Source organism: Thioalkalivibrio sp. ALMg9, from assembly GCF_000380625.1.
Taxonomy (GTDB): Bacteria; Pseudomonadota; Gammaproteobacteria; order Ectothiorhodospirales; family Ectothiorhodospiraceae; genus Thioalkalivibrio; species Thioalkalivibrio versutus.
In genome coordinates, this window is sequence record NZ_AQYC01000004.1 from 1 (window position 1) to 56,043 (window position 56,043).

Below are 56,043 nucleotides of genomic sequence, written 5' to 3' on the forward strand. Positions count from 1 at the left end.
GCTCGAAAGCTGGCCCGCGTCGCCTTCGCCCTGATGAAAAATCAGACCGATTACCAACCTAAGATCCCTTGTGGAGAGACATAGAATCTCCTACAGGCCCTTCCCCAGCAGGTCAGACATGGCGACGGTCGCCTCGGCCACCTCGGCCAGACGCCGGTTCTGGTTCATCGCAGTCTGGCGCAGGAGCTTGTAGGCCTGGTCCTCCGTCAGGCCGCGATGCTGGATTAGCAGTGCCTTGGCTCGCTCAATCGTCTTGCGCTCGGCCAAGGCCTGGCGCGCCGCCTGCAGCTCGTCCTCCACCGACTGCAGACGACTGGCCTGGCGTTGCACCAGGTCCATCACCGAATGTCCGACGATCGGCACATTGAGCGGGTTATCGCCGCCCACGCCGTCGGAATCCAGCCCCTCGGGCGCACCGAAAAACACCGCATACGGCACGCTGTCGCGCAACTCCGACTCGGCCAATTGCGCGATACGGTCACGCACCGCACCCAGGTCCGCGCGATCCGCCACGATGCGCGCGGAGCAGCACTCGTTCAGGTGCATCTCCAGCCGATCCTCGATCTCCTTCATCGCGTCGATACGCGCAGTCGTGCAGGCAAACCACGCCTCGGCCCGGGCCGGGGCCGGCTGGCCATCGGTCTGGGTGCAGGCCTGACGGCGCAGGCGCTCGACCTCGGCGGCGAAGCTCGCGCCCTGTAATTGACGCCAGGCGCCGCAGGCCGATTCCGGGGCAAACTCCGAGAAGATGCGAAACGAACGTTCCTGGGCATCGATACGGTGTAACAGGGCCTGGCGCAGCTCGCCGTCAAACACGCCCTGGCCAAAGCCCGCAGCACCGATCGCGCGTTCCTGACCCGCAAGCTCCTTGCCCTGCATGAAGTTCAAAAGAGCGACCAACGCACCGGAGACCTCCGGGTCGGTAGCCGAATCCGCTGCCTCGAATACCACGGCCAGGAGCGACCGGATCAGTTCGCTGAATCCGCGCATCGCCTCCATCGGCGAAAGCGTGCGCTCGTTGACCTCCTCGCGCAGGCTGGGCAGCCCGGACAGCCCGTGCAGGGCCAGTGCCATGCGCCCCAGCAACCGGCTGCGCGCGTGGGCACAGGCCCCCGGCTGTAACCAGCCATCAAGGTGTTCGCGAAAGGCCGCCGCCGTGGTGTCGGATTCGGTTCGATACTGCCCCAGCTCCTCGGCATAACGCTGGCCAGCCGAGCCGATCCAGAGGCTGGAAGCGCCGCGTTCACGCTGCAGTTGATGCACCAGGGCACGGATGCACCCGACCAGTTGCACGGCCTCCAGCAGGCGCTCCAGGCTCACTACCTCGCATTTGCGCGAGGCGACCAGGAAGTCGCCAATGGCCTCTTCATACGAAACGCTCGGGGACAGGGTATTCGGGGGGAGATTCTGACTCATGCTCATGATCCGCGGATGCCTCGCGGAACAAACAAGCATGCAATGTGCCAGTTCGGGGCACTGGCAGGGGCGGGAGATCAGAACGAGCGGGGGATCACACCCCCGCCCGCGAGCAACGATGAACGATTAGAAGCTCATCGAGCGGTCGAAGTCGGCGACGGCCTGGACGTACTGGCCCATGCCGGCCATCTCGGCGTTCGGCAGGAAGTTGTGTTCGCCGACGTCGCGGCCCTTGGCGCAGGCCTCGCAGGCCCAGAACGGGACGCCTTCACTGACCAGTGAATCGACGATGTCCTTCATTGCCGGCATGTTGTGGCCGACGATCTTGTCGTAGACATTGCGGTTGGCGATGTTCACGGCCTCGCCCTGCAGCCAGACGGTCACGTCATGGCCCTGCTGCTTGGCCACGTTGGCGGCGATCATGCCGAGCGTCGCACGGGTGGGGTCGTCGGTACCGGCGGTGACAGCAACAATAAAGCGCATGGGGTTCTCCTGAGTGCTTGAAACGTGCTGCAACCGTAGCGGCAGGCACGCCCGGCGTCGATTTCCCACAAGCTGCGGAGAAACACTCGGATCAGGGCCTGCCCCTAACCGTAACGCTGGTCCGGTAGAGCTTGAAGGCCATCAACAGCCAGGGGATGGCGTGCATGACCAGGTCGAGGATGTCCCACAACCGGGTCAGCTCGCCGGCGAGCAGCCAGCGCAGCTTCTCCGCGACATGCGGCTCGGGGATCCAGGGGGCCAGGCCCAGCGTGGCCACCAGCAGGGCAAACAGCCACAGCGGTGCGCGATCTACCCAGCGTACGAAGGCTCTCATCGCGCGCATCCTACCCAAGGCCCGCGCACGGCGCAGCCCGTTCTTGCCGGTAACGGGGCCGCCTTCTACACTTTTGCCAGCTTCAGGGGGGCGCGACGCGGCAGGCCCGGGAACCCCCTGGCCTCACCACCGCGGTCCGCAGTAGCCGCCCGGTCCGGAAGACCATCATGGAAGCCCTGCTCGTCTCCACCGTCATCGTCGCCATCGCCGAGATGGGCGACAAGACCCAACTCCTCGCGCTGCTCCTGATCTGCCGCTACCAGCAGACCTGGCCCATCATCTGGGGCATCGTGGTGGCGACCCTGGCCAATCACTTCCTCGCCGCGCTGGCCGGCGTCTGGATCGGCGCCAGCGTGCCGGACGAGTGGCTGCGCTGGGGGCTGGGGCTCGGGTTCATCGTCATGGCCGCCTGGGTGCTGGTGCCGGATGGCGAGGACGAGCTGCCCGCCCCCTCGAAACACGGCGTGTTCTGGACCACCACGGTGCTGTTCTTCCTGGTCGAGATGGGCGACAAGACGCAGGTGGCTACCGCCGCGCTGGCCGCGACCTTCGACAACCTGATCCTGGTCGTGATCGGCTCGACCATCGGCATGGTCCTGGCCAATGCGCCGGTCGTATGGCTGGGACAGCGCTTCGCCTGCCACCTACCGCTGCGGCTGCTACGCGCGCTCGCCGCGCTGCTGTTCTTCGCCCTGGGCCTCGGAGTCCTGCTCGCCTGGGTCTGACTCCGAGCGCAGCATCTTCTGTCCCAGCCAGATGCGCCGCACCAGGCGCGGCAGCAACAGCAGCAATGCCAGCACCGCGAGCAGCGCCAGACCCAGTTGCACCCCGCTGTCGGCACCACTGGCCACCTCGCGGGTGGCATGCCCCAGCCAGGCATAGGCGAACAGGCCCGGGATCAGCGCCACCACCGTCGTCAGTGCAAACACGGGCAGCGGCAGGCGCACGAGCCCCAGGGCATAGTTGGTGGGCGCAAACGGAAACACCGGTACCAGCCGGGTCAGGGCCACCACGCGCCAGCCCTCGGCCTCCACATCCTCGCGCAGCCGGGTACTGCGCGGCCCCATGCGCGGAACCAGCCAGGGCTGCAGCCAGGTACGGGCCAGCATGAAGGCGATGACCGCCGCCACGGTGGCCGCCAGCAGACTAAGGGCGCCACCGGTGAAGGGACCGAACAAGGCCCCGCCCAGCAGGATCCAGAAGGTGCTCGGCAGCGGGAACAGGGCCAGTACGACAAACGCCAGCACGAATACCAGGTAGGCCCCAGGGCCCCAGCTGAGCAGCCAGGCCTCCAGCTCGCCCAGCGGAACGCCGAGGCTGGGCCACTCGGTGGTCAACAGGATCCACGCCAGCGAGACCCCGAACAGGATCGCCGCGACCGTCAGCCAGCTCTTGTGGTGTCGAATCCTCATGTCACCCCGTCAGCCCTCATTACCGGCGCCTTGGCCGTTGTTGCGGCGCAGGCGATCCAGACGCTCCGCCAGCGCGCGCTCGGTACCATCCCGGCGCGGGCTGTAGAAGCGCGCCTCCTCCAGCCCTTCGGGCAGATACACCTGCCCGCGGGCAAAGCCGTCCGGTTCGTCGTGGTCGTAACGGTATCCGGCACCGAACCCCTCGGCGCGCATCAGCTCGGTCGGGGCATTGCGCAGGTGCAGGGGCACGCCCGCACTTCCGCTGTCGCGAATCTCCGCCCGCGCGCCGTTCAGCGCGGCATAGGCGCTGTTGCTCTTGGGCGCGGAAGCCAGTTCGATCACCGCCTGCACCAGCGCCAGATCACCCTCCGGCCGGCCCAGGCGCTCCATGGTCTGCCAGGCGGCCAGCACCCGGGCACCGAGCCCGACCGCGGCCAGGCCAATGTCCTCGTAGGCCATACGCAGCAGGCGTCGGCCCAGATAGTCCGGGTCGCAGCCGGCATCCAGCATGCGGGTGAGCCAGTACACCGCAGCGTTCGGATCGGACCCGCGCACCGACTTGTGCAGGGCGGAGATCTGGTCGTAGAACGCATCACCCTGGCGATCGAAGGCCAGCGACTGCGCCCCCATTACGGCGCGCAGGGCGTCGCCGGTGATGGCGCCATCGCGGGCCAGGTCCGAGGCGGTCTCCAGCCAGTTCAGGGCACGCCGGGCATCGCCGTCCGCGGCGCGCGCAAGACGCTGACGCTCCTCCGGGTCCAGCGTCAGGCCGCGCCCGCCCAGACCGCGCTCGGGGGCATTGAGGGCCCGGTCGATCAGGGCCTCGATGGCCTCCGCCCCGACCGCCTCCATGCGATAGACCCGCGCGCGCGACAGCAGCGCGCTGTTGAGTGCGAACGAAGGATTCTCGGTGGTCGCGCCGACGAAGGTCAGCGTACCGTCCTCAATGTGCGGCAGCAGGGCGTCCTGCTGGCCCTTGTTGAAGCGGTGGATCTCGTCGATGAACAGCAGCGTCCCGACACCATTGCGGCGGCGGGTCTTCGCGGCTTCGACGACCGCACGGACGTCCTTGACCCCCGCCAGCACGGCGGACAACGTGACCAGGCGCTGGGCTCCGGCCGCCGCCACCAGCCGCGCGAGCGTCGTCTTGCCGCAGCCGGGCGGGCCCCAGAGGATCATCGACGGGGTCTGGCCCTGCTCGATCGCCTGGCGCAGCGCGGCATCGGCGCCGACCAGGTGGTCCTGGCCGACCATCTCGTCGAGCCGCGCCGGACGCATGCGCTCGGCCAGCGGCGCCGAGGGATCCAGGGCTACCGGGGCCGGTTCGGGTTCGGGCGAGGCCACGTCCGGATCGGGGCCGAACAGATCGCCTTCGGGGGAATCACTCATGGAGGGATTGTAACCCCTCGAGCCGAAGAGCCTTGTTCACCACGAAGTGCACGAAGGTACGAAGAAGGACTATTGAACCACGAAGGGCACGGAGACAACCCAAGGGGAGTATCACAGCCCATGTGCAGGATGCGTTGAGCAAAGCGAAACGCATCAACATCGATCACCCGGAATATCGCCGCCTTCCGACCGATGCGTTTCGCTTTGCTCAACGCATCCTACGCTCCCTGAAAGCCTTTGTTTTCTCCGTGGCCTCTGTGCGCTTTGTGGCAGATAACCCGCGAGCGGACCTCGCTCAAGGCCGATAGATGTCGGTCCCGGCCGGCGGATCGAAGGTGAACACGCCCGGGTCGAGTTCGCCATTGCGTTCGGTTTCGTGGAAGAGGATCACGGTCTCCTGGCCGAAGATGTCGCGGAAGGCCATGCGGGTCAGGTCGCCATCCGCGGTCAGGTCCAGGTCCAGACTGGTGAAGTCGGCCTGTTCGTTGCGCGGCACCAGCACCAGGCGCAGGGCATCGCCGCCCGGCACCGGGCGCAGTGACATGCGGAAGTGCTCGTCCAGACGCTCCGGCTGGGTGATCGCGGCGATCGGCGTGGCGTCGAAGGCATCCCCCAGCGGGCGCACCGTGGCCTGCGACAGGTCCGGGTCGTACATCCACAGGTCCTCGCCATCGGAGACGATGGTCTGCGGGAACGGCTCGGTCACCTCCCAGTGCAGGCGATTGGGCAGCCCCAGCTGCATGCGGCCATCGGACTCCTGCAGCACGTAGCCGGTGTCGTCGCGCACGGTCTGGGTAAATTCGGCGGAGAAGCTTTCAAGGCCATCGACAAAGCGATCCAGCGCCGCGCGGGCATCCTCCATACCGCGGTCGGCGGCCAGGGCCGGAACGGCGGTCAAGGCCAGTACCAGGCCAAGGGACAGGGCCCGCCAGAGGGCGCCCGGACACGTAAGGGGACGAGCGTTCATGCAGTCTCCAGGATGGATGAGTATGCGATTCATGATGCGCCGCGAGGCTTAACCCGGCGTGAATGTGCTGCACAGGGATGACGAACCGCGTCACGCGATCAGGGACATGGACACCAACCAGGCCCTCGGGTTCGGGGCGCTCAGTCGTTCGGGCCGGGAACCAGGACCTCGCGATTGCCGTTCGACTGTACCTGGCTGACCAGGCCGGCGGCCTCCATGTCTTCGACCATGCGCGCGGCGCGGTTGTAGCCGATCTTCAGCCGGCGCTGGACGAACGAGATCGAGGCCTTGCGTGACTCGATGACCACCTGCACGGCCTGATCGTAGAGCGGGTCCGATTCGTTGCCGTTCCCCTCGGGCGACTCCAGCCCCGGGATGCTGGCCGCACCGGCCTCGGGCTCGTCGAGGATTGCGTCGTTGTAGTCCGGCTCGCCGGTGGACTTCAGGTACTCGACCACCTGATGCACTTCGTTGTCGCTGACGAACGCACCGTGCACGCGCTCGGGCATCGCCTTGCCCGGCGGCAGATAGAGCATGTCGCCGTGACCCAGCAGGTGCTCGGCACCCATCTGATCGAGGATGGTGCGCGAGTCCACGCGCGAGGAGACCTGGAAGGCGATGCGGGTGGGGATGTTCGCCTTGATCAACCCGGTAATCACGTCCACCGACGGACGCTGGGTGGCCAGGATCAGGTGGATGCCGGCGGCGCGGGCCTTCTGCGCCAGGCGGGCGATCAGCTCCTCGACCTTCTTGCCCACGACCATGATCATGTCGGCGAATTCGTCGACCACAACCACAACGAACGGCAACGGCTCCAGTTCCGGCGCCTCGGTCTCGGTGATCGCCTCCTCCGGCTTGAACAACGGATCCTTCAGCGGCTCGCCGCCGGCCTGGGCATCGCGCACCTTCTTGTTGAAGCCGCCGATGTTGCGCACGCCCATCGCCGACATCAGCTTGTAGCGCCGCTCCATCTCCGCCACCGCCCAGCGCAGGGCGTTGGAGGCATCCTTCATGTCGGTGACGACCGAACACAGCAGATGCGGGATGCCCTCGTAGACCGACAGCTCCAGCATCTTCGGATCGATCAGGATCAGGCGAACGTCTTCCGGCGTGGACTTGTACAGCAGCGACAGCAGCATGGCGTTGACGCCCACCGATTTCCCGGAACCGGTCGTCCCGGCGACCAGCAGATGCGGCATCTTCGCCAGATCCGCGATCACCGGGCCGCCGCCGATGTCCTTGCCCAGCGCCATGGTCAGCGGCGACTTGTTCGAGTCGAACAGATCCGAACGCAGGATCTCCGAGAGGGCCACGATCTCGCGGTTCTCGTTCGGGATCTCCAGCCCCACCGTGGACTTGCCCGGGATCACCTCGACGATGCGTACGGCCATCACCGACAGCGAACGCGCGAGATCGGTGGACAGCCCGGAGATGCGCGAGGCCTTCACCCCGGCCGCCGGCTGCAATTCGAAGCGGGTGATCACCGGCCCCGGCTGCACCGCGACCACCTCGACCTCCACACCGAAGTCCTTCAGCTTCAGTTCCACCAGGCGGGAGAGCGCCTGCAACGACTCCTCGGAGAATCCGTCGGGCGGCGGCGGCGCCTCGTCCAGCAGGGCCAGCGGCGGGTGTGGATCCGCGCCCGTCCCCTCGGTGAACAGCGGGACCTGCTTCTCCTTCTGCACTCGCGGGCTGGGCGGGGGTGTCTCGATACGTGGCTCCACCCGCGAGGGCATGCGCTTCTCGGTGCGCTTGCGCTCCTTCTCCACCCGGGTCTCGCGTTCGGCCCGTTCGCGGGCGCCGATACGGCGGTCACGGGCCGAGTCGATCGCCACGCGGGCACGCTCCCAGCCACGCACGGCCAGCTGTCCGAGACGATCCATCAGCAGAAACCAGGACAGCCCGGTAAACAGGGTCACCCCGGCCAGGAACAGCGCCAGCAGGACCAGTGTCCCGCCCACCAGGCTCAGCCCGGCGACCGCCCAGCCGCCGAACAGGTCGCCGAGGATGCCGCCGGCATGCACCGGCATCCCGCCCGGCATCAGGTGCAGCGCGGCCAGGGCCGAGCCGGCGATCAGCGCCACGATCAACGCCAGCCCGCGCACGGTGAGCTCCATGGGGCTGGCGATCTGCGCCTCGCGGCGGTGCCGGAACAGCCACCAGCCAATGCCGCCCACGGCCAGCGGAATCAGGTAGGCCAGATAGCCGAGCAGATGGAAAGCGATATCGGCGAACCAGGCGCCCGTGGTGCCGCCCAGATTGCGCAGACCCTCGCCGTCGCCGGTGGTCGACCAGGCGGCATCGCCCGGGTGATAGCTCGCCAGCGCCACCAGCAGATACAGCGCCAGCATGCCGAAGATCAGCAGTGCACCCTCGCGCAGACCACGCAGGAGTTGCCCACTCAGGCTCGGCGGTGCGGCCGGCTCTGCCGTCTTGCTGCCCTTGCCCCCGGATTTGGCCTTGCTTGCGGCCATGCGCTCCCCACTGGTCCGGCCCGCGGCGCGGGCATCTCGAATCACGTCGCAGTTTACCGGTTAAAACGTTCTTCGGGGGCCCAGACCTGCCCAGCCTGAGAACCGAGTCCGGTCCGATCGCTTTCCGGCAGGCTGCCTCGGCTCGTCGAACCCTGCCATTACAGGAGCGGGCTTGCCCGCGAAGCCCCCGCCCGTGTCGGCAAAGGCCCATCCCTCAGTCCCATCGATAACCCCACACCGCAAACACCGGGTCCGCATGCTCCAGCCGTCCGGCATAGGGATCATCCGCCGGCCGCGGCAGGCCGCGCAGGGAAAAGGTCGCGAGATCCGTGAAACCGGCGCGCAGGAACAGGTCCAGCACCAGCCCCACGCGCTCGAAGTCGTACAGGCGTTCCCAGACCGCGATCGCCTTGGTCGGGAAGCAGCGGTCGGAGAAGGTCACCACGAACACCCCACCCGGCCTCAGCACCTCGCGTACTGCCTGGAACACCGCCTCCGGCTGCGTCAGATACTCGACCGACGCGGTACAGGCCACGGCGTCGAAGCTCCCCGCCGCATACGGCAGTTCCGGGCGGAGGTTCAGGTCGTGCACCAGGGACGACGTCAGACGGGGATTGTCCGCCAGCTCCTGCGCGTTCATGCCCAGCCCGATCACCGCTTCCGGCGTCTCCACCCGGTCCAGGTGCGACTCCCAGCTGCTCATCAGGTCGAGCACCCGCGCACCGGCCGGGATGCAGGCGCCATACAGCGCGGCAATCTCGGCGCGCGCAGTGGCGTCCAGGTGGTGCACCCGGCGCGGCTCGGCGTAGAACGCCGCATCGGGGTCCGGATCCTCGCGTTCCAGCGCGCCGTCGGCCCAGAAGTCGGTCGGCCGTCCGCGCCAGCGCGCCTGCATGCCCGGCCCGCGGGCCGTCAGCAGCCGGGCCACATCCACCGAGTGGTCGTCATCACGCCCGGGGGCGTGGCGGGCCATGACCCGCGCCTGCAACCGCAGCTCATGGTCCGCCAGTGGATGGTTCAGATCCGCCACCAGGCGGTCCTCCTCCAGCGCCCCGACCCGGAACAGCTCGCGATCCCCGGCCTCGATGCCCGCATGGCCGGCAATGAACGCCCTCGGATAAAAACGACCCGCATGGGGCTCCACCCGGCGATGCCTGCGCAGACCACGATTGAACGCCGACGCCGGGAGCTCCCGCACCCGACCCACCGCCCCCGCCGGGACCAGGACCTCGGCTGTCGCCCGGGAGGCCTCGTGTACCGCCCCCACTCCCAGCCCGTGCAGGGCGGCGGCCAGATCACCCGGCCAGTGGTCCCGCTCCGGCAACAGCCTCGGCAGAAACAGGCATTCGCGGTGACGGGCCTCGTCACTCGCCCAGTCCAGGGTGAGTCCAACGTCCAGTGCCCCCGGCAGGGCATGGGTGGCCGCCTCGACCGATTCCAGTTCCACAAACGGGTCGTACATGTACCCTCCCTTGGCACGCTGAGTGCGGTGCGACGTACGGAGACCACGCCGGCGCGGGCACGGACACCAGCCCCCAGGGTCTTGCATCCGGGAACGCCCGTGCGCTTCCCGGGGAAGATTGCCATACTGAAGGCACCGGATTCCGGCGCGGGACGCCGATTTCACAGCGCACAACAACCGATCGGGAAGGATCAGCATGGCGGAGACTTTTCTGGTGGCCATCATCGACCAGGACCGCGAGGAGCAGGCCCTGGCCATCGCCGCCGAGGAAGGTGGTGCGGACGGGACGGTGATGCACGGCTCGGGCCTCGGCTTCCCCGATCACATGACCTTTCTCGGCGTGACCTACCAGGGCCGGGAATCGGTCTGCATCTGGGAACTGGACGAGGAACGCGCCGAGCGTATCTCGCGCCGCCTGAACCTGGAACTGGACTTGCTACAGCCCTACAACGGTCTGGCCTTCACGCTCGATGCCCAGGCCCTGGCGGGCATGCAGTTTGTCGGTGGCTCCGCACATATCTGAAAAGCGAGGAACGCCATGCAATTCGTACTGCTCGCCGTCGTAGTCCCGCGCAACCGGGCCGACCGCGCCATCGAGATCGTCCGCCGCGAGGGTGCAGCCGGGCTGACCCTCCTCGAGGGTCAGGGCATCGCACAACTGCGCCGTGCGCCCGTCATGGACCTGAGGGATTCGTCGGCACGCAACGTGTTGCTAATGGTCCTGGAAGCCCAACTGGCTGCGCGACTGCTGAAACAGCTGGATACGGAGCTCCGGCTGAGCGAGGCGGGCAACGGCTTCGCGTTTACCCTGCCGATCAAGGACATTGCCGGCATCAAGCCGGAGCAGATCGAGCACCTGCGCAAGACCCTGGAACAAGGGCCGCCACCGCAACAAGGCTAGCGCTTCGGGGATCGACGCCCGCGCAAGGCCCTCCACCAGCCATACCAGGGCAGGGTCATCCCGTCGCCACCGGCGCCGTGACGCATAAAGGCCAGACCGGCCTGCATCACCCGCCCGGCATCATCCACCTCGCGCACGATGAGGTCCGCGGTGCCGAAGCTCACCCGGTCACCCACAATCGGCTCACCCGGCAACTCCCGCGCCAGATATTCGCCGATCGTTAGCTGCGCATCCGCCACCTCGCATGACACTCCATACATCTCGCACAGATCCGCCAGGCGCTTTTCCGGGTGTAACGGAAGCTCGCCAAAGAACTCCGAGTCGTCGTGGCCCGGGATGCGCGGGCTGGCAAACAGTCGGTCCAGCAAGGGCACGTACTCGGGCACCACAAAGATGTAGACGTAGTCTCCTGGCGTCAGATGGCCAGCCTGTTGATAGCGCACCGAACGGCCCTCGCGCACCACCAGCGACGGGCGGGCCCAGCGTGGCAGACGGGCCCCGCGCAACACCGGACTGTCCTCAATCACGCGGTACACCGCCAACTCGTGCCGTGGACTGCCAGGCAACTCCAGCTGTACCCGCTCGACCGGACCCGTTTCGGGCGGCACGACCAGCCCGAGCCGCTCAGCTACCGGGCGAATGGTCCAGCCCTGCACCAGCAGCGACACCAGCACCATCATGAACACGATATTGAAGAACATCTCGCCGCCCTCGACACCGGCCACCATCGGCAGGATCGCCAACAGGATCGACACCGCCCCGCGCAACCCCACCCAGGACACAAATGCCGTGCTGCGCCAGTCCTGGCGAAACGGGAGCAGACACAGCCAGACCGCCACGGGGCGCGCGACCAGAATCAGCACCAGTCCCAGCCCCAGTGCCGGGAGTGCCAGCGACGGAAACTCCGAGGGCGTGGCCAGCAGGCCCAGGACCAGGAACATGCTGATCTGCGCCAGCCAGGTCAGTCCCTCCTGCTGCCGGTGCAGCCTGGCGGCCCCGCGAAGCGTCCGGTTGCCCGCCACGATCCCTGCCACGTAGGCCGCCAGAAAGCCACTGCCCCCGAGCCAGCCAGTAGCCGCGAACAGGGTGACGGCCCCGGCCACGACGGCGATCGGATAGAGCCCTTCGTCCAGCGGCAGGCGATTGACCAGTTCCACCAGCAGATAACCGCCCACGACTCCGATCAGCAGACCCAATCCCATCTGCAGCAGAAATTCCGTCGCGAACAGCGTGGCCAGACCGCCCACCGTGGTGCCGGACAGGATCCACTCGATGAAGACCACGGTGAGGAAGATCGCCATCGGATCGTTGGAACCCGACTCGACTTCCAGAATGGAACGCACGCGTCGGTTGATCTTCACGCCACCCACGCGCAGCAGGAAGAACACCGCCGCGGCATCGGTGGAGCTGATCAGCGCCCCCAGCAGCAGCGCATAGGCCCAGGGCAGGTCCAGCAACCAGTGGGCAGCCACCGCCAGCAGCAGTGTGGTCAGGGCAACCCCAACCGTCGCCAGCACGATGGCCGGGCCTGCCGCCCGGCGCAACGTGCGCAGCCGGGTACCAAAACCCGAGTCGAACAGGATCACGGCCAGCGCCAGGCTGCCGATCAGGAACGCAACGTTGGGGTCGTCGAACTCGAGCCCGAGACCGTCCTCGCCGGCGAGCAGGCCGATCCCCAGAAACACGAGCAACAGCGGCGCACCGAGCCGGAACGACAACACCGACGTGAGCACCGAGACCACGATCAACCCGGCGCCAATCAGGATCAGCGGAAAGATCCAGTCCATCGAACTCCTTTCTGGCTAGGGCGACACTGATTCATTCGCACCCCAGCGCTCAAGCCTTTTTGCTTGCGGGCCTGGCGGGCACGATGAGCGAAGTGTAGCCGATCTATTCAGCCGATCCGCAACGCCGATGGGCTACATCGACAGGGCCCTCTAGGGGCTTGGCGCCCCCACTGGATCAACGCCAGGGCGGCTCCACGCCCTCGACGCGGTATTCGCGGCGCAGGGCGCGCATCAGGCTGAAGCAGCAGAAGACCAGGATGATCGCGACCGGCAGCCCGGCGGTCAGCGAGCCGGTCTGCAGGCTGTCCAGCGCGCGTTCGCCGCCGACGATCAGCAGCGTGGCGGCCACCGCCCCCTCGGTGATGCCCCAGATCACGCGCTGGCGCTTGGGCGAGTGCTTCGACCCGCGCGAGATCAGCGCATCCACCACGAAGGTACCCGAGGCCGAAGAGGTGATGAAGTAGGTCGCGATTAGCAGCGTGGCGATCCCGGAGGCGAAGGTCGTCCACGGCAGCTGGGCCAGGGTCGCGTAGAGGGCCACGGTGGTGTCCTCGGCGACCGCAGCGGCGATGCCCGCGCCCTCGTCGAACAGCTCCATGTGCAGCGCGGTGCCGCCGAAGATCGCCATCCAGGCGAACACGAACAGCGTGGGCAGCGCGAGCACGCCGACGATGAACTCGCGGATGGTACGCCCGCGCGAGATGCGCGCGATGAAGATGCCCACAAACGGCGACCAGGCGATCCACCAGGCCCAGTAGAACATGGTCCAGTCCTTCTGCCACTCGGAGCCGCCGATCGCGTCGGTATGCAGGCTCAGCTCGATCAGCTGCTGGAAGTAGCCGCCGGTGGAGTCGAGCAGGAAGCGCAGGATGAACAGCGTCGGGCCGGCGAACAGCACGAACAGCATGAAGCTGATCGCCAGCACCAAGTTGAACACGCTGACCCACTTGAGCCCGCGATCCAGTCCGGAGAGCACCGACAAGACGGCCACCGCGGTGATCGCGGTGATGATGCCGACCTGGTACCAGTGCGAGACCGGCATGTCCACGAGCACGTTGAGCCCGGTGTTGAGCTGCATCGCCCCGAAACCCAGCGAGGTGGCCAGCCCGAACAGTGTGCCGAACACCGCGAGGATGTCGATCACGTGCCCGATCGGGCCGTAGATGCGGTCCCCCAGTAGCGGGTAGAAGATCGAGCGAATGGTCAGCGGCAGGCGGTGGCGAAAGCTGAAATACGCCACCGACAGCCCCAGCACCACGTACACCGCCCAGGCATGCAGCCCCCAGTGGAAGAAGGTGTAGACCATCGCCTGGCGCGCGGCCTCGGCGGTCTCGCCATCACCAATCGGCGGGTTTTGATAGTGCAGGACCGGCTCGGCCACGCTCCAGAACACGAGGCCAATGCCCATGCCGGCCGAGAACAGCATCGCGAACCAGGCGGCAAACCCGAATTCCGGCCGGTCGTCCGGCTGCCCCAGCCGGATCGCGCCGTAGCGGCTGAACCCCAGCCAGACCAGGAACCCGAGGAAGAACGTGACCACCAGCAGGTAGCCCCAGCCGAGGTATTCGGTAATAAATCCGTGGATGCCGTCGAACACCATGCTGGCGGTGGACGGCAAGGCCACCCCGAAGGCAACAAACACCACCACCATGATCGCGGAGGCGGTAAACACGGTGGGATTGACCGTGGAGAAAAAGGCTTCCGGGCGATACTGGCTCATGATGAACGGCCTGGCTTCAGTCCGGGGATGGGCATCAGTTCGACGCGTCGGAGTCCGGGGTGCCCGCACAAAGCCCGCCGGTCAGATCGGCCTTGGCCAGCACATGCCCCTCGGCCGCGACGTCGAACTGCGTGCGCGTCGCACCCGGCGCCAGATCCAGCGCCTCATCCAGGGCGAGCAGGCGGAAACGATAGTGGTGGCAGCCCTCCGGCGGGATCGGGCCCAGATACCCGGCCTTGCCGAAGGCATCCAGGCCCACGCGCCCCTGACTCGGCAGATGCAGCGAGTCCACCCGATGCGTGTCTGGCGGCAGGTTCCAGACCAGCCAGTGCGTCACCTCGCCCAGCGGCGAATCCAGGTCCTCGAGGATCAGCGCGAGGCTCTGTGCGCCATCCGGAACCTCTTGAATCTCCAGTGGTGGCAGCTCGTTGGCATCGCGGGCCGACACCTCGATCGGCATCACTTCGCCGTCACGGAAGGCAGGACTAATCAGCCGCATCCCCTCGTCTCCTGTATCCACAGATCCTCAGCCTCCCCCGCCGCCGCCAGCGGGTCAACCGCCGCGAGACCGGATCGCGACCGGAATTGCTCCCGGTCAACGAACCAACCCCCCGCACGGTTGCACGCAGAGCCCGCTCCGTGCGTACACTTCGCGGTATGGCACAGCTCACCTTCAAGGGCGCGACCGGCGAGGTCACCGGATCGCGCTATCTCCTCGAGACCGACGACGCCCGCATCCTGCTGGAATGCGGCCTGCATCAGGGCGGCAATGACGCCGACGAGGCCAACCGCGAATCGCTCGCGGAACTCGCCGGTCAACTCGACGCCGTCGTCCTGTCCCACGGCCACCTGGATCACTCGGGGCTCCTGCCCAAGCTGGTTCGCGACGGCTACCGCGGCCCGATCTACTGCACACCGGGGACCGAGGAGCTGCTCGAGATCATGCTCGAGGACGCCGCCTTCGTGATGAGCAAGGACATCGAGTGGGAGAACAAGTGGCGCCGGCGCGCGGACAAGCCCCTGGTCGAGCCGGTCTACGACATCGACGACGTCGCGACCACCCTGGGACTCTGCAAGGCCGTGCCCTACGGTGACACGCAAACCATTGCCGGCGACATCCGGCTGACCTTCCGGGATGCCGGGCACATCCTCGGCTCCGCGATCGTCGACCTGATCGTGCCGTCCGGCGGGCGCGACCGGCACCTGGTCTTCTCCGGCGACCTGGGCAACCCCGACGCCGTGCTGATGCACGAACCCGCGCGGATGGAACACGCGGATCACGTGCTGCTGGAGAGCACCTACGGCGATCGCGACCACCGGCCCATGGACGAGACCATCGAGGAATTCGCGCAGATCCTCGCGGAGGCCGCCGCCAGCGGTGGCAACGTGATGATCCCGGCCTTCGCGGTCGGGCGCACCCAGGAGATCCTCTACCACCTGGGCATGCTGCACCACGCCGGGCGTCTGCCGCAGCAAAAGGTATTCCTCGACAGCCCGATGGCGATCAAGGTGACCGAACTCTACGCCCGGCTGCACAAGTCCCTGAAAAGCGAGGATATGGAGCGCCTGCACAAGGCCGCAAACGGCGACCCGAGTGGCTACCTTCCCGGGCTGCAGGTCTGTCGCACGGTCGAGGAATCCATGGCGATCAACCGCATCACTGGCGGCGCGATCATCATCGCCGGGGCCGGCATGTGCAACGGCGGGCGCATCCGTCATCACATGAAGTACAACCTGTGGCGGCGCGAGGCGCACCTGGTCATCGTCGGCTTCCAGGCCTCGGGTACGCTGGGACGGCGGCTGGTCGATGGCGCCGAGCGGGTCAAGCTGCTGGGCGACGAGGTCGCGGTCAACGCGAAGGTCCACACCCTGGGCGGCTTCTCCGCCCATGCCGGGCGTACTCAGCTACTGGACTGGGCACGCGGATTCCGCGACCAGCCGGTGTTCCACCTGGTTCACGGCGAGCCGGAGGCGCGTGATGCGCTGGCTGCCGGACTGCGCGACGAGCTAGGCGCCGAGGCCCACGTGCCGGCCTTTGGCGAGACTATCACGCTGTAATCCGCTCGCATGCCGGAGGCCGAAGCCGTCAGCACCTACGCCCTGATCGCCGGCTTCCTCGGCGGGCTCGGGCTGTTCCTCCTCGGCATGACGCTGCTGACCGACGGCCTGAAGACCGCCGGCGGCAAGGCCCTGCAGCATATTCTTGGCGTGTGGACGCGCACTCGCCCGCGCGCGCTCGCCTCCGGCATGGGCGTGACCGCGCTGGTCCAGTCCTCCAGCGCGGTCACCGTCACCACCATCGGCTTCGCCAACGCGGGGCTTTTGACCCTCGGCCAGTCGGTCTGGGTGATCTTCGGCTCCAACGTCGGCACCACCATGACCGGCTGGCTGGTCGCCCTGATTGGCTTCAATATCCGGATCGAGGCCTTCGCCCTGCCGGCGATCGGCATCGGCGCCCTGCTCTACCTGTTCATGAAGGCCGCACGCCCGCGCTACCTGGGTCTGGCCCTGGCCGGTTTCGGCCTGCTGTTCTTCGGGATCGACGTGCTGCGCGAGGCCTTCGAGGGCCTGAGCGCGACCTTCGACCTCGGCGCCCTGGCGCGACCGGGCTTTGTCGGGCTCCTGATCATGGTCGGCATCGGTGCGCTGCTGACGGTGCTGATGCAGAGCTCGTCCGCGTCAATGGCGATGGCCCTGACCGCCGCGATGAGCGGCGCGGTACCGCTGGAGGCCGCAGCCGCCGCAGTGATCGGCGCCAACCTCGGCACCACGGTCAAGGCCCTGCTGGTCGTCATCGGTGCCACCCCGAACGCCAAGCGCGTCGCGGCCGCGCACGTGATGTTCAACGGCCTGACCGCGCTCGTTGCGCTGCTGATCCTGCCGTGGTTCCTGGCCGTGATCGCCTGGATCTGGGGCAGCACCGGAGAGGCCCCGGCCCCCGCGGTGCTGCTGGCGCTGTTCCACACCGCCTTTAACCTGCTGGGCGTGGCGCTGATGGTCCCGGTCGCCCCGCCGATGATCCGCTTTCTGCAGACGCGCTTCCGCACCCGGGAGGAAGACATCGCCCAGCCGCGCTTTCTCGACAAGCACAGCGGGGGCGTCCCCGATCTGGCGCTGCAGTCGTTGTTACAGGAAACCGAGCGCCTGGCCGACATCAGCCACTCCATGGCGCGCGAGGCCCTGCGCCCGGACCCGCCGGCCGCGGGCACCCTGGACGCGCGGCGGGCCGCGGTGGAACAGCTGACCGCTGCCATCAGCGATTTTGCCGCCCGCACGGCCAACCACCCGATGCCCGAGGCGGTCGGGCACGGCATCGCCGAGGCGGTACGTATCGCCCGCTATCATCGCGAGACTGCGGTGCTGGCCGACCAGATCGCCGAGCTTCGCCGCCACTCGACCGGCGAGGAACGCCCGATCGTCAGCGAACAGCGCCGCGCCTGGCAGGAGCAAGCGATCCGCGCCCTGGATCTCGCCAACCTGGAAAGCGAGAACGGCAGAGACCTGGCGGCCACCGAGGCCGTAAGCACGGTGGAGACGGCCTATGCCGAACTGAAGGCAGCCCTGCTGCGCGAAGGCACCTTCGGCTCGCTGAGCATGACCGAGATGGAACGCCAACTCCGCATCATCAGTATGGCGCGACGCCTGGTCACCCAGGCCGACAAGGCCCGCCGCCACACCGAGGCCCTGGAGGACCAGATCCAGGGGCTGCGCAAGACGCTGGAACCGGAGAACGCATGATCGACGGCGAAACCCTGCAGGACGCCATCGCGAACCACCGGGCCGAGGCCCTGACGTTCGACGGGCTGGAATACGCCCGGCTGCTCGAGCCGGTGAATCACTACCCGCGCGGTTCCGTGGTGCTTCCGGATGGCTCGGTGGTCCCCGGCTACCCGGCCATCGGGCGCATCCAGTCGCTGGAGGCCGGGCTGCCGCGCCAGTTCGATCAGCCGTTCTGGGCGGAGGAGAAGATCGACGGCTTCAACGTGCGCATCCTGCGCTGGGAAGGCCGGGTCGTCGCCTTCAGCCGGGGCGGGTTTGTCTGTGCATTCAGTACCGACCGGGTGCCGGATTTCGTGGACCTCGCGGTGTTCGAGGCGGAACCCGATCTGGTGCTCTGCACGGAAATCGCCGGGCCGGACACGCCCTATCTGGAGGGCTCCACCCCGCGCGTCGCGGACGACGTCGGCTTGTTCGTGTTCGACCTGATGCGGCTCGGCCAGCCGGGCTTTGTGCCGCAGGACGAAAAGTTTGCACTGATGGAGCGCCATGACCTGCCACCGGCGCCGCTGCATGGACGGTTCACGCCCGCAGACACCGAGGCCCTGGGCCGCTTGATCCGGCAACTGGATGCCGAGGGTGCCGAGGGCCTGGTACTGAAGACCGCGGATGGCGAGCACCGCGCCAAGTACGTGGCCGGCGGCTCCTGTATCAACGATATCCGCGTGTGTTCCGAGCAGCTGCTGGACCTGCCGCCGGAGTACTTCACCAACCGTCTGACCCGCCTGGCCATCTTCCTCGCCGAACATCCGCCCAAGGATCGCGTCGCCGTGGAACGCGAACTGGGCGCGGCCCTGCTGTCCGGGCTGGCGACCGCGGTGGACAAAAGCCGGCGCGAGGGACGCGTCGGCCACACCTACCGCTGTCGGTTCCGCGAGCGTGCCGGGGCCCAGCGCTTCATCGATCACATGCAGGCCACCGGCGGACGCCATGTGCGCTTCCTGCCGGACACGCCGCGCCAGGAGGCGAACGGCTACTGGCTTCTGGAGTTCGAGCGCCTGTTCGACCGGATCACCGGCACCCTGGCCTCGGCCCTGGCCGGTGACCGGCAGTACGACTGAACCCGGGAAGCGCTCAGAGCTCGCGCGAGTGGCCGCCGGACTCGGCCAGGTTCTCCATCACCCGACGCAGGTAGTCGGCGGTGACCAGCTTGATGCCCATGCGGTTGCCCAGCTTGCGCATGCCCTCGTCGGCGCTGGCCAGCTCGGCGTCCAGCTCCATCGCCAGCAGCACGGCATCGACGTCCTCGCGCGAATCCACCAGCCCCTTGCGCATCGCCTCGCGGAAACGCTCGCGCAGCTGGGTGATCAGCTCGGGCTTGAGCGATTCGGCCGCCCCCGCCTGGCGGGTATGCTCCTCCGCAATGCGCAGGCCGCGGTCAATCCGCGTACGCACCTCGTCGATGAATTCGTAGAGGATGTCGCTCGGCAGCATCAGGGCGAAGCGCCGCGGCGAACGCACCCAGACCACGGTCTCGAAATCGGCCGCCATGGCCTCGAGGTCACGCATGCCGCGAAACTCCTCGTACACCGACAACGGCATGTAGAACTCGGCGGGGCAATGGCGCGCCAGGGTGAGGAAGGTCCGCAGGATGTCCTCGGGGTCCTCGCCGAACTGCCCGGCCACATGCGGGTTGGTAAAGACACTGGTATCCAGCACGAATCGGCGCATCACGACCTCCTGTCGGCTCCCTTCATCATCGGCAGGGGCCAGCGGCCCGTCAACCGGCGCGGATCCCCCGTCCGCGAGGGCGCGGTATGGCATAATCGGCGCGTCATTTCCCAGCCGGACATGGATTGCCCTTGGCCACCCGAGCGGAAGTCGAAAAGTTTCTGGAACGCCTGCGCGAGGATCTCGAACGTCACCAGATCGAGATCCCGACCCTGCCCGATGTCTCGGTGCAGGCATTGTTCATCACCCAGGACGAGTCCAGCTCCATTGTTGACCTGGTCAATCTGATCTCGCGCGACACGGCCCTGGCCTCGCGCCTGGTGCGGCACGCCAACAGCCCGGCCTATCGTGGACTCACCCGCTGCGCGACCATTCGCTCCGCCGTCACGCGCCTGGGGATGGAACGCGCCCGCCAGACCATCATTGCGCTGTCGATGAAGGAGGTCTTCCAGAGCGGGAACGAGATGATCCGCGCACGCATGGAAGAACTGTGGAACCACAGCCTGGAGGTGGCGATCATCAGCTATCTTCTGGCCCGCCGGCACCCGCACCTGGACCCCGATACCGCGCTGCTCGCCGGGTTGGTGCACGACATCGGCATGATCCCGATCCTGCGCCGCGCGGAGAAGACACCCGAGATCTACGAGGACCCGCGCGCCCTGCAGGCCGCGGCCGACGCCGCGCATGTCCCCATCGGCCGCGCGATGCTGAAAAACTGGAATTTCGAGCCGGAGATCATCCGCGCAGTAGCCGAACACGAGAACCTCAAGCGCGAGCCGGAGGATGGCGAACCGGTCAACTACAGCGACATCCTGCAGGCGGCCAACATCGAGAGTCACAACGCCACGCGGCATCGCCTGGCCTCCATCGACCGCAACGCGGTTGCCGCCATCCGACGCCTGGCCGCCAAGCCCGGCACGACCCAGCTGAACTGGGAAGACGACGCGATCGGGCTGGAACACGTAAACCAGATGATTGAGTGAACCCCACGCAGCGGGGGCGGTCTTCTCCTTACTTCCCAGGAAGGACGTCCGCATGCCCGCCATTCTCCAGCTCGTCTACGCCTCGCGCGCCACGTTTCGTGAAAACACGTCCAGCCAGGGCATCGAGCCCGAAGTCAGTCGCATCCTGATGCAGTCGCGCCAGAACAACCCGCGCAGCGGGATTGTCGGTGCGCTCTACTACGGCGACGGGCACTTCTTCCAGTGCCTGGAGGGTGACCCGGATGCGGTGCGCGAAACCGTCGACCGCATCCGCCGTGATCATCGCCACGAGGAGGTCCGGGTACTACGCGAGCAGCCACTGGATAGCCCGGGATTCGGCGAGTGGTCGATGAAATACATCCCGGCGGCGAAGGACGTCCGCCAGCTGCTGCAACGCTTCGGCCAGCGCCAGTTCGACCCCTTCGCCTTCGACAACAACCGCATCGACGCGATGCTGGACCTGTTGCGCCAGGGTCGGGATACCGCGCAAACCGGGCCCGAGAGCTCGACGGCGGCCCGCCCGGAGGACGTCGCCCATGGCACCAGCCGTCTGCTGTTCGGGGTCGGGCTGGTTGCGGCCGCCGTGGCGGTCGGCGTCATCGGCGCCGCGGCCTACCTGGTGCTCGTAAGTTAGAGAGACGCTGATCAATGGGCACTTGCGCCCCAGATCCAGTCGCCGCTTGCAAACCATCCGCTTGAGCAAGCTGTTCTTCTCCTCCAGCGGCCTTCGCAGCCGAACGCCCACTGCCGCCCTACGGCTGTACCCCACCTTCCAGTGTTAGTACGCAGCTTTGGCTACCCCCGCTCCCCAAACGACTTCCTTAAAACTCCCAAAATGCGTTCGTTGTCACAAGATCACACGTACGGAAAAGAACTCCCGTTCTTAGTGCGTCAACGAACAGACTGACCACCTCCCCCGGCGTACTTTGGACTCTCATCCTGAATCGCATGTCTCTTGGCGATTCAGTCCCGACCCGGTGATGAGGCCGGGGAGCATGCTTTGATGACGCCACTAAACCGGTCATTTTGTACAACCAAAATGTCCGATTCGAAGGAGATTCATTATGAAAAAGCTATATTCATTTGCCCTTTATGCATTGGTCGCCCCGGCAATGACGCTGGGTGCCAGTTCTGTCCTGGCTCAGGATCAGCAGGAACGTACTGACCAGGACGCTGATCGCGGCGCACAGAGCATGGAGCGTGACAAGGGCGACCAAGACTACGGCATGGAAGGCCGCGCCGACCAGCAAGCCGAAGATCGCCGCGACGCAGGCGACGAATTTGCCGAGCGCAAGGGCTACCTGGAATCTGCACCGGCCGATGGCATGCAGGCGAGCGACATCATGGGTACCGATGTCAAAACCGCAGGCGATGAAAATCTCGGCTCCGTTGATGATCTGATCATCGACGAGAACGGTCAGGTCGTGGCTATTGTCGTCGGGGTCGGCGGATTCCTGGGCATCGGCGAGAAAGACGTAGCCATTGGCTGGGGTCACGTGACCACCTCCGGCACTGCTGATGACCGGGAACTGCGCGTTGACGTAACCCGTGAAGAGCTGCGCGATGCGCCGGAGTTCGAACGCCGCGATTGATCTCAAGCACCACCCACTTATAGCGGCATGAATAAAAGGCAGGGGCGCAAGCCCCTGCCTTTTCTTGTGCTTGTCCCGAAACCTTCCTGTACCTGATGCCACCCCGCGGAACCGTTCGTTGCGGCGATTGCAACCTGTCCTCGGCTTGATTCCGAGCCCCGGGAAACGCTGATTACTCCCGCTCGCGCTCAAGCTGGCTGTGCGCTTCTTCCAACTCTCTTATCCGTCGACCATCCGCTCCCTCCGTACCACCGCATCTCAACTTCTACTGGTCATGACGGGGCTTCGGATAGTCCGATCCCCAATGCGTTCGTTGTCACAAGATCGCACGTACGGAAAAGAACTCCCGTTCTTAGTGCGTCAGCGAACAGACTGACCACCTCCCCCGGCGTACTTTGGACTCTCATCCTGAATCGCATGTCTCTTGGCGATTCAGTCCCGATCCCGGTGATGAGGCCGGGGAGGGCATGCTTTGATGACGCCACTAAACCGGACATTCTGTCCAACCAAAATCGGACATTCTGTCCAACCAAAATGTCCGATTCGAAGGAGATTCATTATGAACAAGCTACATTCATTCGCATTTTATGCATTGGTCACCCCAGCCATCACCTTGGGCGCAGGTTCCGTCTTGGCGCAGCAGCATACTGACCAGGGTGCAGATCGCGGCGCGCAGAGCTCCGAACGTGACCAGGGCGCCACGCAATATAATGACCGCGACCGTGCTCCCGGGGACATGGAACGTGACCAGCGCAGCGAACGCGCCGGGCAGGATGACGCGAAGACTGCCGAAGATCGCCGCGACGCAGGCGACGAACTTGCGGAGCGCAAGGGCTACCTGGAATCCGTACCGGCCAGCGGCATGCAGGTAAGCGAGCTGATGGGTACCGATGTCAAGACCGCGGGTGATGAGGATCTGGGCTCGATCGATGATCTGATTATCGACCAGGACGGTCAGGTCGTGGCGATTATCGTCGGCGTCGGCGGATTCCTGGGCATGGGTCAGAAAGACGTAGCCATTGGTTGGGGTCACGTCACCACATCTGGCACTGCTGACGATCGGGAACTGCGAGTTGACGTAACCCGTGAGCAGCTGCGCGATGCACCGAAGTTTGAACGCCGGGACTGAATTTCAGTACCAACCACTTATAGTGGAATGAATAGACGGCAGGGGCCCAAGCCTCTGCCTTTTTTATGCTTGTCGAAGAAACCTCCCGGACCCGATGCCACCACGCGGTATCGCGCGTTGCTGCGATTGGGCCCTGTCGTCGAGTTTATTCTGCACCCCTCCGACGCCGATCACGATTTCAACCTTCTCCACCCCCTCGGGACCGGGCCTCGAAACCTATGCCCGTCAGCCATCCATTCGTCCTGCGCTTATACGGCCGAAAACGCAGCCGCTTTACGCACCGCATCGATATCGTCTTGAAATGACATGGCGCGTTCCGAACGGGCCAGTGCCATCCGCGAATGCCTTTTAGCGGCCGCCACCATCAAATGGTCATCTGTTTCCGCCAACGCGCGAAACGCTTTCTGCAGCCGGATAGAAACTTCGACGAAACCCGCTCCGTCACGGGCTATAGCGGTAAATGCATCGTCGAACAAGTCGTCGATCGCCAGCGTCGGAACCGATACACGGTCGTAGGTGATTTCCGCCACTCTTTCCTTTTCAAGCGGCGACACCCAAAGTGTAAACAGACGTACCATTGCGCCGATTGCGTTAATCGCGGTTCCCGGATCGTTCATGCCAGGCGACAACGCCTTGTCGGCGATCTCGGACAACGCAAGCAGCGCGAATCGGGGGTCATCTTCAAAGGCACGGTTTGGACAAATCGTGAAGGCGCTAGAAAAAGCGTCTGGGTCGAACGCCTCACACCCCTCAATACGAAGCAGAGGACGACGTGCGCTGACGAATGTACCAGGCAGCGCTGTCACCATCACGCGGCAATTGGCCTCTTCAGCGGCGGACTGCAGCGTCTCCAAATCAATATTCTGTACATAACCAACCGTCGGAGAGAAGACGGGCACGCCATTTTTATTGGCCTGATGCAAGGGAACGGCCACTGCGCCTAGCGAGGGCGAATGGCGGCGACGATCGAGTGTGTCGGTGGCGGCCTTTTCGACTTTCTCGATGGTGTTCACCACACGACCCAGGCGGGCAATTCTGTCGACCCAGCGGACGAATGTGATGATGACAACGGCAAACACCAGAAGAGTAAGCGAAAAAATAGCAAATAGGCCCGCAGAATCGAATAGTTGATTCTGAACGGATATCAGGGAAACGATACTGAAGATGAAAGCCCCTATAAACGCGGACAATGCGTTCTGGGTAACATCATCAGAAATTACAAGCGGTATGGACCGAGGTGTCGCCCCGACACTGGCGGATGCGTAAGCGGCGACCATGGCACCTACCGAGAAAGTTGCGATAACCAACATGCTGGATGCCATGATGGTTAACAAGGATTCAACAGATTCCGGGTTAATGCGGGGCAACACATCGGCAAGACCCGTACCGTCAGCTAGCCGGGCGATGAACGTACCCCCAACAGCGAGCACGCCAAGGAGCAGTGGCCTGACCCATAAACGATCTTTGAGCCGACTTAGAAAAACCCGTAGCCGGCCAGAGGCCAACCGACGTAATTGGGCCATAATTGAATCCTCCGCCTTTCAAGCTCCGGTGCGCTTAAGAAAACACTGCTCAATGTACCCGTTCGCGCTCGAGTCGATTTTGCGTGCGGAAAGGCGCGGTGACCGCCGTACAATCGTTCTCCACAACCAAGCCACAACGCCGTGCGCAAACCCGAACGCAAGGCGGGCTCGCCCTCATCACCTTCTTGCCAAGACTTCGTGGAACGGCTTCGCACAGCAACCACGGGCGGGTGGATCACGGTTCTGTGGGCTCCCGGAACTCCGGGATTCCGTCGACGCCAACGAGACTGGAACCGTTCCCGCCCTCGCCCAGGCGGACAACGCTGAACGAACCGTCGGTCTCCAGGACAACCGCGCGCACTTGGTCCAACGAGTCGATCCCGGCCGAGCGGACCGCGGCCCGTACTTCGTCTTCGGTCACCCGCGCCTGCCGCAGGGCCGTTGGCAGGAACTTGCCGCGGTAAAGCAGCATCAGCGCCTCGCCCGTCGCCAACCGTCGCACCCAGCGGAGCCGGACGCTGGACCACGTGACGGCGAACTGCAGCCCAATGAGCAGAGCGAAAGCCGCTACCCTTCGGCCAGGGCGACATCTTTGGCCAGCAAGACGGTCGCCAGCGTTGAGCCAAGGGCGACAGTCACGACCAGGTCAAAGGCGTTCATCTTGGAAAGTGTTCGCTTCCCCGACAAGCGAAGGAACACGATGAGCGCTACGTATGCGAGTACGCCGACGACCAAGGTGCGCAACAGACCGTCCCACCCACCAAAAAACATCGGGCTAATCCTGCCGACCGCGGGCCCGGGTCATTTGGCCGGTGGGTCGCTGTCGCGGGATAGATGGCGATGGGCGGCGATCGCGTCGATGAATTTTGATGCGACCTCGGTGGCGGCACCACCCTCCGCCAGCAGGATGCCTGGATCTTCCTGCATGGCTGGGCCAATGCCCGCCATTTCCAGAAGCTCGCGGCCGGCCCCCAAAGCCAGAATCGTCTTGCAGTGCCTGAACTGGTCCTTGATGAATTCCATTGTGTGTCCGTCGATTGCGAGCGACTGGACCGCCTCGCTCCCATCAGGCAGCACCAATGCATCGAACAGGACGGCCGGAGAATTCTCCAAGGACTTGTTGGCTTCGATCTTTTCGCCGGAATCGCCGACGAACGTGCCCACTCGTGAACCCACAAAATGAACAATGCCACCCGCGTCCGTCAGCGCGCCATGAAGATCGACGAGCGAGGCATGGTGGACGCCCTCCTCGACCAGCACCGCAATCTGGCGTGTGCGGATTCCGGTTTCGCCCGGCCGCGCCATCAGCGACAACGCTGGCGACTCGGTGATCTCCGGCGGTTCCGGATCGGTGACGGCCTTCGGCATGGCATCCGGCACCTCCATGCCCAAGCCAATGGCGACCTCTGCAGCCAGTTCCCGTGAAACATTCACCAGCGAGGACACCATCCGTTCGCGGATCGCGCGGACATCGACCTTGCTCAGTTCGAAGCGGAATGCGGCTGCAATGTGCGCCTTCTCGACGTCGGTCTGACTCTCGAAGAACAACGTGGCTTGCGCATAGTGCTCGGCAAACTTCTCCGGCTTGCCACGGACCTTGTCCTCCGCATGGGCATCCGGGAACGACACGAAGCCGGCGGTCCCGGCCTGAAACGGGCAGCCACCCGCCAGTGAGTTCGGCTCGTAGGCCACGCGCCCGCGATGCACCGCCTGGCGGTGCATGCCATCGCGCTGGTTGTTCTGCACCGGAGCAAGCGGCGAATTGATCGGGATCTCGTGGAAATTGGGCCCCCCGAGTCGCGTGATCTGCGTATCCGCATAGGAATGGATCCGACCGGCGAGCAACGGATCATTGGAGAAGTCGATGCCGGGGACGACATGCGCCGTGCAGAACGCGACCTGCTCGGTTTCCGCGAAGAAGTTGTCCGGGTTGCGGTTGAGAACCATGCGCCCGACGGGCGTCAGCGGGACCAGCTCTTCCGGCACGATCTTCGTGGAGTCGAGCACGTCGAAGCTGAAGCCGTCGGCCTGTTCCTCGGTGAAGATCTGCACACCCAGTTCCCATTCCGGGAATTCGCCCGATTCGATGGCCTCCCACAAGTCACGCCGATGAAAATCGGCGTCGGCGCCCGCGATCTTCACGGCTTCGTCCCAGACAAGCGAGTGGGTTCCCTGGAGCGGCGTCCAGTGGAACTTGCAGAACACGGACTCGCCCTGCTCGTTGACCAGGCGAAAGGTGTGCACGCCAAAGCCCTGCATCATCCGGTAGCTGCGCGGTATCGCGCGATCCGACATAGCCCACAGCAGCATGTGAGTGGACTCCGGCGACAGCGAGACGAAGTCCCAGAACGTGTCATGCGCGGATCCCGCTTGAGGCATGCCATGATGCGGTTCCGGCTTGAGGGCGTGGACCAGATCGGGGAACTTCATCGCGTCCTGAATAAAGAACACCGGGATGTTGTTACCCACCAGGTCCCAGTTGCCTTCGTCGGTATAGAACTTCACCGCGAAGCCACGGGCGTCGCGCGCGGTGTCCTTCGAACCGCGCTCACCCGCCACCGTGGAAAATCGCACGAACACCGGCGTGATCTTGCCCTTCTCGGCGAACGGCGCCGCGCGGGTGTACTGGGTCAGCCCGTCGTAGGCTTCGAAATATCCGTGCGCCCCGGAGCCGCGTGCATGGACGATCCGCTCCGGGATACGCTCGTGATCGAAATGCGTGATCTTTTCCCGCAGGATGAAATCTTCGAGTAACGATGGCCCGCGCAGCCCCGCTTTCAAGGTGTTCTGATTGTCGCCAATCCGAACACCTTGGTTGGTGGTCAACGGTTGATCGCCGGGATCGACCCGGACCCGGTCGAGCGGGGCGACGGTCGCGTTCGTTCCGCGCACAGCCGGCCCGCCGGTCTTTTGCGTACCGGGTTCCTCGGTCATCGTGCTCGCAGTCAACGCACTGGACCCCGGCTCCGTAGTAGGACCGGCCGGCGGCGCCACCGCGTTGTCGTGACCGTGGTCTTGCTCCTTGATGGTGTTGTAGGGCATCGCGGCGACGAAATCGTCGCTGGCTGCGGCTTGCTCCGCAACGATGTCGTTGGTTCTGAGCGCGGCTGGGGCCGATTTACCGCCCTTGCCTGACGCCTGTGATGAACGACCCGTTTTTTTCTTAGCCATGATTCTTCTCCAGGGCGTCGGGGGATGGACGCACCCTGGCATCGATACCACGGGGGACAGGAACGCTCTGTGCGGCAACAAACGCAGTGGCAAAAAATACCCCGAGATGCCGATGGCGGGTCCACAGGATCACTCGTCCAGCAGGTTTTCTCCCTTTTCCGGCATGGGCGCGAGCGCGGCCTGGTTGCGAATAACCTCGCCTTCCGGGCGGGTCTCGGCCTCGGACACGGTCATGGCCGCCGCCGATTCTTCCGCGGGACCGTCCGCAATCGGTTCCACGTATTGACGTTGTTCGGCCTGAATCGTCATGCCGGCCTCCATCAGCGCACGCTTGGTCAGTCGAATGAGCGCCGAGCGCAACTGCTGGCCATTGGTTTTTCGTGAATCAAACCAGAATGACAACTTGATCAGCACGGCCGCATTGCGAATCTCCTCGGCGACAACCCATGGCTCGGGGTTCTCCAGGACCGCCGGGTGACCCGCAAGAACAGCCAGGCCAATCGCCTGGGTGTCGGTGATGGAGTCGTTGAGACCGATCATCACGCCGAACTCCATGCGGTCATTGGGGTTGGCCGAGAAGTTGGTGATGTCGCTCTTGTAGATGGTCGCGTTGGGTACCTGCACGTGGTTGCCGTCCAGGGTCATCAGCACCGTGGCCCGAATCGTCATGCTTTGCACGAACCCGCGGGTTCCCCCGACCTCGATCAGATCACCGGTCCGAAAGGGGTTCTGTGCACTCAGAAAGATGCTCGCCAGAAAATTCTCGGTAATGTCGCGAAAGGCGATACCCAGCGCGATGCCGGCAAGCCCCGTACCACCCAGAACGGCCAGCGCGACGTTGGTCAGCCCGGCCACGTGGAACACGCTGTACAAGCCGGCAACGAACACCAGGACACCCCCGCCCCGGGCGACCACGTCCTTCAGCAGATTGTTCCGTTTACTGGTCTTTGTGGTCCAGCGCAGCAACCGCGTGACGAGCACGCCCAGAGACCAGGCCAGCGCGAGGAGCAACAAACTGAAAAGAACGTAAGGCAGGCTTCTCAGCACCGTTCTGCCGAGCTCGTTCAAACCACTGAGCGCCGGGCTCAGGTCCCAGATCGACGGCTCGATCAACTCGAGATGATTGACCACCGCGACCACGTCCTGGGTGCTGCGTGCCAGATCGCCGGCCCACTGGCGGTGCGTCTGGCGGCGGACCTGGCCATACAGGAATGCCACCCCTTCATCGACCGTGACCATCGGCTGCTCGTACCAGCCCGTTGCAACCAGAATCCGCTCCAGCCGGGCCGCGATGGCCTCGTCGGTCGCTTCCGGCACAATGCCGACACTCGCCGGGGCCTCCAGCCGTTCCTCCGACTCCAGGGGCGTCAGGACGAGCGGTGGCTCGGCCGCGATGACCCATCCCGGCAGGGCCATGCCTATAACAGCCAGGACAACGGCAATCCGCATCATCCCGAGACAGTAGCCACCCGACCCGGAACCGTTCCGTGCGGTACCGAACCCAGCCGGTTATTCCCCGGATTTCTCGGGAGCATGCATCAGCGGCTTGAGATAGCGCAGGGTCAAAAACGTCGCGATGCTGATGAGGATCGCGATCTCGAAACGGTGCGCGGCGACTGCCAGGCCGATCGCGCCCGTTGCCCAAAGGCTGGCAGCCGTGGCCGTACCTTCCACGCTACCACCGCTTTTGAGAATCGCTCCGCCACCGATGAATCCAATGCCGGTGATCAGGCCCTGCATGATCCGGGCCTGAGCGTCGGGCGACTCCAGTACCGAGAAGCCGATCAGCGCGTAGCCACAGGCGGCAACGGCAACCAACGGGAACGTCCGCAGTCCAATGGCGCGATCGCGAACTTCCCGGTCCCAGGCACTCGGGATCGCGAGCAGATAGGCCAACACAAGATCGCGCAGGTGACGGAGCATGAGGGACCCATCGAACTCCGGTATCAGCCATTCGAGCATGACGGCGGATTTCTGCGCACAACTTGAAAATCGATCGGCTTGAAGGAGAAATTATTCGACTGCCCGGCGGAACATGCGGACATCGCCACCACGAGGGGCATCTCGGCGCGCAGGCGAACGAAATCCCCGGCTTTGCTGAGCGGAGGAAGAACGCCGAACTCCCCCGTTGTGGCATCGATCGACACATGCATGAACGCATTGAATGCGATGGGAATGCGATCGACACCAATGCCGTAAGGGGCCAGGGCCGCCGCCAGATTGCCCTCGCAACCCGGACGACCCTCGTTCTCCCCATAGATGATTCTGAAGGTATCTTTCGAACAAGGTGTCAAAGTGAAGTCATGCCGCCCGCAGGTATCCTCGATGATGGTGAACATTGGCCGACTGCGGTTCGAGTACAGCACATCGCCCGTCGTGAGCCAAAAGCGTGAGGCATAGTCAAGAGAACGCCCTGAAGACAGATACTCCCCATGATCCGGATTCCCGAATGCGACCACATCGCTTACCTGCTGGCCTTCGGGATCGATCACCACCAGTTCGTCTCCAGGGCCAAGCTCGACCGCCTGCGCGGAGCAGGGAGATATTCTCACCGTCGGTACGTCCGTGTTCACGGCTTTTCCTTGAAATGGAATGGGCATGTCCAGTTGGCTTCGACTTCACGGCCACTGTACTGCCTGGCCTCACTCACTTCTCCAAAATCCGCCAGATTGGGATTCTGGGATCCTTGCAAGGCGATATCGCGTGCTCGAGTGGCCACTTGCATCTTCTCGAAACGTCCGTCCTTTCTTAGCTTCTCGAACTGGCGGTGGGAATTGAACACCAATACCGGGTTGGTAAACCGTCTGGCGAGGCGCGAAGCGTTCGCGTGAAGCCCAATGGCAAAGAACGGATGCCCCGCTATGCTCAGGCTGAACAGCGGGCTGTCACTATCGCTGTTGACATCGTCGGCGGGAGGATTGCCCGCCAGAATGTCCAGCTTGTGGATTCGCCACAACTGCGCCCACATCAAGGACTCGAAACGAAGCTCGCTCATATCGCCTGGGCCACTGAACAGGGCGACATAAGAGTGCACGATGTCCTCGTTGCAAGCACTGGCCTCGATCAGGGCAACGAATCGAGAAAGATCATCCAGCATCGGTCGATCATTGCCGGAGTCCCCTAGTGCGCCGAACTCATGAGTTTCGATCGAGCCACGGGCCAAAGCGGACTTGGCGCCCACACAGGGATATGTAGCCTCGGCGAGCAACGCCAGAAAGCGCCCGCCCAGGTCCGGAAAGGGCTGGAGGCCCACTTCGTTAGTACCAGGATCTCCAGGGTGTTTCATCCGCTTTTCGACAGGTCACCAATGGCCAACGGCGATCGGTGCTGGCCGGTAACCTCAGTGGTTCTTCCGCTTTCCAAGCGTACTGTCCAGGGAACGCCTCATCTTGCGTGCGGCACCGTCGACCGCCTGCCCCACGGTCGCGGCTTCATCGGTCACGGCTACGGGCTGGAGACCTTCGACCCTGACTTCCAGCAGACAGCGTATGTCGGCGTTGCCGGATTTCTTGTCACTGTTCTCGTCGCTGAGGTGAACCTCCACGCGCGTCACCTGATCCGCAAAGCGCTCCAGGACGTTTCTGATGGTGGCTTCGGTCTGCTCCGGCTGTGCACCGGACTGGTCGATGTTGTCATCCGTGTTGATCTGAATCTGCATGTCACTTGCCTCAGTAGCGGTAGATTGCGGCGATTCCCGTACCGGTCGGCATCCGTTCCTTCGGCACCACGACCACCTCGCCGCCCATCTTGAGCACCAGGGCGCCCAGGTCATCGAGCACGTCGTCCGTTTCGGGGTGGGAGAGATCGTCGAACTCAAGCTCGCCGGTCGTCGCATCGACCCGACCGGGGATTTCCCGGCGCGCTTCGATCAGCAGGGTCGCCACGCGCCCGCCCACGGCGGCCCGGGCCACCTCGGCCAGGTCGTCGGAGCCGAGGCCCTTCGGCTGGTTACTGCCGAAGGCATCCACCAGCCCGGCCAGGCGCTCGAGGTAGCGAGGTTCGATGGTTTGCCAGACCCGCTCGCGAAAGTCGTCGCTCGACGCAAGCGCATCCGGATGCACGTCCAGGCTCTCGGAAATCAGGAAAGGGTTGTGGCTGAGCGCGTGAAACATGTGGTGGTGCTCCGGCAGGGCGGCGAGTAGCAGCGGCAGGCCGGAGGGCTTGGAATGGTGTTCAAGGACCGCGCGATCGACTGCGCGGAAGAATCGCTCCGCGTCATCGTCCAGTTCGGCTTTTCGGCCCCCATGGCCATGGTGCATGGGGGCCTGGCCGCCGCCGCTGCCGCCATAGGCCGACACCGTCTGGCGGGAATCGGTGAGTTCGTCACCGAGCGCCTCGGTGATCGTCTGCGGCACGCCATCGGCAGGCGTGATCTCGTCCAGGGCATCACGGTTGCCCTCGAACACCTTCATCTCGTGCCGGCTCAAGGCGAGCACCTGATAGCGATCCGCCGATTGCAGGATGCGCAGCAAGGGCTTGGTGTGGAAGCTGTCCGCCACAACCGCCAATTCGGGGACCGGGCGCTGGAGCTTGTAGACCCGAAACCGATTCCTGTCGCGCAACACGGCCAGGCCGTCGAAGGTGCAGTTCCAGAACTCGCGATCGTCCGCGAGGGCCAGCAAGGGTTCGAGCAAGGGCTGGATCTCGTCGCTCGCAAACTTTTGTCGCAGCGAGTCCTCCAGCGCTTTCACCAGATTCTTGAAGCGTATTGGATCCTGCTCATTGTCCGGGTGGTCCCGATGAGTCGGTTGATAAAGCGAAAGGCACGGCGGGTCACAGTCATCCCAGAGGCCCGCCGCGGCGTCCTGGTCGACACGGTTCACTGACATTCCGGATCTCTCCAACAAGGCACACCATCCGTATAGCACGCCGGCACGTCCATTTATGTGCGGCGTCGCGCTTAGCTCCGCACGGCCGATGGCACAAGCGCACCCCGATTCCAGCTCATGCCGACATGGCTGCCCCGGGCTTCTGTTCGCGGGTCCAGATGATCAGAGTGGTGCGCCACTCGGTGTGGCAACGCACCGACACAACGGTCCCGCCCGGTGACTCTACGGAGCACATCCGCCCGAACTGATTCGTCAGGAATTGCCGAGGGGCCTCTACACGCCAATCGGTCACCACTTGGAGGTGACAGCATGGGGGAGACGAACCGCGGCAGGCCACGGCCCCGCTGGGCCACCCTCCGCCTAGGCGAGATCACGGTGGCGATGGGCATGGCGATGGCGGCCGGTCTGGGCGTGGGCCTGGCGGCGTTGGCCGTGGACACCGTATGGCTGTGGCCTCCACCCGTCGAGCTCGGCACTGTGGGTAGCGCACGGGTCCTGCTGGGGTCAGTGACCGGGGGCCTGATTACGGTCGCGGTGTTCGGCCTCTGGATGCGCACCGTCGTGGTTGGCCTGATGGCCGCGCACTTCTCGCCCCGGACGCTGCTGACCTTTCTGGACGACCGCTTCCAGCGGAATCTGCTCGCATTCATGTCGGCAGGCGTCGTGGCCGTGCTGGTCATCCTGGTAAGGATGCCCTCCGACGAACAGGCGGCCGCGCCCATTGTGAGTACGGTGCTGGCGGTGATCATCGCACTGGCCGCGATGGCGGGCGTACTGCTGGCGATCCAGCACGCCACGCGCAGTCTGTCGTTGTCGGAGCTGGTCAGCCATCTCGCCGATAACGCCCTCAAGGTACTCGATCGCCACCCCGGGGCACGGCTCGAGATCACCGGGGTGCCGCCACCCACGTCCGCAGCGCAGACGGTCCTGGCCCCGGGCACCGGCTGGGTTACCGCCATCGACATCGACCGGATGCGCAAGGCGCTGCCGGCCGGCGGGGTCGTACATCTCCGTTGCCGCGTTGGCGAGTTTGTCACCCCCCGCTGCACGGTCGCGCTCGTCTCCCCCGCCGATGCCAACCTCGACAGCGTGGCCGAAGCGATCAGCCTTGCCCGCACCCGCAGCGCTGACCTGGACCTCGCGTTCGCCGTGAGCCAGCTGGTCGACGTCGGGACGTTCGCGTTGCAGGCACACGCGGACACCGCGACCGCCCACGAGGTGCTGGTCCACCTGGAAGCCGTCCTCGTGGAGATCGTCGAGCGTGGGCTGCCGCGGCTGCACGACAAGGACCAGGACGGCCGTTGTATCTACGACGAGTTCGGCTGGGACCCTGCCGACCTCGTGCAGTTATGCGCGGAACGACTGCGGGAGCCCGCCGCCCGCGACCCGGAAACGGCCCGGCACCTGATGCACATGCTCGATCGGGTCCGCGAGGCCGCCGAGGAACGCGAGGCGTTCGCGGTCCTCTCGGAGGTCCGACGCCAGGTGGAGATGGTGCTGGCTCTGGCAGACGCCAACGGAATGCTGGCTCGCGACCGTCAGCGACTTGAGCGGGAGGCCGAGGCTTTTGTCGAAGGTCACTGACGGGGCTCGGAGCGACGTCTTGTGGGACAGCACATCATGCAATCGACACCCCCGCAAGCGACCCCGAAGAACGCCATGACCGGGCCGCAGCGCTGCTGGCGCACCCCCCCCTGCGGCGAAGCCCACGACGTCGGCGTCAGGGATACGCTGATTAACAGGCGAGCGCGGGACATCATGCAAAATAAAACTCATCAGAACCCGCGGCGGCATGATAACAAGTGCAAACCAGTTCAGACTTCTTGGGAAGTTATCTCGTATTCCTGACATGGCTCCAAAAACACCAATATCCCAACCCACACGAACGGCCCTGCCAAGCCCTTCTGTTATTATTACCAACCCAATCCATGAATACCCCTATGCGCCTCGCTGAATTTATCAGGAAAGAAATGGAGCCGATTCTTCAGGACTGGGAAGAATTTGCCGGAACCCTTCTTCATGCCAGCCAGATGGGGACGACCGGACTGCGTGACCACGCCAGGGACATGCTGCTGACCATTGCCGACGACCTCGAGTCCCACCAGAGCGAGTCGGAACAGGCCGACAAATCGAAAGGCTGCGAGCCGAAGACGGGGGACGAGTCCTGGGCAGAAGTCCACGGCGGTGATCGACAGACCAGCGGCTTCAGCGTCATTGAGACCGTTTCCGAATTTCGCGCCCTTCGCGCGAGCGTGGTCTCACACTGGACGAAAGATTACCCAACGATCGCTGGCCAACAGCTTGAGGATCTCACCCGGTTTCATGAAGCGATAGACCAGGCCGTCGCCGAATCGCTGGAACAATATGCGACCGTCAAGGAGATGGAAACCCGACTGTTCGGGGCCATTCTGGTCGCGTCGCCAGACCCGATTCATGTGCTGGACCCCGAAGGGCGATTTGTTTACGCAAACAAGGCCACAGCCGATCTTTTCGCTCTCGCGCCCGAGGCGATCATCGGCAAATCCAGCTTTGACCTCGGCTTCCCGTTCGCCCCGGCCTTCCAGCACAGCATCGACAAAGTCGTTGCTGACCAGTGCACGCAACGAGGAAAATTCGTCCACATGTTTCCCTCTGGTCAGGGTGATCGATTCGAGTATGTGCTTGCGCCCGTACTCGACGAGCATCGCAACACCGAAGCAATTGTCTGCACCTCTCGGGACATTACAAAACAAGCCGTCGCCGAGGAAAAAATATGGCATCACGCCAATCACGACCTGTTGACTGGGCTTCCGAATCGACGTCTTTTTCTTGATCGCCTGGAACAGGGCGTCAACCATGCGAAACGCAGCGGCCAGTCCCTTGCGGTCCTCTTCATGGACCTTGATGGCTTCAAGGAGATCAACGACTCGTTTGGACATGAAGCGGGTGACCGCTTACTTTCGGAGGTCGCCGAGCGACTCACGCATTGCATCCGGGAGGAGGATACGGTTAGCCGCCTGGGCGGCGACGAATTTACCGTCCTGGTGACGGGCGTCAAACAGCTCAAGGATGTCGAGCGTGTGGCCAGAACCATTACTCGGGAACTCGCCAGGGCCATCGACATCGGGCAAACCTCTGTCCACATCTCCGCGAGCATTGGCATCTCGTTCTACCCCAAGGACGCGACCTCTCCGGTCTCTCTGCTGGAAGCGGCCGACAAGGCCATGTATCAAGCCAAAAAGAGCGGTTCGCGCTGGATGTCTGCCTAGGTAAACACTGCTCACGAACGTCACTCGCTTCCAGCGACCGGGCGGATGGCATCCGCACCTTCGGGATGAACCATCCCCTCCCCGGCACGCTACGTGCGGTTTCGCACGGACGCGCGTCTACAAGCGTCGCATCATCCCACTTGCGCCGTTGGCATGGTTGGTGAGCTGACCACTTGCGCTCGGTCACCCCGCGCGTCGTGGACCGACCATGAAAGTGCCCCCCTGGCGTTTTTGGCGCCAGCCAGGGAGCCACTTCGCAATGCCTGGCCGCTACACCCGATTGGAGTACCTCCGCGATGTCACTGGCTGGGAGCCGACGATCGATGTTCTGGGTTATTGGCATCACCGCGCTCGCCACCACCCTGACGCTGGTCCTGTTGCAAAACTTCTCCACATCCGGGGAGGTGGTCGATCGCAAGATCGAACATCGCTACGCGGTCTCCGACCCGCAGTTTCGGCGCGAGATGTCCGTGATGCTGGGCCCCGCCATCGTGCGCGGCAATCAAGTGACCGCGTTGCAAAACGGCAACGAGATTTTCCCGGCAATGTTGCTGGCGATTCGCTCGGCACAAACCTCCATCACCTTCGAGACATTCATCTACTGGTCAGGCGAGATTGGAGCAGAGTTCTCGCAAGCCCTTTCCGAGCGTGCGCGCGCGGGCGTGCAGGTGAGCGTCATCATCGACTGGGTCGGTAGCGCCAAGATGGATCAGTCGCTGCTGGATTCCATGCAGGCCGCCGGGGTGCAGCTGCATCGCTATCGGCCTTTGCGCTGGTACAACCTCGGACGCATGAACAACCGCACCCATCGCAAGCTTCTGGTGGTCGACGGTCGCATTGGCTTTACCGGAGGGGTGGGCATCGCGGACCAATGGACCGGCGACGGAGGGGACCCCGAGCAATGGCGTGATACGCACTTTCGGGTCGAAGGGCCCGTAGTGGCGCAGTTGCAGGCAGCCTTCAACGATAACTGGATCAAAAGCACCGGCGAGGTGCGAAACGGCCCGAGCTACTTTCCGGCCCTGCAGGAGGAGGGCGAGATCGACGCGCACGTGTTTATCGCTTCGCCCTCCGGCGGCAGCGAGAGCATGCATCTAATGTACCTGCTTGCCATCGCAGCGGCCGAGGCGACAATCGACCTGGCCGCGTCGTATTTTGTGCCCGACAAGCTGTTGCTCGACGCCTTGGTGGCTGCGCGCGGTCGCGACGTCCGCGTCCGCATCCTGTTACCCGGACCACACATCGACGCGCTTACCGTCAAAATCGCCTCCAAGGCCGAATGGGGCGAGCTGCTGCGCGCGGGGGTCGAGATCCACGTCTATCAGCCCACCATGCTGCATACCAAGCTCCTGGTCATCGATACCGAGTTTGTCTCGGTCGGATCGACCAATTTCGACATGCGATCGCTTCGGCTCAATGACGAAGCAAGTCTGAACATCTACAACGGCGCATTCGCCAGGCAGATGACGGACGTCTTCGAGACAGACCTGCTGGCCGCAGAGCCGTATTCCCTTGGGCGCTGGAATAACCGCCCGCTGCGGGAAAAGTTCTCCGAGAAGCTCCTGCTACCGATCAAGTCCCAGCTCTGATCCGGCGATGCCTCCACGCGGCGTGCAGGCATCGCCATCGGAACCCGCCTCGCTCGTGCGGAAGCCCTCGCAGGCCCCCTGCGCGCCACGCCCCTCCCACCGCTCATGATCCCACTGCGCCTCCAGCATCCCTGCACGCGGGCTCTTGATCCCGAGGCCTTCCAGGGCTTCTGTATATGTTGGGCAGCGCACAGACCCACCCCCGGGCTTGCCCTAGTTTGGAAGCTTCAAGCTGCCTCTACTGACCGCGTGGAAGAGGCCGACAACGAGCGCTACCACTGCCTGGAGATTATCTGATGAACAAGGATCAAACCAAAGGTCATGGGAAAGAAGCCAAAGGGAAGCTAAAAGAAGTTGCTGGCAAGGCTACCGGCGACAAGAGCACCGAGGTCAAGGGTAAGGCCGAAAAGCATGCCGGCAAGGCTCAAGCCAAGTACGGGGACCTCAAGAGCGACGCCAAGAAGAAAACCGAATGATCGGCTCTGCACCCGGCGCGGAAAGTGGCCAAGAAGCCTCCAACGACACACATGTCGGACCCACGCTAGTGAGCGCCAGCACCATTACCGGTGACGAGGTCTGCAACCTTCGGGAAGAGAAGCTCGGCAAGATCCTGGACGTGATGCTTGACATCAGCGAGGGCGAAATACGGTACGCGGTCCTGGCCTCAGGCGGTTTTCTAGGCATGGGTGACCGTTTATTCGCGATCCCGTGGAAGGCCTTGAAGCACGACAAGGAGCACAAGCGATTTTTGCTTGACGCCGATCCCGAGTGGTTGAAGAACGCACCAGGGTTTCCCAAGGATGAATGGCCCAACATGGCCGACGCCACCTGGCATTCAACTGTGGATTCCTACTACGCCAGGGATCACGCTGCAGGGTGATCGCGCGAGGTACCGGTGGAACCTTGTGGCCGGCTTAACCGTGTAGGCGGCCCCATGCATGGTGGACACTCTTAACGGTCGCGGTTTCCAGCACCGCGACTTTTCCCGAACGCCATCATTGAATAACGGATTAACGACCCCTCATCCATTAGGACGATTAACCATGGCGACTAATGAAACTCTGGCACTGAACAAGATCCTCGCAGTTGTTCTGCTTGTTGTGGGCCTGATCCTGCTGTTCTTTGCGTATCGCTCCTCCCAAAGTCTCGGCGACCAGGTGACCGAGGCCGTTACCGGCCGTTTCACGGACTCCACGATTTGGTTTCTGGTCTTGGGCGCGGCTTCCGCAGCGGCCGGTGTTGGGTTGTTCTTCTTCGGCAAATCGTCAAGGACCTGAGCCAGGCCCCGACAATGCCCCACGACACGGAGGAATCCCTCGATGAAGGGGGCAGGAGGGCTGCTCAGGACCGGGCCGGGTTACGCCCGCGTAAACGACTGTTCAACGCGGCCGAGCTTCGCTTGTTCCGCTATACGGCGGTCTTGCTGTCCCTGGTGGCGTTGGCCGCGCTGATTGCGGTTGTTGCGTGGGCTCTAGGCTGGATACTGAGCACGTTCTACAACCTCCTCCTGTCGCTCTCGATCGCAGGCATCCTGGCGCTGGTGCTCCATCCAGTGGTGAATTTTCTCGAGACCCGGCTTCGCTTGCCCAGATGGCTGGCCATCATGCTGCTGATGGCGATCTTCTTTCTGGGGGTCGGCGCCCTGTTGTTCTTTCTTGTCCCCACCCTGACCGCCCAGATCGTTCAGCTGTTAACCGCCTTGCCCGAGACCCTGGCGCGCTGGGAGGATCATTTTTCTTTTTACTTTCCAGAAATTAGCGCCATGATTTCGGAACGCCTGGAAGCCGGCAATGGGGAGGAGTCCGAGTCTTCTCTGGAAGTCACCGGAAAGACCGTTATGTCCTATTTGGGGATGTTGGCGGGTATCAGCTTCGTTCCGCTGTTTCTCTTCTTCGCGCTGCTCTCGGGTGACTCGCTGCGGGGAAAGGCATCGGAACTGTTATCCATATTCCAAGGGCGCACTCAGCAGAAAATACTCTATTTCATGGATGTTTTCGTGGGATACATCACCGCCTTCTTCCAGGGCCAACTGTTGATCGCCATGATCATGGGTGCCCTGTATGCGCTCAGCTTTACGCTGATCGGCCTGCAGTACGGCGTGCTTGCCGGGCTCGTGCTGGGACTGCTGAATATCGTCCCCTTCCTGGGAACCCTGATCGGACTGTTGGTGATTCTGCCCCTGGCCTACCTTCAGCCGGATGGCGGCATTGAGTTATTGATGCTGACCGTACTGGCGTTCGCGGTGGTACAACTGATCGAAAGCTGGTTGCTGACGCCGAAGATCATGTCCAACCGCTCTGGCCTGCACCCCGCACTCGTCATTATTTCCCTGTTCTTCTGGGGCACCGCCCTGAACGGGATTATCGGGATGGTACTCGCGATTCCTTTGACGGCGTTCTTTGTGGCCATCTGGGGTGAAATCAAGTCCAGCCTGAAACACGCGCTGAGTAGCCGGGAGGACGCACGACCATGAAGGAAACAGATCCCAGTCAGGACGAGGATGGCGGTCACGACCGCAGCCAGGACATCACGCAAATCCTGAAGACCCTGGCGGCGGACATCGCTCGCCTTCTTGCGGTAGAGGCGCGGCTGTTCGGACACACGGTGCTGATGATGATCGGGCTCACCGTGATGATTGCGCTTCTGTTGGTGGGCGGCTGGCTGTTTGCCGGGGCGAGTCTGGTGGTCGCCCTGGCCAGCCTGCAGGCCTTCAGCCTGACGGGCGCGCTGCTGACGGTAACGCTGGCACATCTGGTGCTGGCGGCGCTGGCCTTCTGGCGACTCCGGCACATCACCCGCGACCTCACGTTCCGTGAAAGCCGGGCGAGCGTTAACAGCTTGCTCGTCCAGGCGAGATCGCTCGTTGACGCTGCAGAGCAGCAACCCCCGGAAGCAGAACCGCAGCGCCCCGAGAAATAGGTCGCGGTCAGCGAAGCGGCGAGCCGATCAGACTGGAGGCAATCCGCCAGGCTTTCATCTGGCCTGCCAGGATTCCATAGGTATATTTGATGCCGGGCATATCCAGGCGACCGGCCAACAAGCCACACCCAAAGGCAATAGCCAGCACAGCAGGCCGGCGGGCCAGGGCCCGTGCCCGGTGCAGCAAGCGGTCGATCCGCCAGCGAACAAGGCCGGCACCGTGATCAATTCGGCCGCGCAAATGCGCGGCCTCCTGCCTTAACTGGTGGCCACGGAACACGATCAACGGCGCCGTAAAGCAGCCACCAAGGTCCCCGCCGCGAATGCGAGACCCAGGGAAAGCAAAGGATTTTCCCGCACGAAGCCACTAACCGATTGCAGGGCCTCTTCGGAGTGCTCCTTGACCTTCGCCCCGGCCTCCTTGGCTTTCTCCTCCGCGCTCGCCGCCCCATGGCGGATCCGTTCTTCGGCCTTGCCGGCGCCCCTGGCGGCCTGGTCTACAGTCTCGTGAGCGCGCTCCGAGATGCGATCGGTGGTGGCGTGTTCGCTACTGCCTGGTGTATTCATGGCTATTTCCCGTTGCTGTGGTGGGATAAAGGTGGATGCCGATCAGCGTCCACCGACAAGCAACGGAAAGTTTCTCGGAAATGGCTCCGCCCGTCTGCGCGGTAGCGAACAAAAGCGCCAAATCCACCAGCTTCTTTGAACCAGGCACACCTGACTACGCTGGATGTACCGTGATCGCGGGTGGTGTGGGTAATCTCGGGGGACACTGCCGACCGCACACCGGGCTGACATGCAAGACCCAGGACGTCGCTCACGGGGGCTACCCGCTGTGGTTCATGGGCCTGGCGGGAGCACTACAAATGGCCGGCGGCGCGCACTCCTGCCCTGGGGGGATGCCGGCCCTATCACGGCCACTGATAGACACCGCGATTAAGCGCGTCCCGGATGGCCGAGATCAGCTTGTTGCCTCTCAGCGTCGCGCCGGTAAAGGCGTCGATGTCGTCCACCACCTCCTCCGGCGCGTAGAGATCGAATAGGGCCGAAAGCGGCCGGCCTTCGAGGTAATCGATGGCCTGACGGTGCTGGCGCGTCACGGCATGAAGTTCCTCTTCCTCCTCAAGCGCCAGATAATCCACTCCCTGGTAGCTCAGGTACCGGAACCGGACGTTGTGGAAATGATGGTCCCGCAGATCGAACTGGATATTGACCTGCATCGCGCCCCGGTCCGAAAACACGCCTCGATAGCGCCCGTCCAGGTACGTCCCGGGCGACAGGCCGAGCAGCACCCGGCCCGGCGGATGGGTGGCGGGTTCCCGCGTGGGCGCTGAAGCCTCGGGCCGTGCCTGGGGTGCCGGTGCATCGGCAAGTTGCCCTACCCGGTACTGTTCCAGCATGGCGGCGGCCCTGGGGCTGTGCGGACGCCCGGGCGTCTTGTTGTACCAGCCTTCGGTGGCATCACGGCCGCACCACTCCAGTATCACGTCCTCGGAGGTGGGGTGACGCGGAATATAGTCCGTCACGTCGTACACCTGGCCGTCGATGGCCTTCCAGCAGCTCTCGGCACTGTCGTGGGCCGCAAGCTCCTGTTCTGTAAACAGGCGCTGATCGTCGTCGGTCTCGCGGGTCTCCGCGACCAGCGCGCTGACGGCCCAAAGGGTGATGATCACGGCGCAGAAGGCCACGAACGCGGTGTAGGCAATCTTGTTCACGGTCATAGGAAATCAAACGCCTCCGTATGAATGCGGCCCCTGGGTACACCGGCGCGGCTTAGCAGCCCCCTCAGGTGCTGCACCATGCCGGGCGGCCCGCAGATGTAGATCTCCCGTTCCACCAGGTCCGGGCAATGGGCGCGGATGAACGCTTCGTCCACGGGGCCGCGATCCTGGAAATAATGGATCTGTGCATCGAAATGCGGGTGCCCCTGCGCGATCTCCCGAAGCTCGTCCATGTAATAGGCGCGGTCCGGTCGATTGGCCAGGTAGATCAGGGTGACCTCCGGCCCGGCCCCGGGCTCCCGCTGGAGGGCCCGGGCGCCGGACACGAAGGGCGTAATGCCGATGCCGCCACCGAACCAGAGTTGCCGGCGTTGCGGCTCGCATCGCTCGAAGAACTGCCCGTAGGGGCCCTCGATCTGCACGGCGGTTCCCGGTGTCACCGTCTGCAATGCCCGGCTGGCGTCGCCCAGGGCCTTGATGCCCACCCGGACAACGTCCTCGCCTGGCGCCGAAGAGAGGGTGTAGGGGTGCTCTTCCCCCCGGCCGGCTTCCAGGCCCGGGTCGTGCGGGGTGAGGTACATGAACTGTCCCGCGGCATGCGACATGGCCCGGCCCCGCGGCGCGAGGGTGATCTCCACCACGTTGGACGCAAGGGCGGTCACAGCCTCGACGGTATAATCATGGCGCCCCAGCCGGGGCGACAGCACCTTGCGCCAGAGCACTGCGCCGACCGCCAGGGCCGCGAGCCCCCACCAGAGCAGCGCATGCTCCACGAGCATGACCGCGTGCGCGAACGCCAGCAGGAACGCGGGCACCGACAACAGGTGGAGGCGCTTCCAGCGCTGGTAATGCGGCCTGCCGAAAAACTGAAAGGTGGGCGCGAGAAAGATCAGCATCAGCGCCAATGCGCCCCAACCGATCCATACCGCCCCGTGTTCAAGGGGCGGAAAGATCACCCGGACGGCCGCTGCCGGAGAAATGGGCAGCGCCCCGAAGGCCAGCCACACCACGTGCAGCATGATCAGGATGAAGGCCGCGAAACCCAGTATCCGGTGCAGGGTCCAGATGCGCGGCAAACCGCCGAACCAGCGATCCAGGCCCGGCAGGCGCACACTCAGCATTGCACCGACCAGCAGCGCGCTCAGACCCAGCACCCCGGCCAAGTGACCGAGCGCCGAGAGCACCTCCGCCGCGCCGGCGCCCGGCGGCGGCCACCAACGCGGCCACGCCACCAGCACCGGCAGCAGCAGCAACACCACGACAATCCAGTCACCCGCTCTGATGCGTCTGAACATGGGATCCGTTTATTCCAGGAAGTCCACCTCGGCACAGTCTAGGTAACCGCCGATCAATGTACACGCTCGCGTTAGTGCACCGTGTCTTCCGAGGCAAGGCGTAGCCCCACGGCCGGTAGTCGTGCTACCGGCCGTGGGCTAAGCAGGATCCTGAAGCCTCCGCTATGACGCCGGTCAGCACCCGCCATTGCGGGTCTTTCCAGTCACTCCCACTCGATGGTGGCGGGGGGCTTGCCGGAGATGTCGTAGGTGACGCGGGAGATGCCGGGGATCTCGTTGATGATCCGCCGCGAGACATGGTCGAGGAAGTCGTACGGCAGGTGGGCCCAGCGCGCGGTCATGAAGTCGATGGTCTCCACCGCGCGCAGGGCCACCACGTAGTCGTAGCGCCGGCCGTCGCCCATCACGCCCACCGACTTCACCGGCAGGAAGACCGCGAAGGCCTGCGAGGTCTTGTCGTAGAGATCCGCCTTGCGCAGCTCCTCGATGAAGATCGCGTCGGCGCGGCGCAGCAGGTCGGCGTATTCCTTCTTCACCTCGCCGAGGATGCGCACGCCCAGGCCCGGCCCGGGGAACGGATGGCGATAGACCATCTCGGTGGGCAGGCCCAGCTCGACACCGATCTTGCGCACCTCGTCCTTGAACAGCTCGCGCAGCGGCTCGACCAGCCCCAGCTTCATGTTCTCCGGCAGGCCGCCCACATTGTGGTGCGACTTGATCACGTGGGCCTTGCCGGTCTTGGAGTCGGCCGACTCGATCACGTCCGGGTAAATCGTGCCCTGAGCCAGCCACTGCACGTTGTCGAGCTTTGCAGCCTGTTCGTCGAACACGTCGATGAACAGCCCGCCGATGATCTTGCGCTTGGCCTCCGGGTCCTGGATACCCGCCAGGGCGCTCATGAAGCGCTCCTCGGCATCCACGCGGATCACCTGCACACCCATGTGGCGAGCGAAGGTCGCCATGACCTGGTCACCCTCGCCCTCGCGCAGCAGCCCGGTATCCACGAACACGCAGGTCAGCTGGTCGCCGATCGCCTTGTGCAGCAGCGCGCCCACCACCGAGGAGTCCACCCCGCCGGACAGGCCCAGTACCACGTGATCGTCCCCGACCTGCTCGCGCACCCGCGCGGCCATGTCGTCGATGATGTTGTCGGCCGTCCACAACGCCGCGCAGCCGCAGATATCGTGCAGGAAGCGCTCGATGATGCGCTGGCCCTGGGTGGTGTGGGTCACCTCGGGGTGGAACTGCACGCCGTAGAAGCCGCGATCCGGATCGGCCATGCCGGCGATGGGTGCGGAATCGGTGGAGGCCATCAAGCGGAAGCCTTCCGGCAGCTCGGTCACGTGGTCGCCGTGCGACATCCACACGTCCAGCAGACCATAGCCCTCCGGCGTAGTGTGATCCTCGATGTCACGCAACAGCGGCGTATGGCCACGGGCGCGCACCTGGGCATAGCCAAACTCGCGACGCTCCGACGGCTCGACCCGACCACCCAACTGCGCGGCCATGGTCTGCATGCCGTAGCAGATGCCCAGTACCGGAACCCCCAGCTCGAACACCGCGTCCTCGGCGCGCGGGGGCTGGTCGACATTCACCGACTCGGGGCCGCCGGAGAGGATGATCGCAGTGGGATTGAACGCCCGGATGTCGGCCGCCGGCATGTCCCAGGCATGCACCTCGGAGTAGACCCTGGCCTCGCGCACGCGGCGGGCGATCAGCTGGGTGTACTGGGAACCGAAGTCCAGCACCAGAATGCGGTGGGCGTGAAGATCCTGGGTCATGAGGTCATCCGGTATCCCGGCCTGCGGGCCGGGAGTATGTCAGGTAGGGATACCCGGCCATCGTGGCCGGGTCAGTCCATGCGGTAGTTGGGGGCTTCCTTGGTGATCGCCACGTCGTGCACATGGCTCTCGCGCATGCCGGCGGCGGTCACGCGGACGAAATGCGGCTTGGTCCGCATCTCTTCGATGTTGTGTGCGCCGACATAGCCCATGGACGAGCGCAGCCCGCCCATCAGCTGGTAGATGATGGCGACGATCGAGCCCTTGTACGGCACCCGGCCCTCGATCCCCTCGGGCACGAACTTGTCGGCCGAGCTGTTCGGGTCCTGGAAGTAGCGATCCGAGGAGCCCTGCTGCATCGCGCCCAAAGAGCCCATGCCGCGATAGATCTTGTAGGAGCGGCCCTGGTACAACTCGACCTCGCCCGGGGCCTCTTCGGTCCCGGCGAACATCGAGCCCAGCATCACGCAATCGGCGCCCGCGGCGATCGCCTTGGCCAGGTCCCCGGAAAAGCGCACGCCCCCGTCGGCGATCATCGGCACACCCGTGCCCTTCAGCGCCTCGGACACATCGGAGATCGCCGTGATCTGCGGCACGCCCACGCCGGCCACGATGCGGGTGGTGCAGATCGAGCCCGGCCCGATTCCGACCTTCACGCCGTCGGCCCCGGCCGCGACCAGCGCCTTGGCCGCATCGGCGGTGGCGATGTTGCCACCGATCACCTGCACGTCCGGGTAGTGCTTCTTGACCCAGGCGACGCGATCCAGCACGCCCTGGGAATGCCCGTGCGCGGTATCCACCACCAGCACGTCCACCCCGGCCTCGACCAGCGCGGCCACGCGCTCATCGGTGCCCTCACCCACACCCACCGCGGCACCCACGCGCAGACGGCCCCGCTCGTCCTTGGAGGCATGCGGGTGCTCGGTGGACTTCTGGATGTCCTTGACCGTGATCATCCCGCGCAGCTGGAAGTCGTCGTTGACGACCAGCACCTTTTCGATCCGGTGCTTGTGCAGCAGCTCCAGCACCAGCTCGCGGTCGGCCCCCTCGGGCACGGTAACCAGGCGCTCGCGCGGGGTCATGATCTCCGAGACCGGGGCGTTCATGCGGGTCTCGAAGCGCAGATCGCGGGAGGTCACGATGCCCATCAGGTCGTTGCCGGAAACGATCGGCACGCCGGAGATGTGATTGGCGTCGGTCAGCGCGACCACGTCGCCGATGCTCGCATCCGGGCCGATGGTGATCGGCTCGCTGATCACACCGCTTTCGTATTTCTTGACCTGCCGGACCTCGGCGGCCTGGGCCTCCGCCGACATGTTCTTGTGCACGATCCCGAGCCCGCCCTCCTGGGCCATCGCGATCGCCAGATTGGCCTCGGTGACCGTGTCCATCGCGGCCGACACCAACGGGGCGGACAGCGTGATCTCGCGGGTAATCCGGGTACTCAGGTCGACATCACGCGGAACGACATTCGAATGCCCCGGGATCAGCAGTACATCATCAAAGGTAAGGGCTTCACCGAGTATCCGCATGCACCACTCCAGGCCAGGCCCGCCGGGACGCAAGGGAGAAAACCCCGGGGGCGGATAAATAGCCGTTCAGTATAGAATTCGGGCCCTTCCGGGACAAGCACAGACACACATGCAAGGGCCGTGCGCAGACGCCCGGACAGCACCCTGATAGGATGCGAATCCATCCCGAGCCCCCTGCCAGGCGAGACCCATGCCCGAGCGCGCGCCTACGGCCCGCATCACCCGACGCACCGCGCTGGCCCTGTTGCTGGCCCCCGGCCTCGGCCTGGCCACTGCGTCCAGCGCTCGCGCCGACTGGTGGCGCTTCGGTCAGGACATGTTCCGCTCGCTGATCACCCGGCCACCGGAATTCGCCGGGTTGTCGACCGCCGAGCTGATCGAGGCGGTGCACGAGGCCCTGGTCATCGCGACCCACGCCGCCTCCGAGACCCTCAGCCGGCGCAACGGCTTCTACGGCAACCCGGACGTGCGCATCCCCCTGCCCGAGGTGCTCGCCACCACACGGCGATCGCTGGGCCGGCTCGGCATGGCCGCGCCGCTGGACACCCTGGAGGAGCGCATGAACCGCGCGGCCGAGGATGCGGTATGGCAGGCCCGGGAACCCTTCATCCGGGCGATCTTCGCGCTCGATCTCGACGATGCCCGCGGCATCCTGCTGGGGCCCGAGGACGCCGCCACCCGTCATCTGGAAACACAGATGCGACCGCGCCTGACTGAGGCCATGCGTCCCGCGATCGAGCACAGCCTGGACGCCGTGGAGGCCATGACGACCCACCGCGAGCTGGAGTCGCGGATGCGCGACATCCCGTTTCTGGCAAACGTCCGCCTGGACCTGGCCGAGCATGTGCTGGACCACACCATGGACGGCCTGTTCCACGCCCTCGCGGAAGAAGAGGCCCGCCTGCGGGTCGACCCCGTCGGGCGCGGCACCGATGTCTTCCAGCGCGTCTTCACCCGTCTGTAACCATCGAGCCCCTCATGAGCGACGCCCCCGTCTTTTCCGTAACCGAGCTCAACCAGTGTGCCGACGGCCTGCTGCGTGACGGGCTTGGCCTCGTGCGCGTGGAGGGCGAGGTATCGAACCTGCGTCAATACGCATCCGGGCACCAGTACTTTTCGCTGAAGGACGAGAACGCCTCGGTGAGCTGCGTGCTGTTCCGCGGGCGCTCCCGCCAGGCCGCCCGCTTTGCCGACGGCGACGCCGTACAGATCCAGGGGCGTGCCGGGATCTACGGCGCCCGCGGGCAGTTCCAGCTGATCGTCGAGGCCCTGCAACCGGCCGGCGAGGGCCGCCTGCTGGCCGCCTTCCAGCGCCTGAAGGAAAAGCTCGCCGCCGAGGGGCTGTTCGACGCCGAGCGCAAGCAGCCACTGCCCGCCTGGACCCACCGCCTGGGCGTGATCACCTCCACCCAGGGCGATGTGCGCCACGACATCGAGCGCACCCTGGCGCGGCGCTTCCCGCTGTTGCTACCGGTCACGCTTTACCCCACCGCGGTGCAGGGTGCCCAGGCCGCCGGCCAGATTGTCGCGGCCCTGGAACAGGCTGCGGCCGAGGGCCGGGTCGACGTACTCATCCTCGCCCGCGGCGGCGGCTCCCTGGAAGATCTACAGGCCTTTAACGAGGAGAGCGTCGCGCGCGCCATCGCCGCCTGCCCGATCCCGGTGGTCAGCGGCGTGGGGCACGAGACCGACACCACCATCGCCGATTTCGTCGCCGACCTGCGCGCCTCCACGCCCACCGCCGCGGCGGAGGCTGTCAGCCCGGATGCCGCGACCCTGCGCCACCAGCTAGCGCGGGCCCGCGAACGCCTGAGCGGGCTACTAGGCCAGCGCGTGGCGCGCCACCAGCAGACCCTGACCGCCCTGCATACGCGCCTGGAACGCCGCCACCCGCGGCAAATGCTGGAACGCGATGCCCAACGCCTGGACGACCAGCGCGAACGCCTGCAGCGCGCCTGGTCGCGCCTCGAGGAACGCGCCCGGGTGCGGTTGCAACACGCCCGGTTGCGTCTGGCCGGCGCCTCGCCCGGCACCCGCCTGGCATCCGCCCGCATGCGCCTGGATCACCTGCGCCAGCGCCTGGTACGGGTACGCCCGGACCACGACATCCTGCAGCGGCGCGAGGCCCTCGCCCGCCTGCAACGCCAACTGCAAACGGCCACCCACCAGGCCCTCGTCGCCCGCCAGCGGCAGCTGGACGCCACTGCGCGCCAGCTGCGTTCACTGGGCCCGGAGGCGGTGCTGGAACGCGGCTACGCGATCCTGCAGACCACAGAGGGCGAAGTCCTGCGCGCCGCGGATCAGACCGCCAGCGGCGAACGCGTGCATGCACGTCTGGCGCGCGGGCGCCTGGACCTGGAAGTCACCGCCACACACGGCGACAACTGAGCCGCGGTCTCCCGGCCTTTAACCACCGACGGCACACAGACAATCGCGTGTAACAGGAAGACGGGAAGCGCGCGAAGGGGTAAGAAGGAAGTGGGTAGCCTGGGGTCAGCACCTGCAAGGCCATCCCGGCCGCAACGCGGCGGAGAGCCGGGATGGCCTCCGTCACGCACACCCCCACCAACGTGCCCGCCCCCACCGCCGGGAACCCGGATACCTGGTCAGCACACCCCAAATCCCGTAGGAGCGTGCTTGCACGCGAAGCCCCTGCCAGAGTCTGACGCGGGCAGGGGCTTCGCGTGCAAGCACGCTCCCACAGCTGTGGTTCCACAGACCCACGCAGGACAGCAGCATCCGGTGGCGGTCAGGAAAGCAGGACGAGATTGTCCCGATGGATCAGCTCCGGCTCGAGCAGGTAGCCGAGCTCGGCCTCGATGCGATCGGCACGCTGGCCGCGGATACGCTGAATCTCGCTGGCCGCGTAGTTCGTAAGCCCCCGTGCCACGGCGGTCCCGTCCGGATCCACGCAGGTCACGACCTCGCCGCGGCGAAAATCCCCCTCGACGCTGACCACACCTACCGGTAGCAGGCTGCTCCCCGATTCGCGCAGCACGCGTGCGGCCCCGGCGTCCAGCTGCAGCTGACCGCGCGAGTGCAGCTGGTCCGCCAGCCAGCGCTTGCGCGCCGCCAGCGGTTCGCGGTCCGGCTTTAGCCAGGTGCCCAGTGCTTCGCCCTTCAGCACCCGCCCCATCACCTGCGCCTCGCGTCCGGAGGCAATCACGGTATGCGTGCCGGAACGGGCCGCGCGTTCGGCAGCCAGCAGCTTGGTTGCCATGCCACCCCGGCCCAGGCGACCGAAATCGGCTGCCACATAGCGGTGAAGCTCGGCATCCGAGGCCCGGCCCTCCTGGATCAAGCGGGCATCCGCATGCTTGCGCGGATCGCGGTCGAACAGGCCATCCTGGTCGGTCAGGATCAGCAGCAGGTCGGCCACCACCAGGTTAGCCACCAGCGCGGCCAGGGTGTCGTTGTCGCCGAGCCGGATCTCCTCGTAGGCCACGGTGTCGTTCTCGTTGACCACCGGGATCGTCCCCATCTCGAGCAGGGCCAGCATGGTGCTGCGGGCATTCAGGTAGCGCGAGCGGTCGGCGAGGTCGTCGTGGGTCAGCAGGACCTGCGCCGCATGCAGATCGTGGCTGGCGAATTCGCGCTCGTAGGCCTGAACCAGGCCCATCTGTCCGACCGCGGCGGCGGCCTGCACGTGGTGCAACTGGTGCGGGCGCTCGGTCATGCCCAGCCGACGCATGCCCTCGGCCACCGCCCCGCTGGAGACCAGGATCACCTCCAGCCCGCGCCGGCGCAGCGCCGCGATCTGGTGCGCCCAGGACTCCAGCGCCGGGCGGTCGAGCCCGGCACCATCGGCGGTGATCAGCGCGCTGCCAATCTTGACGACGACCCGGCGAATGGCGGGGAGCGCCCGTGTGGCAGACGCTGTCACGCGGGGTCCTCCGGCTTGTCCTCCGGCGTCCCCATCGCACCCCGCCGATCGGCCTCGGCCGCCGCCTGCGCGGCCTCCTCGACATGGCGCATCACCGCCTGCAGCAGGGCGTCCACGCCCTCGCCGGTCACCGCGGAGATGGTAAACACCGGATGCGCCTCGCCCTGGTCCGCACGCACGCGCTCGACCAGGGCCGCGAGTTCGTCGGCATCCAGCAGTTCCTTCTTGTTCAGCACAATCCAGCGCGGGAGGGCCGCCAGCTTGTCGCTGTGGTGCTCCAGTTCGGTGATCGCGGTGCGCAGGTCCACCAGCGGATCGGCCTCCGGGTCCGGCGGGGACACGTCCACCACGTGCAGCAGCAAGCGGGTGCGGGCCAGATGCTTGAGGAAACGCGTACCCAGACCCGCGCCCTCGGCCGCGCCCTCGATCAGCCCGGGGATGTCGGCGATCACGAAGCTCTGGTTGACCCCGATGCGCACCACGCCCAGTTGCGGGATCAGGGTGGTGAACGGGTAGTCGGCGATCTTCGGGCGCGCGGCCGAGGCCCGCGCCAGCAGCGTGGACTTGCCGGCATTCGGCAGGCCCAGCAAACCGACGTCGGCCAGCACCATCAGCTCCAGCGACAGCTTGCGCAGGTCGCCCGGGGTGCCCGGCTTGCTCTGACGGGGCGCCTGGTTGGTGGAGGACTTGTACCGGGTATTGCCGAGGCCGTGGAAGCCACCCTGAGCGACCAGCAGACGCTGCCCCTCGTGGGTCACATCACCCAGGATCTCGTCGGTCTCGGCATCGCGCACCTGAGTGCCGATCGGCACTGCGATCTCCAGATCCTCGCCGGAAGACCCCGTACGATTGCGCCCCTTGCCGTTCTCGCCACGCTCGGCATCAAACCGGCGCTGGTAGCGAAAATCGGCCAGGGTGTTAAGGCCTTCGTCGCCCACCAGCCATACGGAGCCGCCATCTCCGCCGTCACCCCCGTCGGGCCCGCCAAAGGGGATGTATTTCTCGCGGCGGAAGCTGACACAGCCATTCCCGCCGTCGCCGGCCTTTACGGTAATGGTGGCCTCGTCGATGAACTTCATTGCTTGCTTCCCGAAGTACAGAACAAAAAAAGCCCCGTCGAACGGGGCTTTTCGCGAACGCTTCGCTGTCCGGCCGGCTTACTGCTGCGGCTGGATGCTCACGAAACGACGGTTGTGCGGGCCACCCACCTTGAAGACGACCTGGCCGTCAACCTTGGCGAACAGCGTATGGTCCTTGCCACAACCCACGCCCTCGCCGGGATGATACTGCGTCCCGCGCTGACGAACGAGGATGTTGCCGGCGCGCACGACCTGACCGCCAAAGCGCTTCACGCCCAGGCGTTTGCTCTCGGAATCGCGCCCGTTGCGGGTACTGCCGCCTGCCTTTTTATGTGCCATGGTTCAGCTCTCCTGAATGCCTGCGGCGATCAACCGGCGATGCCGGTGATGCGCACGGTGGTGTAATGCTGGCGGTGTCCCATCTGCTTCTGGGAGTGCTTGCGCCGCCGGAATTTCATGATGTGGATCTTCTTGGCGCGGCCATGGTCTTCGACCTTGGCGGTGACCTTGCCACCGTCCACCAGCGGGGCCCCGACGCGGACATCGTCACCCGCACCGACCATCAGCACCTGGTCGAACTCGACCTCGGAACCGGCCTCGGCCTCGAGCTTCTCGATGCGAATCACGTCGCCTTCGGCGACGCGGTACTGTTTACCACCTGTTGCGATGATCGCGTACATTTCCCTGGGACTCCGTTGCGATACCTTGTGTGGACCAGCTGACTGGGAGCTGGTCTCGCGAAAGGGCGGAAATGCTAGCAGCGCTTCTCGCTCGGGTCAATGCCGGGAAGCGGCCAGGCCGCGGGAACGCTCATGGACGGGTACACGCTGGACACCCCGTTTTTTCGATCCCGGGCGCGCGGCAACGGCCCTTGGCCCATCCGGCCCGCAAACCGCTCCGGCGCGCGCCCGAACTTGTACATTAGGCAGCGTTTCCCTAGCATGCCTTCGCCCCTCACGACCACCTCACATGAGCCTGCTTGCCTACCCCCATGCCCATTGAAGCAATCCGAGAACTGGCGGCCGACGACATGCAGGCCGTCGACCAGTGCATCCGTGAGCGCCTCAGCTCGCCGGTGGTGCTGATCAACCAACTCGGACACTACATCATCCATTCGGGCGGCAAGCGCCTGCGGCCGCTGCTGGCCACCCTGTCAGCGCGGGCCTGCCATGTGCAGGGCCAGGACCCGGTGACACTGGCGGCGGTGGTGGAGTTCATCCATACCGCGACCCTGCTGCACGACGACGTCGTGGATGCCTCGGAGCTGCGCCGCGGCAACGAGACCGCCAACCACATCTTCGGCAACGAGGCCGCCGTCCTGGTCGGTGACTTCCTCTACTCGCGCGCGTTCGAGATGATGGTCGAGGTCGGCTCCATGCGGGTCATGGAGATCCTCTCCCACGCGACCAACGTGATCGCCGAGGGCGAGGTGATGCAGCTGATGAACTGCCACGACGCCGACGTTGACGAACAGCGCTACATGCACGTGATCCAGTCGAAGACCGCCAAGCTGTTCGAGGCCGCCTGCCAGCTGGGCGCCATTCTGGGCGAACGCCCGGAACACGACGAGCAGGCGCTGGCCCGCTACGGCATGCACCTGGGCACCGCCTTCCAGCTGATCGACGACGTCCTGGACTACTCCTCCGATGACGAGGTGACCGGCAAGCGCATGGGCGACGACCTCGCCGAGGGCAAGCCCACGCTGCCGCTGATCCATGCGCTGCGCGTGGGCTCCCCCGAGCAGCAGGCCGTCGTGCGCCGGGCGATCGAAGAAGGCGGCCGCGATCAGGTCGACGCCGTGCTGCAGGCCGTACACGGAACCGACGGCCTGGCCTACACCCGCTCTCGCGCCGAGGCCGAAACCGACGCCGCCATCGAGGCAATCTCCACGTTGCCCGATTCGCCCCAGCGTCAGGCCCTGATCGATCTCGCCCGTTTCGCCGTCGGGCGCAACCACTGACGCGGCGCGACCCACGCCGCATGGCGGGTCGACCGTTACCGATAGGATTTTCAGCGCCTGGGGCATGGACACGCCCCGGGAGGCTCGGCATAATAGCGGGCTCGGTTCGGAGTGTAGCTCAGCTTGGTAGAGCACTGCCTTCGGGAGGCAGGGGTCGAAGGTTCGAATCCTTTCACTCCGACCAACCTTCTTCTTGACCCTGGTCTTCCGGCCTGTGGCCCGATTCAAGCGGCCCATCCGGAAGCGGCCAGATCCCGATCACGTTCAGGCCCTGCGGACACGTCCATGACCGCCAATACCCCGGCCGTTCGCGGCACCCTCTATATCGTTTCCGCGCCCTCGGGTGCCGGCAAGACCAGCCTGGTCGCCGCCCTGCTTGAATCGGTGACGGCGGTGGAGGTCTCGGTTTCGCATACCACACGGACGCCGCGCGCCAGCGAGGTCGACGGACAGCACTACCACTTCGTCAGCGCCGAGACCTTCCTCGGGATGATCGAGGACGGCCAGCTGCTGGAACACGCCAAGGTGTTCGACAACTTCTACGGCACCGCGCTCGCCAGTGTCGACGAACGCCTGGACGCCGGGGTGGACGTGATCCTGGAGATCGACTGGCAGGGTGCGCGCCAGGTGCGCGCCGCCGTGCCGGATGCGCATTCCATCTTCATCCTGCCGCCCTCGCGCGACGAGCTGGAACGCCGCCTGCGCGGCCGCGGGCAGGACGAGGAAGACGTGATCCAGCGCCGTCTGCGGGATGCCGAATCCGACTGCACGCATTTCCGCGAGTACGACTACACCGTGGTCAATGCCGACTTCGACCAGGCCGTGCGCGATCTGGCCTGTATCTTCCGCGCCAACCGCCTGCGCACCGTGGAACAGGAGATCCGATCCGCATCCACGATCGGGAATCTGTTGGCGGGCGCGCATGGGTCGGCGTAACATGCAAGTTTCAAGAATTTACTGACCGGAGTATCCGATGGCACGCGTCACCGTCGAGGACTGCCTCGAAAATGTCGAAAACCGTTTCCAGCTGGTGCTGATGGCTGCCCGCCGGGCCCGCCACATTGCCCACGGGAAGGAAGCCCGCGTACCCGAGGACAACGACAAGCCCACGGTAATCGCCCTGCGCGAAATCGCCGCCGGCGTGGTCGGTATCGAGGTGTTCGACGAACACGACGAACGGCCCCAGAACCAGATGCTGGACTTCAGCACCATCCGTCATCTGGAACAGCTGGAAGCCGACGAGCGCTAGGAGATTTTCTGAATGGCCGCTGGGCAGCCAGCTTCGCCCGGGGCCCCCTCCTCGGTACCAGGCGACTCGACCCGATTCCTGATCAGCGATTTATGTTCCGAACTCGAGGCCTACCTCGAGCCGGAAGAGGTCGAGGAGGTCTATCGCGCCTATCTCCTGGGCGCGGAGTCGCACGAGGGCCAGACCCGCAAGACCGGGGAGCCCTACATCTATCACCCGCTCGCCGTGGCTCGCACCATGGCCGAAATGCGGATGGACCACCAGGCGATCAGCGCCGCCATCCTGCATGACGTGATGGAGGACACCGCCACCAGCAAGGACCGTATCCGCGCCGAGTTCGGCGAGGAGGTCGCAGAGCTGGTGGACGGCGTGTCCAAGCTGACCCACCTGCAGTTCCAGTCGAAGGCCGAGGCGCAGGCGGAAAACTTCCGCAAGATGATGCTGGCGATCACCCGCGACATCCGGGTGATTCTGATCAAGCTGGCCGACCGCCTGCACAACATGCGCACCCTCGGTGTGATGCGCCCGGACAAGCGCCGCCGCATCGCCAAGGAAACCCTCGAGATCTATGCCCCGATCGCGCAGCGCCTGGGCATGAATGCCATGCGCCGCGAGCTGGAGGAACTCGGTTTCTCGGCCAAGCACCCCTGGCGCGCCGCGGTACTGGAACGCGCAGTACACCGGGCCGGCGGCAACCGCCGCGAGCCAATGAAGAACATCGAACAGGCGATCTGCTCGCGCATGGAGGCTTCCGGGATCATCGGGCG

Annotated in this window: 56 protein-coding genes and 1 tRNA gene (1 of these 57 only partly in view); 25 read left to right on the forward strand and 32 right to left on the reverse strand. The window is 65.0% G+C overall.

The window, feature by feature from the left end:
- Positions 1-90: 90 nt before the first annotated feature.
- The 3 genes from F792_RS0100535 to F792_RS0100545 form a co-directional block, all read right to left on the reverse strand.
- Complete coding sequence (locus tag F792_RS0100535) at positions 91-1,416, reverse strand: nitrate regulatory protein (protein WP_018167931.1); 1,326 nt, start codon at positions 1,414-1,416, stop codon at positions 91-93.
- Positions 1,417-1,542: 126 nt separating this feature from the next.
- Positions 1,543-1,899 carry a DsrE family protein gene (locus tag F792_RS0100540; protein WP_018167932.1) on the reverse strand — a complete coding sequence of 119 codons (357 nt, stop codon included), beginning with the start codon at positions 1,897-1,899 and terminating at the stop codon, positions 1,543-1,545.
- 91 nt (positions 1,900-1,990) lie between these two features.
- Complete coding sequence (locus F792_RS0100545; RefSeq protein ID WP_018167933.1) at positions 1,991-2,233, reverse strand: hypothetical protein; 243 nt, start codon at positions 2,231-2,233, stop codon at positions 1,991-1,993.
- Positions 2,234-2,400: 167 nt separating this feature from the next.
- Here F792_RS0100545 and F792_RS0100550 point away from each other — a divergent pair, with 167 nt between their 5' ends.
- Positions 2,401-2,958 (forward strand): TMEM165/GDT1 family protein, encoded by a 558-nt coding sequence (locus tag F792_RS0100550; RefSeq protein ID WP_018167934.1) that lies wholly within the window; start codon positions 2,401-2,403, stop codon positions 2,956-2,958.
- Here the strand turns inward: F792_RS0100550 and F792_RS0100555 are convergent.
- The 5 genes from F792_RS0100555 to F792_RS0100575 all read right to left on the reverse strand — a co-directional run bounded on the left by F792_RS0100555 (position 2,893) and on the right by F792_RS0100575 (position 9,937).
- The gene (locus F792_RS0100555) at positions 2,893-3,645 is read right to left on the reverse strand and encodes a TVP38/TMEM64 family protein (RefSeq protein WP_018167935.1); all 753 of its coding nucleotides are present in this window, start codon (positions 3,643-3,645) and stop codon (positions 2,893-2,895) included. The genes F792_RS0100550 and F792_RS0100555 overlap by 66 nt on opposite strands.
- Positions 3,646-3,654: 9 nt before the next feature.
- The gene (locus F792_RS0100560; protein ID WP_018167936.1) at positions 3,655-5,034 is read right to left on the reverse strand and encodes a replication-associated recombination protein A; all 1,380 of its coding nucleotides are present in this window, start codon (positions 5,032-5,034) and stop codon (positions 3,655-3,657) included.
- 295 nt (positions 5,035-5,329) lie between these two features.
- On the reverse strand, positions 5,330-6,001 hold the full coding sequence (gene lolA, locus F792_RS0100565; RefSeq protein WP_018167937.1) for an outer membrane lipoprotein chaperone LolA: 672 nt from the start codon (positions 5,999-6,001) through the stop codon (positions 5,330-5,332).
- 140 nt (positions 6,002-6,141) lie between these two features.
- The gene (locus F792_RS0100570) at positions 6,142-8,475 is read right to left on the reverse strand and encodes a DNA translocase FtsK (RefSeq protein ID WP_018167938.1); all 2,334 of its coding nucleotides are present in this window, start codon (positions 8,473-8,475) and stop codon (positions 6,142-6,144) included.
- 214 nt (positions 8,476-8,689) lie between these two features.
- Entirely contained in the window at positions 8,690-9,937 is a 1,248-nt protein-coding gene (locus tag F792_RS0100575) for a methyltransferase domain-containing protein (protein WP_018167939.1), read from the reverse strand.
- A gap of 196 nt (positions 9,938-10,133) precedes the next feature.
- On the opposite strand from F792_RS0100575, the gene F792_RS0100580 reads away from it, so the two are divergent.
- Positions 10,134-10,460 (forward strand): hypothetical protein, encoded by a 327-nt coding sequence (locus F792_RS0100580; RefSeq protein WP_018167940.1) that lies wholly within the window; start codon positions 10,134-10,136, stop codon positions 10,458-10,460.
- Positions 10,461-10,475: 15 nt separating this feature from the next.
- Positions 10,476-10,838 (forward strand): hypothetical protein, encoded by a 363-nt coding sequence (locus F792_RS0100585; RefSeq protein ID WP_018167941.1) that lies wholly within the window; start codon positions 10,476-10,478, stop codon positions 10,836-10,838.
- Here the strand turns inward: F792_RS0100585 and F792_RS0100590 are convergent.
- From F792_RS0100590 to F792_RS0100600, 3 genes are all read right to left on the reverse strand, one after another.
- On the reverse strand, positions 10,835-12,625 hold the full coding sequence (locus F792_RS0100590) for a potassium/proton antiporter (RefSeq protein ID WP_018167942.1): 1,791 nt from the start codon (positions 12,623-12,625) through the stop codon (positions 10,835-10,837). The genes F792_RS0100585 and F792_RS0100590 overlap by 4 nt on opposite strands.
- 175 nt (positions 12,626-12,800) lie before the next feature.
- Positions 12,801-14,345, reverse strand: a complete 1,545-nt coding sequence (locus tag F792_RS0100595) for a BCCT family transporter (RefSeq protein WP_018167943.1) — start codon at positions 14,343-14,345, stop codon at positions 12,801-12,803.
- A 34-nt stretch (positions 14,346-14,379) separates the two neighbouring features.
- Positions 14,380-14,844 (reverse strand): YbhB/YbcL family Raf kinase inhibitor-like protein, encoded by a 465-nt coding sequence (locus F792_RS0100600; protein ID WP_018167944.1) that lies wholly within the window; start codon positions 14,842-14,844, stop codon positions 14,380-14,382.
- Between the two features lie 158 nt (positions 14,845-15,002).
- Between F792_RS0100600 and F792_RS0100605 the strand changes: the two genes are divergently transcribed.
- Genes F792_RS0100605 through F792_RS0100615 form a run of 3 tightly spaced genes read left to right on the forward strand, consistent with a single transcriptional unit; the run spans position 15,003 to position 19,183 of the window.
- Positions 15,003-16,403, forward strand: a complete 1,401-nt coding sequence (locus F792_RS0100605; RefSeq protein ID WP_018167945.1) for an MBL fold metallo-hydrolase RNA specificity domain-containing protein — start codon at positions 15,003-15,005, stop codon at positions 16,401-16,403.
- A 9-nt stretch (positions 16,404-16,412) separates the two neighbouring features.
- Complete coding sequence (locus F792_RS0100610; RefSeq protein ID WP_018167946.1) at positions 16,413-18,083, forward strand: Na/Pi cotransporter family protein; 1,671 nt, start codon at positions 16,413-16,415, stop codon at positions 18,081-18,083.
- Positions 18,080-19,183, forward strand: a complete 1,104-nt coding sequence (locus tag F792_RS0100615) for an RNA ligase (protein WP_018167947.1) — start codon at positions 18,080-18,082, stop codon at positions 19,181-19,183. Before F792_RS0100610 ends, F792_RS0100615 begins: the two co-directional genes overlap by 4 nt.
- Before the next feature lie 13 nt (positions 19,184-19,196).
- On the opposite strand, the gene F792_RS0100620 is transcribed toward F792_RS0100615, so the two are convergent.
- Positions 19,197-19,793 (reverse strand): RNA ligase partner protein, encoded by a 597-nt coding sequence (locus F792_RS0100620; RefSeq protein WP_018167948.1) that lies wholly within the window; start codon positions 19,791-19,793, stop codon positions 19,197-19,199.
- A 131-nt stretch (positions 19,794-19,924) separates the two neighbouring features.
- Here F792_RS0100620 and F792_RS0100625 point away from each other — a divergent pair, with 131 nt between their 5' ends.
- The 4 genes from F792_RS0100625 (at position 19,925) to F792_RS0100640 (ending at position 23,497) form a co-directional block, all read left to right on the forward strand.
- Positions 19,925-20,776, forward strand: a complete 852-nt coding sequence (locus tag F792_RS0100625) for an HDOD domain-containing protein (protein ID WP_018167949.1) — start codon at positions 19,925-19,927, stop codon at positions 20,774-20,776.
- Between the two features lie 52 nt (positions 20,777-20,828).
- Complete coding sequence (locus F792_RS0100630; RefSeq protein ID WP_018167950.1) at positions 20,829-21,410, forward strand: BLUF domain-containing protein; 582 nt, start codon at positions 20,829-20,831, stop codon at positions 21,408-21,410.
- A 430-nt stretch (positions 21,411-21,840) separates the two neighbouring features.
- A complete protein-coding gene (locus tag F792_RS0100635) occupies positions 21,841-22,368 on the forward strand; it encodes a PRC-barrel domain-containing protein (RefSeq protein ID WP_018167951.1) in 528 nt (175 codons plus the stop codon).
- A 559-nt stretch (positions 22,369-22,927) separates the two neighbouring features.
- On the forward strand, positions 22,928-23,497 hold the full coding sequence (locus tag F792_RS0100640) for a PRC-barrel domain-containing protein (RefSeq protein WP_018167952.1): 570 nt from the start codon (positions 22,928-22,930) through the stop codon (positions 23,495-23,497).
- 248 nt (positions 23,498-23,745) lie between these two features.
- Here the strand turns inward: F792_RS0100640 and F792_RS0100645 are convergent, their stop codons facing one another.
- The 10 genes from F792_RS0100645 to F792_RS0100685 all read right to left on the reverse strand — a co-directional run bounded on the left by F792_RS0100645 (position 23,746) and on the right by F792_RS0100685 (position 33,014).
- Entirely contained in the window at positions 23,746-25,020 is a 1,275-nt protein-coding gene (locus F792_RS0100645; protein ID WP_026305868.1) for a DUF2254 domain-containing protein, read from the reverse strand.
- A 235-nt stretch (positions 25,021-25,255) separates the two neighbouring features.
- Positions 25,256-25,492, reverse strand: a complete 237-nt coding sequence (locus F792_RS14945; protein WP_231362618.1) for a YetF domain-containing protein — start codon at positions 25,490-25,492, stop codon at positions 25,256-25,258.
- 95 nt (positions 25,493-25,587) lie between these two features.
- Positions 25,588-25,791, reverse strand: a complete 204-nt coding sequence (locus F792_RS14950) for a hypothetical protein (protein WP_231362619.1) — start codon at positions 25,789-25,791, stop codon at positions 25,588-25,590.
- 30 nt (positions 25,792-25,821) lie between these two features.
- Positions 25,822-28,191 carry a catalase gene (locus F792_RS0100655; protein ID WP_231362620.1) on the reverse strand — a complete coding sequence of 790 codons (2,370 nt, stop codon included), beginning with the start codon at positions 28,189-28,191 and terminating at the stop codon, positions 25,822-25,824.
- A gap of 129 nt (positions 28,192-28,320) precedes the next feature.
- Positions 28,321-29,607, reverse strand: a complete 1,287-nt coding sequence (locus F792_RS0100660) for a mechanosensitive ion channel family protein (protein WP_018167955.1) — start codon at positions 29,605-29,607, stop codon at positions 28,321-28,323.
- A gap of 93 nt (positions 29,608-29,700) precedes the next feature.
- Positions 29,701-30,153 carry an MgtC/SapB family protein gene (locus F792_RS0100665; protein WP_018167956.1) on the reverse strand — a complete coding sequence of 151 codons (453 nt, stop codon included), beginning with the start codon at positions 30,151-30,153 and terminating at the stop codon, positions 29,701-29,703.
- Entirely contained in the window at positions 30,138-30,764 is a 627-nt protein-coding gene (locus tag F792_RS0100670) for a DUF1989 domain-containing protein (RefSeq protein ID WP_018167957.1), read from the reverse strand. Before F792_RS0100670 ends, F792_RS0100665 begins: the two co-directional genes overlap by 16 nt.
- Positions 30,761-31,477 carry a guanitoxin biosynthesis heme-dependent pre-guanitoxin N-hydroxylase GntA gene (gene gntA, locus F792_RS0100675; RefSeq protein WP_231362621.1) on the reverse strand — a complete coding sequence of 239 codons (717 nt, stop codon included), beginning with the start codon at positions 31,475-31,477 and terminating at the stop codon, positions 30,761-30,763. Before gntA ends, F792_RS0100670 begins: the two co-directional genes overlap by 4 nt.
- 54 nt (positions 31,478-31,531) lie before the next feature.
- Positions 31,532-31,849: an HPF/RaiA family ribosome-associated protein gene (locus F792_RS0100680; RefSeq protein WP_018167959.1), complete on the reverse strand. Its 318-nt coding sequence runs from the start codon at positions 31,847-31,849 to the stop codon at positions 31,532-31,534.
- 10 nt (positions 31,850-31,859) lie between these two features.
- Positions 31,860-33,014: a hypothetical protein gene (locus F792_RS0100685; protein WP_018167960.1), complete on the reverse strand. Its 1,155-nt coding sequence runs from the start codon at positions 33,012-33,014 to the stop codon at positions 31,860-31,862.
- 315 nt (positions 33,015-33,329) lie between these two features.
- Here F792_RS0100685 and F792_RS0100690 point away from each other — a divergent pair, with 315 nt between their 5' ends.
- The 8 genes from F792_RS0100690 (at position 33,330) to F792_RS0100725 (ending at position 40,776) form a co-directional block, all read left to right on the forward strand.
- Entirely contained in the window at positions 33,330-34,604 is a 1,275-nt protein-coding gene (locus F792_RS0100690) for a DUF2254 family protein (RefSeq protein ID WP_018167961.1), read from the forward strand.
- 356 nt (positions 34,605-34,960) lie between these two features.
- Entirely contained in the window at positions 34,961-36,268 is a 1,308-nt protein-coding gene (locus F792_RS0100695; RefSeq protein WP_018167962.1) for a GGDEF domain-containing protein, read from the forward strand.
- A gap of 296 nt (positions 36,269-36,564) precedes the next feature.
- Positions 36,565-37,857 (forward strand): phosphatidylserine/phosphatidylglycerophosphate/cardiolipin synthase family protein, encoded by a 1,293-nt coding sequence (locus F792_RS0100700; RefSeq protein WP_231362622.1) that lies wholly within the window; start codon positions 36,565-36,567, stop codon positions 37,855-37,857.
- A gap of 296 nt (positions 37,858-38,153) precedes the next feature.
- Positions 38,154-38,333: a CsbD family protein gene (locus F792_RS0100705; protein WP_018146287.1), complete on the forward strand. Its 180-nt coding sequence runs from the start codon at positions 38,154-38,156 to the stop codon at positions 38,331-38,333.
- Positions 38,330-38,737: a PRC-barrel domain-containing protein gene (locus F792_RS0100710; RefSeq protein WP_018167964.1), complete on the forward strand. Its 408-nt coding sequence runs from the start codon at positions 38,330-38,332 to the stop codon at positions 38,735-38,737. Before F792_RS0100705 ends, F792_RS0100710 begins: the two co-directional genes overlap by 4 nt.
- Before the next feature lie 163 nt (positions 38,738-38,900).
- Positions 38,901-39,134: a DUF3185 family protein gene (locus F792_RS0100715; protein WP_018167965.1), complete on the forward strand. Its 234-nt coding sequence runs from the start codon at positions 38,901-38,903 to the stop codon at positions 39,132-39,134.
- A gap of 14 nt (positions 39,135-39,148) precedes the next feature.
- Positions 39,149-40,330 (forward strand): AI-2E family transporter, encoded by a 1,182-nt coding sequence (locus F792_RS0100720; protein WP_018167966.1) that lies wholly within the window; start codon positions 39,149-39,151, stop codon positions 40,328-40,330.
- On the forward strand, positions 40,327-40,776 hold the full coding sequence (locus F792_RS0100725) for a hypothetical protein (RefSeq protein WP_018167967.1): 450 nt from the start codon (positions 40,327-40,329) through the stop codon (positions 40,774-40,776). Before F792_RS0100720 ends, F792_RS0100725 begins: the two co-directional genes overlap by 4 nt.
- 7 nt (positions 40,777-40,783) lie before the next feature.
- Here F792_RS0100725 and F792_RS0100730 read toward each other — a convergent pair whose 3' ends face one another.
- The 6 genes from F792_RS0100730 to guaB all read right to left on the reverse strand — a co-directional run bounded on the left by F792_RS0100730 (position 40,784) and on the right by guaB (position 47,105).
- Positions 40,784-41,017, reverse strand: a complete 234-nt coding sequence (locus tag F792_RS0100730; RefSeq protein ID WP_018146292.1) for a hypothetical protein — start codon at positions 41,015-41,017, stop codon at positions 40,784-40,786.
- A 41-nt stretch (positions 41,018-41,058) separates the two neighbouring features.
- Positions 41,059-41,343, reverse strand: a complete 285-nt coding sequence (locus F792_RS0100735; protein ID WP_018146293.1) for a YqjD family protein — start codon at positions 41,341-41,343, stop codon at positions 41,059-41,061.
- A gap of 344 nt (positions 41,344-41,687) precedes the next feature.
- The gene (locus tag F792_RS0100740) at positions 41,688-42,497 is read right to left on the reverse strand and encodes a cytochrome b5-like heme/steroid binding domain-containing protein (RefSeq protein ID WP_018167968.1); all 810 of its coding nucleotides are present in this window, start codon (positions 42,495-42,497) and stop codon (positions 41,688-41,690) included.
- On the reverse strand, positions 42,494-43,792 hold the full coding sequence (locus tag F792_RS0100745; RefSeq protein WP_018167969.1) for a ferric reductase-like transmembrane domain-containing protein: 1,299 nt from the start codon (positions 43,790-43,792) through the stop codon (positions 42,494-42,496). Before F792_RS0100745 ends, F792_RS0100740 begins: the two co-directional genes overlap by 4 nt.
- Positions 43,793-43,995: 203 nt before the next feature.
- On the reverse strand, positions 43,996-45,573 hold the full coding sequence (gene guaA / locus F792_RS0100750; RefSeq protein WP_018167970.1) for a glutamine-hydrolyzing GMP synthase: 1,578 nt from the start codon (positions 45,571-45,573) through the stop codon (positions 43,996-43,998).
- A 71-nt stretch (positions 45,574-45,644) separates the two neighbouring features.
- On the reverse strand, positions 45,645-47,105 hold the full coding sequence (gene guaB, locus F792_RS0100755) for an IMP dehydrogenase (RefSeq protein ID WP_018167971.1): 1,461 nt from the start codon (positions 47,103-47,105) through the stop codon (positions 45,645-45,647).
- Positions 47,106-47,295: 190 nt separating this feature from the next.
- Here guaB and F792_RS0100760 point away from each other — a divergent pair, with 190 nt between their 5' ends.
- Entirely contained in the window at positions 47,296-48,069 is a 774-nt protein-coding gene (locus tag F792_RS0100760) for a DUF4197 domain-containing protein (protein ID WP_018167972.1), read from the forward strand.
- A gap of 14 nt (positions 48,070-48,083) precedes the next feature.
- Entirely contained in the window at positions 48,084-49,493 is a 1,410-nt protein-coding gene (gene xseA, locus F792_RS0100765) for an exodeoxyribonuclease VII large subunit (protein WP_018167973.1), read from the forward strand.
- Between the two features lie 361 nt (positions 49,494-49,854).
- Here xseA and proB read toward each other — a convergent pair whose 3' ends face one another.
- From proB to rplU, 4 genes are all read right to left on the reverse strand, one after another.
- Complete coding sequence (proB, locus tag F792_RS0100770; protein ID WP_018167974.1) at positions 49,855-50,988, reverse strand: glutamate 5-kinase; 1,134 nt, start codon at positions 50,986-50,988, stop codon at positions 49,855-49,857.
- Positions 50,985-52,067: an Obg family GTPase CgtA gene (cgtA, locus tag F792_RS0100775; RefSeq protein WP_018167975.1), complete on the reverse strand. Its 1,083-nt coding sequence runs from the start codon at positions 52,065-52,067 to the stop codon at positions 50,985-50,987. Before cgtA ends, proB begins: the two co-directional genes overlap by 4 nt.
- A 78-nt stretch (positions 52,068-52,145) precedes the next feature.
- Positions 52,146-52,406 (reverse strand): 50S ribosomal protein L27, encoded by a 261-nt coding sequence (gene rpmA, locus F792_RS0100780; protein ID WP_017941884.1) that lies wholly within the window; start codon positions 52,404-52,406, stop codon positions 52,146-52,148.
- 29 nt (positions 52,407-52,435) lie between these two features.
- Entirely contained in the window at positions 52,436-52,747 is a 312-nt protein-coding gene (gene rplU, locus F792_RS0100785; RefSeq protein ID WP_018146302.1) for a 50S ribosomal protein L21, read from the reverse strand.
- Positions 52,748-53,058: 311 nt separating this feature from the next.
- Here rplU and ispB point away from each other — a divergent pair, with 311 nt between their 5' ends.
- From ispB to spoT, 5 genes are all read left to right on the forward strand, one after another.
- On the forward strand, positions 53,059-54,027 hold the full coding sequence (ispB, locus tag F792_RS0100790; RefSeq protein ID WP_018167977.1) for an octaprenyl diphosphate synthase: 969 nt from the start codon (positions 53,059-53,061) through the stop codon (positions 54,025-54,027).
- A 107-nt stretch (positions 54,028-54,134) separates the two neighbouring features.
- Positions 54,135-54,211 (forward strand) — tRNA-Pro (locus F792_RS0100795).
- Positions 54,212-54,312: 101 nt separating this feature from the next.
- Positions 54,313-54,963: a guanylate kinase gene (gene gmk / locus F792_RS0100800; protein ID WP_018146304.1), complete on the forward strand. Its 651-nt coding sequence runs from the start codon at positions 54,313-54,315 to the stop codon at positions 54,961-54,963.
- 37 nt (positions 54,964-55,000) lie between these two features.
- On the forward strand, positions 55,001-55,276 hold the full coding sequence (gene rpoZ, locus F792_RS0100805; RefSeq protein ID WP_018146305.1) for a DNA-directed RNA polymerase subunit omega: 276 nt from the start codon (positions 55,001-55,003) through the stop codon (positions 55,274-55,276).
- Between the two features lie 12 nt (positions 55,277-55,288).
- Positions 55,289-56,043: the 5' end (the start) of a bifunctional GTP diphosphokinase/guanosine-3',5'-bis pyrophosphate 3'-pyrophosphohydrolase gene (spoT, locus tag F792_RS0100810; protein ID WP_018167978.1), read on the forward strand. It continues 1,426 nt past the right edge of the window; the window shows 755 of its 2,181 coding nt (coding positions 1-755); the start codon lies at positions 55,289-55,291; the stop codon falls past the right edge of the window.

Excerpts from the sequence above, each read along its gene's own strand:
- F792_RS0100535 (WP_018167931.1), bottom strand. The coding sequence starts at position 1,416 with ATGAGTCAGAATCTCCCCCCGAATACCCTGTCCCCGAGCGTTTCGTAT.
- F792_RS0100540 (WP_018167932.1), bottom strand. The coding sequence starts at position 1,899 with ATGCGCTTTATTGTTGCTGTCACCGCCGGTACCGACGACCCCACCCGT.
- F792_RS0100545 (WP_018167933.1), bottom strand. The coding sequence starts at position 2,233 with ATGAGAGCCTTCGTACGCTGGGTAGATCGCGCACCGCTGTGGCTGTTT.
- F792_RS0100550 (WP_018167934.1), top strand. The coding sequence starts at position 2,401 with ATGGAAGCCCTGCTCGTCTCCACCGTCATCGTCGCCATCGCCGAGATG.
- F792_RS0100555 (WP_018167935.1), bottom strand. The coding sequence starts at position 3,645 with ATGAGGATTCGACACCACAAGAGCTGGCTGACGGTCGCGGCGATCCTG.
- F792_RS0100560 (WP_018167936.1), bottom strand. The coding sequence starts at position 5,034 with ATGAGTGATTCCCCCGAAGGCGATCTGTTCGGCCCCGATCCGGACGTG.
- lolA (WP_018167937.1), bottom strand. The coding sequence starts at position 6,001 with ATGAACGCTCGTCCCCTTACGTGTCCGGGCGCCCTCTGGCGGGCCCTG.
- F792_RS0100570 (WP_018167938.1), bottom strand. The coding sequence starts at position 8,475 with ATGGCCGCAAGCAAGGCCAAATCCGGGGGCAAGGGCAGCAAGACGGCA.
- F792_RS0100575 (WP_018167939.1), bottom strand. The coding sequence starts at position 9,937 with ATGTACGACCCGTTTGTGGAACTGGAATCGGTCGAGGCGGCCACCCAT.
- F792_RS0100580 (WP_018167940.1), top strand. The coding sequence starts at position 10,134 with ATGGCGGAGACTTTTCTGGTGGCCATCATCGACCAGGACCGCGAGGAG.
- F792_RS0100585 (WP_018167941.1), top strand. The coding sequence starts at position 10,476 with ATGCAATTCGTACTGCTCGCCGTCGTAGTCCCGCGCAACCGGGCCGAC.
- F792_RS0100590 (WP_018167942.1), bottom strand. The coding sequence starts at position 12,625 with ATGGACTGGATCTTTCCGCTGATCCTGATTGGCGCCGGGTTGATCGTG.
- F792_RS0100595 (WP_018167943.1), bottom strand. The coding sequence starts at position 14,345 with ATGAGCCAGTATCGCCCGGAAGCCTTTTTCTCCACGGTCAATCCCACC.
- F792_RS0100600 (WP_018167944.1), bottom strand. The coding sequence starts at position 14,844 with ATGCGGCTGATTAGTCCTGCCTTCCGTGACGGCGAAGTGATGCCGATC.
- F792_RS0100605 (WP_018167945.1), top strand. The coding sequence starts at position 15,003 with ATGGCACAGCTCACCTTCAAGGGCGCGACCGGCGAGGTCACCGGATCG.
- F792_RS0100610 (WP_018167946.1), top strand. The coding sequence starts at position 16,413 with ATGCCGGAGGCCGAAGCCGTCAGCACCTACGCCCTGATCGCCGGCTTC.
- F792_RS0100615 (WP_018167947.1), top strand. The coding sequence starts at position 18,080 with ATGATCGACGGCGAAACCCTGCAGGACGCCATCGCGAACCACCGGGCC.
- F792_RS0100620 (WP_018167948.1), bottom strand. The coding sequence starts at position 19,793 with ATGCGCCGATTCGTGCTGGATACCAGTGTCTTTACCAACCCGCATGTG.
- F792_RS0100630 (WP_018167950.1), top strand. The coding sequence starts at position 20,829 with ATGCCCGCCATTCTCCAGCTCGTCTACGCCTCGCGCGCCACGTTTCGT.
- F792_RS0100635 (WP_018167951.1), top strand. The coding sequence starts at position 21,841 with ATGAAAAAGCTATATTCATTTGCCCTTTATGCATTGGTCGCCCCGGCA.
- F792_RS0100640 (WP_018167952.1), top strand. The coding sequence starts at position 22,928 with ATGAACAAGCTACATTCATTCGCATTTTATGCATTGGTCACCCCAGCC.
- F792_RS0100645 (WP_026305868.1), bottom strand. The coding sequence starts at position 25,020 with ATGGCCCAATTACGTCGGTTGGCCTCTGGCCGGCTACGGGTTTTTCTA.
- F792_RS14945 (WP_231362618.1), bottom strand. The coding sequence starts at position 25,492 with ATGCTGCTTTACCGCGGCAAGTTCCTGCCAACGGCCCTGCGGCAGGCG.
- F792_RS14950 (WP_231362619.1), bottom strand. The coding sequence starts at position 25,791 with ATGTTTTTTGGTGGGTGGGACGGTCTGTTGCGCACCTTGGTCGTCGGC.
- F792_RS0100655 (WP_231362620.1), bottom strand. The coding sequence starts at position 28,191 with ATGGCTAAGAAAAAAACGGGTCGTTCATCACAGGCGTCAGGCAAGGGC.
- F792_RS0100660 (WP_018167955.1), bottom strand. The coding sequence starts at position 29,607 with ATGGCCCTGCCGGGATGGGTCATCGCGGCCGAGCCACCGCTCGTCCTG.
- F792_RS0100665 (WP_018167956.1), bottom strand. The coding sequence starts at position 30,153 with ATGCTCGAATGGCTGATACCGGAGTTCGATGGGTCCCTCATGCTCCGT.
- gntA (WP_231362621.1), bottom strand. The coding sequence starts at position 31,477 with ATGAAACACCCTGGAGATCCTGGTACTAACGAAGTGGGCCTCCAGCCC.
- F792_RS0100680 (WP_018167959.1), bottom strand. The coding sequence starts at position 31,849 with ATGCAGATTCAGATCAACACGGATGACAACATCGACCAGTCCGGTGCA.
- F792_RS0100690 (WP_018167961.1), top strand. The coding sequence starts at position 33,330 with ATGGGGGAGACGAACCGCGGCAGGCCACGGCCCCGCTGGGCCACCCTC.
- F792_RS0100695 (WP_018167962.1), top strand. The coding sequence starts at position 34,961 with ATGCGCCTCGCTGAATTTATCAGGAAAGAAATGGAGCCGATTCTTCAG.
- F792_RS0100700 (WP_231362622.1), top strand. The coding sequence starts at position 36,565 with ATGTCACTGGCTGGGAGCCGACGATCGATGTTCTGGGTTATTGGCATC.
- F792_RS0100705 (WP_018146287.1), top strand. The coding sequence starts at position 38,154 with ATGAACAAGGATCAAACCAAAGGTCATGGGAAAGAAGCCAAAGGGAAG.
- F792_RS0100710 (WP_018167964.1), top strand. The coding sequence starts at position 38,330 with ATGATCGGCTCTGCACCCGGCGCGGAAAGTGGCCAAGAAGCCTCCAAC.
- F792_RS0100715 (WP_018167965.1), top strand. The coding sequence starts at position 38,901 with ATGGCGACTAATGAAACTCTGGCACTGAACAAGATCCTCGCAGTTGTT.
- F792_RS0100720 (WP_018167966.1), top strand. The coding sequence starts at position 39,149 with ATGCCCCACGACACGGAGGAATCCCTCGATGAAGGGGGCAGGAGGGCT.
- F792_RS0100725 (WP_018167967.1), top strand. The coding sequence starts at position 40,327 with ATGAAGGAAACAGATCCCAGTCAGGACGAGGATGGCGGTCACGACCGC.
- F792_RS0100735 (WP_018146293.1), bottom strand. The coding sequence starts at position 41,343 with ATGAATACACCAGGCAGTAGCGAACACGCCACCACCGATCGCATCTCG.
- F792_RS0100740 (WP_018167968.1), bottom strand. The coding sequence starts at position 42,497 with ATGACCGTGAACAAGATTGCCTACACCGCGTTCGTGGCCTTCTGCGCC.
- F792_RS0100745 (WP_018167969.1), bottom strand. The coding sequence starts at position 43,792 with ATGTTCAGACGCATCAGAGCGGGTGACTGGATTGTCGTGGTGTTGCTG.
- guaA (WP_018167970.1), bottom strand. The coding sequence starts at position 45,573 with ATGACCCAGGATCTTCACGCCCACCGCATTCTGGTGCTGGACTTCGGT.
- guaB (WP_018167971.1), bottom strand. The coding sequence starts at position 47,105 with ATGCGGATACTCGGTGAAGCCCTTACCTTTGATGATGTACTGCTGATC.
- F792_RS0100760 (WP_018167972.1), top strand. The coding sequence starts at position 47,296 with ATGCCCGAGCGCGCGCCTACGGCCCGCATCACCCGACGCACCGCGCTG.
- xseA (WP_018167973.1), top strand. The coding sequence starts at position 48,084 with ATGAGCGACGCCCCCGTCTTTTCCGTAACCGAGCTCAACCAGTGTGCC.
- cgtA (WP_018167975.1), bottom strand. The coding sequence starts at position 52,067 with ATGAAGTTCATCGACGAGGCCACCATTACCGTAAAGGCCGGCGACGGC.
- rpmA (WP_017941884.1), bottom strand. The coding sequence starts at position 52,406 with ATGGCACATAAAAAGGCAGGCGGCAGTACCCGCAACGGGCGCGATTCC.
- rplU (WP_018146302.1), bottom strand. The coding sequence starts at position 52,747 with ATGTACGCGATCATCGCAACAGGTGGTAAACAGTACCGCGTCGCCGAA.
- ispB (WP_018167977.1), top strand. The coding sequence starts at position 53,059 with ATGCCCATTGAAGCAATCCGAGAACTGGCGGCCGACGACATGCAGGCC.
- gmk (WP_018146304.1), top strand. The coding sequence starts at position 54,313 with ATGACCGCCAATACCCCGGCCGTTCGCGGCACCCTCTATATCGTTTCC.
- rpoZ (WP_018146305.1), top strand. The coding sequence starts at position 55,001 with ATGGCACGCGTCACCGTCGAGGACTGCCTCGAAAATGTCGAAAACCGT.